Here is a 57671-nt window from a genome sequence, read left to right on the forward strand (position 1 = left end):
TGGTTTCTCCAGAACAGTGACTGCACCCAGGGAAATCGCGTCGATAATGAAGCGGCGGTCCGCATAGCCCGTCAGCATTATAACCGGCAGTTCCGGGTCAACCGAACGGCAATGGTTCAACAGCCACAAGCCGTCTTTGCCGGGCATGCGGAAATCGGAGACCACAACCCCTTCGAAATGCACATGAAGATGGTCGACTGCCTCGATGAAGTAGGTGCAGGAAATCACTTCGAACTGTTCTTGCCTCAGGCGGCTTGCCACCGTTTCACGGACATCCCGGTCGTCATCGACAAGAAGAACGCGAACCCCGGTCATGGCTCGGACTCCCTCAGCGGAAGATGCAAGGTGAATTCGGCACCGCCGCCGCTACAATTCGCTGCCGTGATACGGCCGCCGAACACCGCTGCGATCCGCGCCGAAATCGACAACCCCAATCCCATACCTTCACCGGTCGGCTTGGTCGTGTAAAACGGGTCGAAGATTTTTTCGATCCTTTCGATACCTGCGCCGAAATCCCGAACGGCGACGGTCGCCTCCTTCTCCTCCCGGGCCACTTCGACGACCACGCGCGGGCACCGTGCCGTTTTCGCCGCGTCGGCGGCGTTCGACATCAGATTGACAATGACTTGTTGCAGCCGCACGGTTTCGGCGGCAACCATTGGCCCTTCCTCCTCCCGGGATTTCAGATCCACTTCGACACCGTCACGCGAAAGCCGTATGCCCAAAAGCTCGATGGAGTCGCGTACCGACTGAAGCAGATTTACCTGCTCGACCTCAAACTCAGGATCGCGGGCAAAATCCCTCAGATTCCGCACGACATCACCGATCCGGTCGACGATTTGGGAAAGCCGGTCAATCTCGGGGCCAATGTGAGAGCGGTCATTGTCTGCAGCCAGATCAACCCGGATTGTGTCAACCAGCGCCTCCAAGGCAAACAGGGGCTGATTGATTTCGTGGCTAATGGTGACCGACATCTCGCCGAGCGCACGCAATTTCTCCCCCTCGGCCAGTTCTGCCTGCAGCCGCCTCATGCGGTCCTGCGCGTCCTTCCGCTGGGCCATTTCCGCCCGCAGAGACCGCGTGCGCTCCTGTACCGCTTGCTCGAGCAGCTCCTTTGCCGACTGTTCTTCGTTCAGCCGTCTCAAGATGAGATGTCTTCGGATCTGCAGGTAGTGAAACGTCGTGAAGAAAAGCGCTGCAATCGCCGCGATCGAGACCGCGCCAAAGACGAAATAGTTGAAAAGTGACGACACCGGACTGAGAACATAAAGCCGCGTGCCGGTGACAAAAGACTGTTTGCTGGTGCCGAGCCAGAAGCCGGGCAAATCGCCGATCCTGTAGGTCCTGGGCAATGACAAAATCGCCGATTCTTGGACCGGCGTTTTTTTCATCAGCAGCCCTGCCTCGTTCGAGGCAACGACAGTCCCATCGTCCGCTTGCAGAAAGATCAGTTCCGACTGCGATCGCCAGCCGATCTCGAAATCTTCAAGATCGACATAAACCGCGACCGTGCCGGTCTCCGCCTTTTCGACGTCGCGTATTCCAAAGGCGAATTCGTAAAGACGTTTTCCGCTGCGCCGGTCCAGCGTGAACCGACGCTTCAAGGCAAGGATTCCGGAGGACCCAATCGCTTTTTCTGCTCCTGCTTCTGAAGGTGCGGGACCGGAAATCCTTCGGGAAGCATGAGCCAGCGGTTTTCCGTCTTCGAGCAGCAGAACAATCCCGAAGGCGTTGGTTGCAATGACCGTTTGCTGTAACAGGTCATCGAGTTCCACGGATCCGGTTTCCTTGATCGTGGCAGTGACAACTGTCGGATGGCTCGCCAGGAAAAGCGGGATGTGACGGTATTTCGCAAGCAGGCCTTCGGTTTGCTGTGCGAACAATCCCAGCTTCAGTTCGGCATTTCGGGTAACGTCCGCGTATCCCTTAATCAGCCCCGCGGTGCCGCCTGCAAGAGCTGCGGTCAGGACAATGACAATCGCTCTCGTAAAGTTGAGGGCGATTGTCTTGTCGGAACGCACAGAACTTTCCGCGCCGGGACGCTGCTTCATGTCGCTGTTGTTGCTATTTCTCAATGAATTCAATGATCATTGATGACACCTTGTCCTTGTTTTCTCCAAAGAGCAAGAATTGCGCATGTGCCTTGCCTTCCACCGGATAAAGGCTCTTCGGCTCCAACGAGCCATCGAAAAGCCGCTGTACATTGGCCATCGCTTTTTCGTCGCTTGACGCGATGAAGAGTTTTTCAGCTTCGGAATCGTCCAGCGGGTTTCCTCGCACTGGTGAAAGCAGGACGACCTTCCTCACTCCGGCAACGGACGTGACCTGCTCCATGGCGTTCAAGACAGCCTCGCCACCACTCGAGGCACCGACGAGAATAACCTCCAGATGGCCACGGCGGGCTAGTTGCTGGATCGCGTGCCTTACGTGGTTCGCGGATTTGCCGCTGATTGCCAGAGAGGCAATACCCTTTTCCTGAAGAGTTTTTGCAAGCGGAAACCAGCTCTCCTTGTTGAAGATGAAGCCAGGAACCCACACGACCGCTTTTGCACCCTGCGCCGGAAAGTAGGTGGCATCGCTCATGTAGAGGTCACTGTCAGCGTTGGTGACAAGGTTTTCCGGGGGGGCGACGTCTGCTGCAAAACTGGCAAACGTCGTGAACAGATACGCTGCAATCAAAAGAAAAGGTAATTTCGACACGATGTCTTCCTCCAGCCATTTCCAAGTTTGAAGTTGTGAGACATCTATTGTGAAGGAGCGCATCGCATGTCACCTAGATGAAACCGTGCCAGACAGCCGCGTTGAGATTTTCGTGAATTATTTTAGGGGCTTAGGATTGAGTTTCGGTTGCCTTTGGGCAAAGTCTTTCCGAAAATCCGGAATTTTACATCCCGCGCCGCATCCTGCCTCTCAGCGAAAGTTACGACACGCCCACAAAGCAACGTTCTTCAGCCCATCGGCTGCAATTCCCACCGAGCCAGATGCGCTGGATGTCGCGACCTGAGGGGCGCCCAAGATAGAGAATGCGTCAAGAGACAGAAGTGACAACCGTCAAAATGAACCGAACGGCGGCAGGTCTCTTTTTATCAAACGCCATTCTGCCGACGCGGGCCAGCGAGTTTCAGGAAACGAGCGCGCCTGAGCTCCCTGAATAGATTTGCTCGGCATCTACTCGGGCTTGTGAGCAGCATTAGCAGTGCCCTGCAAACCGCCCGCGCGATAACGCAGTCCGTCAACCAGCAGCGCGACCAACCGGCGAGCGGCTGATGGATTTCCATCACTTGCAGGCATACACAGGCTCGCCACCGCGCGCAGGAGATCATATGGATTTGCATCCGGCCTGATTTCTCCGGAAGTGACTGCGGCATCGAGCAATCGCTGCAGTGCTGGTTCGAACCTGCTGTCGAAGTAGGCCGGCAAAGCCTCGAACGCCGGATCCCCCGAATGCAGGGCAGCAGCCAGTCCCCGCTTGGCAACGATGAAGTCGACATAGCGTTGCATCCATCGGTCAAGCGCTTCTCCAGGAGAAAAGGCATCCGCAAGACCGGCCGCAGCATCCGCGCAGGCGTCCACCTCACTCCGAAACACCGCTGCGATCAGATCGGAGCGCTGCGGAAAATTCCGGTAGATAGTCCCGACGCCGACACCTGCCTTTTCGGCAATCTCGCGCATCGGTGCCTCAACGCCTGAGGTCGCGAACACGTCCCGTGCTGTCCGCACCAGTTTCTCGACATTGCGCTTTGCATCTGCGCGTACGGTCCGTTCCGACGATCTGCCAGGCATGAATTCTTCCATTTCGCCAATCACTGCTTGTTAAGCGGAACAATGTTCCGTATATAGACGGAAGGCTGTTCCGTTTAATATGTCGTCAGGTCTGAAAAAGCCAGCGAACAAACTAGGGAAATTCATCATGTCGGATGAACGCGTTGCTCTCGTCACGGGCGCCACACAAGGAATTGGCCTCCAGATCGCCAAGGAACTGATTGCAAACGAATTGACGGTGCTTGTCGGTGCGCGCGATCTAGAAAAGGGCGAGAGGGTGGCCAAGGACATTGGCGGGCGATCCCACGCCATCCAGCTCGACGTCACGGATGTGGCATCGATCGCGGGGGCAGCCGCTCTCATCCGCTCTCGGTTTGGTCGCCTTGATATCCTGATGAACAATGCCGGGATCTCAAGAGCGAAGCCAAATCAGGATTTTGCGGAAGCTGTCAGGACAAACCTGCTCACGGACGCACCGCTTGCCGAAATAAGAACGGTGTTCGAGACCAATGTGTTCGGCGTGATTGCCGTGACACAGGCGATGCTTCCGCTTCTGCGGGCGTCGCCGGCGGGCCGCATTGTCATCACCGGGAGTTCCGGCGCATCGCTGACGTTCAACTCCGACCCCGTCAATCCGCACCGGCGGATGTTCGGCAACTACTCGGTGTCGAAGACAGCGGCACATGCCGTGATGCTGGCGTTTGCGCTGGCACTGGAAGGCACGAACATCAAGGTCAATGCAGCGTGTCCCGGGTTCACCGCCACCGCACTAAACAATTTTAAAGGCACGCGCAGCGTGGAGGAAGGCGCGCGCGCGCCTGTGCGGCTTGCCCTGATCGGCGATGATGGACCCACCGGAACCTTCTCTGATGAAAATGGAACCGTGCCTTGGTGAAAACGTTCGGAATGGCTGTTTGCTAACAGGGACACGCCTCTAAGGCAGCCAAGTCGAGGGATAAGGAATGCGAATTTTTCTGACCGGCAAACCGGGTTCATCGGTTCGGCGGTCCTGGAAAACCTGCTCGACGACAACCACAAGATTCTGGGACCAGCGCGTGTCGCACACGGCCCTCTCGGAGAACAAGCGCCTCGGCCGGAAGCCACCGGGCTGGCCGAGTTTGTTTGATGATCCCAATTACCTCGCGAGGCGCAGGAAAGAGACTCACCGACACGCTGCTCGGCGGCAAGGTCGCCCTCTGTCTCGTCCACGCGGTACGCCATTGGGCTAATACGCGAGGTTGCGCCCATGTGATGGTGCATGTCACCAATGGTGACAACGCAGAAGACGCGGACAGGTTCTTCCGGCGCTGCGGGATGATGACTTTTAGGTAAATAATCATGAAGCTGGATAGGAAGTAAAATGAATAGAATTCAAAAGAAGATATTTCTGCTTCAATTTCTTGTTTTTTTTGTTTTTGCTTGTGACGTTGCCGGTGCTTGTGAAGTCAATGGGCGCGACTGGAGTAAGTCTGTAAACGGGGTGGTGCAAGCCTTAAATGAAGGCGACTATCAGAAACTAAAGGAAGTGATTGGGAAAGATATATTTTCACAAGAAAGCGAAAGTTTTGACAAGCTTCTTTCAAATCTAAAAGAATATTCTCCTACTGGGTTTAGTTCTTGCAGAGAACTGATGAGCTTAGAAATTCCGCCTTTGGCGGCAAAAAGTATACTTGAATTCACTGGTCGGAATGGAAAGGGAATTTACGTTTACTTGTTTTTGATTGGGGGCGAGAAGCGCTATCGTAGCGGTATACAAATTTTTCGTGTTTCGACTGGGCTTGAAGATATTTTGCAAAACTGGTGAGTTTGATTATGGTTGATTTTAGAATTAACGGTACTGCCGCAAATACTTAGAGCCCGTTCCCAAGAAAAATATCCCCAAGAAAAATGCAATAGAAAATACTGTTATGATTACTAAAACACTATTGTCTTCGCAAAAATCTCTAAGTATTCTGCGCATTCTCGATTGGGGCCGGGCAACCGAACCGCGTTCAACATCCGATTGATTTCGTTGATGCTGGCGGTGTTAGCACCGCTCTTATCAATCACGATCTTGCGCGGCATACCGTTTGTTTCAACGGCGCGAGCGAAGAATTTTGTGGCTGCCGCCTTGTTCCGACGTCTGGGCAGCATGAAGTCCAGCGTCTTTCCGAACTTGTCGATAGCCCGATACATATAGCGTCATTGGCCCTTGACGCGCACATAGGTCTCATCGATGCAAACCGAGCCGCAGTGCGGTTTGCGGAACCGGCGTAGCCGCTTTTCGATCAGCGACGCATATGCCAAAACCCACCGGTTGACGGTGCTGTGATCGACTTCTAAGCCGGAACATTTCCTCCAGATCCCGATAGTTCAGCGGATACCGCAAGTACCAGGACACTGGCTGGATGATCAGCCAGGCCTCGAACTGTCTGCCGTTGAAGTCATCCGTCGATTGGCGTTTCAGTTTTTCAACGATGACACTCAGAAGCATGACGTGGAACTCCAATTTCTAGAGCGCCCTTTCAACAACCAAATCTCAAGGCGTGGTCAACACGACAATCTTTGCGACAGGCCCAGCAGTTATCCGCCAAAGAAAAACCAATATTAGTCAAACTATCCATTTAAACTTAAATACTCACGAATTTGAAAAATCAAACAAGATAAAATATAGAACGTAAGTGCCAAAAAATTTCCCGTTATATGATGATTCAATTTTAAGCAAATAAAAAATTAAAAATAGTGCCAAGGAGGCATTCAATACTATATAGCTCCACTTATTTAGCTTCGAATTGCTCATTGAAACAGCAACCCTGTTTCGACTTCTTAATTTCATCAGATGCTAAACATAAAGAGCTCTCCCCGGCATGGCTGATTTAAAAAATCTCAACTTAGCCTCTCTTATTGTAAATTACGACAAGTCGATAAATCAAATAAGCAATTGAAAACAATATGACCCCAAACAATTTCCATAAATATCTAGAGCCCGTTCCAAAGAAAAATATTCCCAAGAAAAATGCTATTGAAAAACTGTTATGATTACTACACAACTATTTTCTTCGTAAAAGTCTCTAAGTATTCTGCGCATTGTCGTTTCCTGCGAATTTACTCCAAGTCAAATCATGCGCTGATGATTTGTATGTCGGCACGGCATAGATCAGCCCGAACCGCTCTGGTTGACGAACAGCCTTCTCATTCTCTGTAAGCCCTTTGTCATCGCTGCTTCGAATATATGCATCAAGACCAATGCCTAGAAACCCTACAGCGTTGCCGACAATCTTTACTCCAAACGAGATTCCCTTGGCTTCCGCCTAGGCCCCACCTGCCTCACTGACAAAACTGCTTAAAGCTCCGCCGGTAGCCTCGTTTAAGTTTTCCAGAGTGAAAATTGACGGCCCAATGTCACGGCCATATGGAGAGCTAGTAAATTTGGTGCCGCCGTGAGAAAAAAACCGCCTAGAGGGTGCGGTTGAATTACTCCATTTGGATTTGCCATATTTCCACCAAAGAGATTGTTCGAGGATGTTCTAGAGCTTTAAAAAGGTGTTCTACTTATTGATGCTTTCTCAGAAATATTTAGATCCTATTCTTTTTCATCTTTAAAATGAAGATGATAAATAAATAAACAAAAGAAAAAAACACTGCAATCAGAACCTTTCCAGTATACCATGAGTCTGTTCCGGTAATTTTTCTATAAAAATAATATAATAAGCCAAGTGTAGCTGCAAATATAAGTATTTTATTTTCATCATAATATTCCGCCAAAACTTTTTTCATACTGTTTACTCACCGCAAAGCAAAATTAGCAGACACGCCATTCGCCAGCCGACTGCCTTTAAGCCTAATAATAGCAATCAAAGCTGATATAAGTTTTTGTCGCAAATATTTGTCTGCTGCAAATAGGGGCCCGTGTAATACCTAGATCAGACGGCGAAGTTCGCGAATTGCTTAAAAGGACAGACTTCGCCTACGAACTGCCCCTTGCGGATCATGCTGGCAACCTCGATGCCAGCCAGCGTCGAGGCGGCGGCCTCGAACGACTTGAAGCCGAGCATGGGTCGGGTCCGGCGTTTAATAAAACGGTGATCCTGCTCAACGATGTTATTTAGGTATTTGATCCGCACAATCTCGATCGGGACCGGGCAGCAGAACCGCGTCAACATCCGATTGATTTCGTTGATGCCGGCAGTGTTGGCACCGCTCTTATCAATCACGATCTTGCGCGGCATGCCGTTTGTTTCAACGGCGCGAGCGAAGAATTTTGTGGCTGCCGCCTTGTTCCGACGTCTGAAGTCCAGCGTCTTTCCGAACTTGTCGATAGCCCGATACAGATAGCGCCATTGGCCCTTGACGCACACATAGGTCTCATCGATGCGAACCGAGCCACTGTGCGGTTTGCGGAACCGGCGTAGCCGCTTTTCGATCAGCGACGCATATGCCAAAACCCAACGGTTGACGGTGCTGTGGTCGACTTCTAAGCCGCGTTCCAGGAACATTTCCTCCAGGTCCCGATAGCTCAGCGGATACCGCAAGTACCAGGACACTGGCTGGATGATCAGCCAGGCCTCGAACTGTTGATTGCCACTGAGAACTGACCCGGCTTGACCTGATATTTCCATTGAGAATTGACCCATGTTTGAAGCTTTCCCCGCGTGTTTTCAGCGGGGGCTATGGAGTGATCGACATGGCGTTATTGAGCGTGATCCGGCGCTGGCATTTTCGAGAGCATTTATCTATCCGGGAGATTTGCCGCAGGACTGGCCTGTCCCGGAATACCATCCGCAAATACCTGCGATCCGGTGGCGTGGAGCCGAAGTTCCAAGTACCAGAGCGGCCGAGCAAGCTTGACCCGTTTGCGGACCGGTTATCGGCCTGGCTGAAGACGGAAGCCAAAAAGAGCCGCAAGCAGAAGCGGACGATGAAGCAGCTGCATGCGGATCTGGTCAGCCTTGGCTATGAGGGGTCCTACAATCGCGTGGCAGCCTTCGCCCGGGAATGGCGTGAGGATCGGCAACGGGAATTGCAGACGAGTGGCCGCGGCACGTTTGTGCCCCTGGCGTTCGAACCGGGCGAAGCCTTCCAGTTCGATTGGTCGGAGGATTGGGCGATCATCGGCAACGAGCGCACCAAGCTGCAAGTTGCCCACACGAAGCTGAGCTACAGCCGCGCATTCGTCGTCCGGGCCTACCTCCTACAGACGCACGAGATGCTGTTCGACGCCCACAATCATGCCTTCCGCGTCTTCGGCGGCGTGCCGGGGCGCGGCATCTACGACAACATGAAGACGGCGATCAATAAGGTCGGACGTGGCAAGGAGCGTGACGTCAATGTCCGTTTCCAATCTATGGCTAGCCACTACCTGTTCGAGCCGGAGTTCTGCAATCCGGCTTCCGGCTGGGAGAAGGGGCAGGTCGAGAAGAACGTTCAGGACGCCCGGCATCGGCTTTGGCAGCCCACGCCCCGCTTTCCATCACTGGAAGCTTTGAACGAGTGGCTGGAGCAGCGCTGCAAGGAACTATGGGCACAGACCCCGCAGGGTCAGATGAGAGGCACTATCGCCGACATCCTGGCTGAGGAAGTCCTTGCCCTGATGCCCGTTTCCAGGCCGTTCGACGGCTTTGTCGAATACACAAAGCGAGTCTCGCCAACCTGCCTCGTGCATCTGGAGCGCAATCGCTACAGCGTCCCGGCATCCTTCGCCAATCGGCCAGTCAGCTTGCGCGTCTACCCGGATCGTATCGTTGTCGCAGCGGAAGGTCAGATCATCTGCGAACACCGCAGCGTCATCGATCGTTCCCATGATCGGCCTGGGCACACCATCTATGATTGGCGGCATTATCTGGCGGTCGTGCAACGCAAGCCCGGTGCTCTTCGCAACGGCGCATCGTTCACCGAGCTTCCCGACGCATTCCGGACCTTGCAGCAATAACTGCTCAAGAAGCCGGGTGGGGCTCGCGAGATGGCCGATATCCTGGCCCTTGTCCTCCAGCACGACGAGCAGGCTGTCCTGTCGGCTGTCGATATGGCGCTGAAGTCGGGTGTTCCAAACGAAACCCACATCCTGAACCTGCTGCATCGCCTGGTTGACGGCAAATCCCTCTCGCCTCCAACCGTGAATGCACCTCAGGCTCTGACGCTCGCCAATGAGCCCAGGGCCAATGTCGAGCGCTACGATGCCCTGAGAAAGCCGGAGGCTCGCCAGGCGTCATAATCCAGCAAGCGGTGCGATCGTCATCATGCTGAGGAGCCTCAAGATGCACGGCATGGCTCAGGCTATCGGTGAACTGACCGAACAGGGATCGCCGGCGTTCGAGGCAGCCATCCCGATCCTGTCACAGCTTCTTAAGGCGGAGACGGCGGAACGGGAGGTATGATCCACGGCCTATCAGCTCAAGATCGCGCGCTTTCCAGCCTACCGCGATCTGAATGGCTTAGACTTCGCCAGCAGCGAGATCAACGAGGCCCTCGTGCGCCAACTCCATCGCTGCGAATTCCTCGACGACGCCAACAATATCGTCCTGGTCGGTGCCCCTGGCACCGGCAAGACGCACATCGCCACCGCAATCGGCATCCAGGCTATCGAGCATCACCACAAGCGTGTCCGGTTCTTCTCGACCGTTGAACTGGTCAATGCACTGGAACAGGAGAAAGCCCACGGCAAGGCGGGGCAGATCGCCAACCGGCTCGTCCATTCCGATCTCGTGATTCTCGACGAACTGGGGTATCTGCCGTTCAGCGCGTCCGGGGGCGCTCTGCTCTTCCACTTGCTGAGCTAGCTCTATGAGCGAACCAGCGTCATCATTACGACCAACCTGAGCTTCAGCGAATGGGCCAGCGTCTTCGGCGATGCCAAGATGACAACCGCGCTGCTCGACCGGCTAACCCACCACTGCCACATCCTTGAAACCGGAAACGACAGCTTCCGCTTCAAGAACAGCTCCGCACATGAACCCAAAACGAAGAAGGAGAAAGCTAAGAACTTGACCGAACCCACAGACCCGAAACATACCTAAAAGGCGGGGCAATTCTCGGTGGAAACGCCGGGTCAGTTCTCAATGGAAATCAACAGCCTAACTCTCCTGTTAATTTAATGGTCTCCGTTGACGGGTCGTAGGAAAAATCGCCTTTGCCTCCCAGGAATTTTGCCTCAACAGCCGCAACCGAAAAACTCTTTGTTGGTACGCCGAGTGCCATTGTAATGGGCGCTGGCAGGCTGAAGCCGAAACCTCCCCCATCCCAGTCAATCAATTCCTTTGAAGCGCCAGAGATTTGTGAAGGAAAATTTGAAGATTTTACTGTTCGGGGAGCCATGTCTTTACCTCATTTTCTTCTAATATTTCTCAAATTTTTTAATGAGCCGCTGTAGATATGGCCTATTGTTTGGATCGCCTCTCTCTCGAAGGCCTAGTAGAATTAGAAAGAAGGAGAAATAGAACTCAAAAAAAAGAGCCGAAACTAAATAAAAAAGAGGGATAATTGGTAGGGACAGCGCTGCAATGGAAAAAAATATGTTTGCCTCTTCTTTCAATAAAGGATTGACGTAGTTTAGGGACGTATAACCCGCTCCAATAAACGTTACTCCTATTAGGGAATACGCTGCTACGAAAAAAAGAATTGGGTGGTCGCGGCAGAAATATAGAATTCTTTTCACGATGTGCATGTAAACTTCCAATGCATTTTTGGATTGTGTCTAGCCTGTTTTAGAAATCTCATTGAGAATGTCCGGGTAGGCGAAATTAGCTTGAAAAGCTACGGTTTTGGCGTCGCCTTATTGAGGATCGTCTAAGCTTGTCTTCAGAAAACCCAATATCCTGAAGCATCGTGCGAACAAGGTACACGCGCGCCTGTTGGATTGCTGCCCGGCAATCTGTCTCCGATCCAACTGCACTTCGGTGACTTGGCTTATCTGAAGCCGCGGCTTTTCCGTCTGCGGGGGCTTCCAACTCTACAGGGTCCTGCCCAGTAGACCTGTCCATCACCTCATCGGAGAAATCGCTGTTGCCCCTCACAATACCGCCCCCATTCTGCGCCGTACCGCTCATTTCGTGACGGTGTCTCAACCGATGCATTCGCCCCGGCAATCTGTATGGCGCGTCTCTAATTGTCATGTCGACAAAACTCAAAGCGGAGCGGCTTAACCAGGCTGGAGATGCGCGTCATAGCCTGCAGCCTGGACACGTACCGGCAAGGTTTGGTGAAACCGTAGCATCTGGCGCCAGCATCCTTGTGGCGGCAGGTACTCTTGGCGATCTCAAAGTTATTCGAAGACCCACGGATAAGTCGTTCGTCACACGCGCGGAGTTTATATGTACCGCCGAAACTTGTTCCGGACTCATCGTCAGATATGGCTATTTAACGAGGGGGACACCCGACCTAAGCCGATCTCAACAAATGTCACCAATCGCCCCACTATTTGTCCAAGCACCATTCAGACTTCCGGGAAGCTCCACCGCAACCGCGCCGGACGTCCTCTTTTCGGCATCCCTCAGAGGGAAAGATCAGCGCTCCAACTGGGGTACTATCCCTTCTCCGGCATAAGCCCAACGAAATGGTAGTTTCACCTGACTTATAGACACTAGACATTTGAGAGATCTCCGGCCGCTTATTTTACAAATATTATTGATTTCAGATGATGAATTTGCTACTTACTTCCGTTAATCAGATTCGAGACGAAAAAAGTAAGCGCCATCGATGTAAAAATTAGTATCATAGATAAATTTAGCCACCATGATATTGTGAATAGTTCATAAGAAACCTCGACGATATTGCCCCTGCCCTGAACGAAGTACTTTCCACTAGCGATGTAACCATTAATGGCAGTTCCTCCGACAAATAGTGCAAATACAAAATTCAAAACAAAAATAGGGAGCGCAAAAAACGCAAGCAACATACCGATAGCATTCAGAATATTTTTCAACTTTTTTCTCAAAAACCACCTTTTTCTTAGAGTATGTTTCGTTATTATTCTGGTTAGGGAGCGATCTTAAAGACTGCTCGAGGAATAATTCCCCCCAACCGTTACCATCCCACAGCGCCGGAAGAACCGATCCGCATCCTCTGCATTCTCGCCATTAGTGACATGCACCATTAGATGGGCACAGCCTCTCTCCTTCGCCCAGTGGCGCACCGCCTGGACAAGACGCAGAGCGACCTTGCCGCCGAACAGCGTGCCGGCAATTCTTGGGGAGATGTTCAGTGTCTGCACCGTCGCGATCAGCGTGCCTTACCCCAGAAAATGTTCACCCGCCTGCACTGAGGTAAAACCCAGAAGCTCGTCCTCGGCAAAAGGCTTTCGATCTCGCGAAAGCCGCCATGAGCCGCCAGGAACTGATGACCCGGCGTGGTGACGAGTTCTCTAGTCTTGCCTTCTTCTTCCCAGGTCAGGCGCAACCATTCTTCGATGATGTTCGTGAACGTACGCACTATCTTTTTTGGAATAAGAGCGCCTCGGCCGCTGTCAGCAGAAGGATCAAAAGAAAGCAAACCATCGCCGACGCTGAGTTCTGCAATTTCGATGGTGTCGGTAGCACTAACTAGAATCGGAGTTTCAGCCGGGGAGATTGTGTAGGTATTCCCAAACCTGTCCGTAACGAGCAACGCTCCATTGCCGATAACGCGAAGAGAATGACCGTCGCTGCTATTCAATACTTCCCCAGAGAAAGGTTCAAATCTTGGCGGTCCTGCGTAAGGGGAGGAGGCTGCCGAGATTTCGAAAAACTCTCTTAACGATAAGGCACCATCCAGAAAACTAGCGAGGTTGGCAGATTGCGTATCAAAGGTCTGGACGTCAGGCTCTCCTGCAAACAGGGCTCTTGCGCCTCTATCGTTTGCAAATACTTGGACTGCTCCACCGGATCCGTCATAAAACATTTTTGATAAAGCACTGAAGATTGAAAGCTCGCCCTGATGGGGGCCGGGCGGAAAAGCTGGCGTTGAATATACTTTTAGATTTCCGAGAAATTTCTGCTTGTCTATCCAGCTTGCAATCATGGTATCTTGCGCATGCAGAGTTGGACTACCGGCAACTTCTCTTTTTACAGTACTTGTAATGGCAAGAAGTCGTCTTGGTCCGGCAATTGCAGCCAATGCGCCAGGACGACCGTGAGTTTCTGCGTAGTGGAGAGGCTGAATGTAATCAGAGTCGAGCGCAACAACACGTCTATCCATGTTAATTACTCTTTAAATCATTGATGAATTCAATAGTAATGTTATTGTCCTTTGTGAAATTCAAAATATTTTTTTCATCAAAAAGCACATTCCAGCGCAGCATCTCAAAAGTATATGGTGCAAAAAAATCAAATGACGGCCATTTTTCCTTTGAGATGTGTTTCTGGATTATTTTATCTTCAATCTCATTAGGCTCGGGCTTTTCATGGCCGGAAAAAGCCGCCCGCAGATTTTTCATGAGCTGGTCAGACATTGCGTTTCTATCTTCTTCGTTTGCACGAATGGACGCGACGAGTTGATGAATGTCCTTTCCGGTGAGGGCGAACACCTCCCCGTCCACAGTTTCTGGGCCAAATACAACAGTATCGTCTTCCTGCGGTAGTATCGGTGCCTGAATTTGTTTACTTGCCATTAGCCCACCAAAACTGAGTGCCTAAACGTTTGTGATTGCCGAGAGATAATTCCCCCCCAACCGTTACCATCCCACAGCGCCGGAAGAACCGATCCGCATCCTCTGCATTCTCGCCATTAGTGACATGCACCATCAGATGGGCACAGCCTCTCTCCTTCGCCCAGTGGCGCACTGCCTGAACGAGGCGCAGCGCGACCTTGCCGCCTAGCAACGTGCCGGCAATTCTTGGGGAGATGTTCAAGGTCTGCACCGTCGCGATCAGCGTGCCTTGCCCCAGAAAATATTCACCCGCCTGCAATGAGGTAAAACCCAGAAGCTCGTCCTCGGCAAGAGGCTTTCGATCTCGCGAAAGCCGCCATGAGCCGCCAGGAACTGATGACCCGGCGTGGTGACGAGTTCCTTAGCCTCGCCATTCTCCGACCAGCTCAGGCGCAGCCACTCTCCGGTGATGTTGGTGAAGGTCCGGACAACCTTTTTGGGGGCGAGAGCAGCGCGACCAGGTTTTGAGAATGGGTCGAAGGATAAAATAGTAGATCCAGGAACAATTTTCGCGACTGTCTGTATCGCGTTCCCAGCAGCCAAAATGGGAGTATTTGCTTCAAAGCAGCGAGTTCCACAATCTACAACACCGAGCTCTATGCCGTGCAAAATCCGCGACCAAGACAACCCGTCAATCGGGACATCTTCGTAGGCATCTGGGAAAGCATTTTCGAATGGCTTTACTTCAAAAGTTTACTGCGCTTCGATCCCGATCCCCCAGTGCCAACCGAGGGGTAAATTGCTGATTCAGTGGGAACGAGTTTTAGGAAGTTTTCGGCAAATTCGGCAAAGCTATTTGATTTTGCAGCCGCTTCAGCAATTACCCCAAGGATGTCAGAGACGTGGCCCGAAGGCACAGACGGTCCAATTCCTCCAAATAGCCCAACTTCGATCGCTCGCGATTGACCCGAAAAACTGGCGAAATTTGAATTTGAAAAGAAGACTTCTGCACTTATTTCAACTGGAGACCCGATAGGTGGCGAGACATCAGCAAAAATTCCACCGGCGGCAAAACTGGTGTAGTTTTGGGACGGATCCAAAAATCCACCTCTTGTAAATTCGACGCCAGCTCCAAATGGCCCAGGAATTGGAGGCCCAACTTCAACTGCTATCGCAGCAGCAACAGATATTCCAGAAGGCACTGTCTGTTGTAACTTTTGCAATACAATGAGTAACGACCCCTGCTGGCTAGAGAATCCAAAGTTGCCACTTCTTACCTGATCAAACCCTGAGATTTTGCCATCCTATAGTGTCAAAAACAAAAATGCTTCCAAATTGGCTCAGAAATAAAATCTCCAAACAAAAGCAACGAAAACAAAGTCAGAAACAGAATATATTTTACAACTATCAAAATTTTAGAATTATTTTTGTTTATTTTATATTGAATAATATAGATAATAGCGATGGAGGTTGCGCCTAAAAGCATTACAAAGGCGCCGCTTGCGGCACGGTAATCTGAAAAAATAACACAAATATTCTTTATCAAATATCCCTATCCTTAAATTACTTTTTGTTTTCAATTTAAATAATTTCACATTATTTTTTCTCCGCGTAAGAATCGAATGATAAATACCGCCGCAAAGAAAAATGCCATAATAATTATGAATATCTTTGCTTTGTCTAAATATTTTGACTCTAAACCAAATATTTTAAATATAAAAAAAACTATACAACTCACTAGGAAAGTGTAAAATTCTTTTTTTCCAATTGTAATATGTTTCATTTTAGTTTTCTTTACTGTTTAGTATATAATTCCCGCCAGATACATATACTTCCTTCGGAAATTTTGTTTCTGAAATTAGATCGCCAATTACACTTACCATACTACCGAAACTGCCGCCGGTAGCTGCGTTCAGGTTATCCAAGCTAAAAAACTGATGGTCCATAACTTTTGTCAAAACCGTTGTCATACCAAGTAGTATTGAATTTTGTACCTCCGTGAGAAAAGTACCCATCAGACGGATGAGGTTGAATTCCACCAATTGTTTTCTGCAGCACTCGATCATTCATGTAAGCTTCCACCATTCCAATAATTCAGAAACCGACATCGTCACTTACGACTTGACTTGGAAAGATATGAAAAAAAGCAATATATAGTTGCAAGAATGATAAAAAAAACATTTTATACATGTAGGGGGATTTCCCTAACCAAGAATACAATAAAATGAAAAGAATCCACAAAGCAGAAACTATGGTTATTTGAAAAGTAAGAGAGTCTTTTGCTTTCATGGTATCCTCTCGATCATACGAATACTATTCGGTTGCAGAGTTCGTTGCGAAATAGTTCAAAATATTGCAGTATAATTCCGGATAGAATTATGCGCCGTCGAGATTTTTGCGAAATCCGTATCGGACGCGTTCAGGACGCCGTCACCATTCGTATCGAACACCGAGGCCAGGGCTTCCAGATCGCTGGTCGATGTCGGGTCCCATTCGGTGAAGACAAACTGGCGCTTTTCGGTGATCTCGTTACGCCCATCCGGGTCGAAATAAAGCACCCCGTCGCCTTCGCCGGCCCAGGCCGTGCGATGCAGAAAGCCGTCGCCGCCGGTGTCGAGGAAGACCGTGGAGCGGTCCAGGGCCGTGACCTCCAAGCCGTCGCCGTCGAGGTCGAGGATGACCGGCTTGATGTTGTGCACGCGGAAGCCTGCCGCGACATAGGTGTGCAGGCTTTCCACGGTGAAGTTATAGACCGTGTGAACGCCATCGACGTCCCGGATGCTTTCAATCGTGTGCAGCGATCCGTCGGCCCGGACGATCCGGTCGCCGACCGAGAGTTTGCCAATCGGCTGATAGCTGCCGTCGGGCAGAAGGAACGGGTGTTCAGGCGTCGTCAGAACGCCGTCGACATCAAGAACCTTGCGTTTGCCGTGGATGAAAAGGTCAGTGACTTCCCGCGGTTCCAGCGCGCCGAGCCCGTCAAAGCCCATGACTTGGTCTTCGAGTTGGACCTGCTCAATCGGCTTTTCACCGCCGTCGGCCATGAGGACCGTCGTACCGGCAACAAAACAGCCGCCCATATTGTCACTGAAGCTTTCCCCGGGACCGCTGCCGCTGTATCCGTGGCCACCGCCGCCGTTGTAGTTGCTGTCGTAGCTGCCCTGATAGTTGCCGCCACTGTTGCTCTGCGAACCGTTTGGGTTGTCACGACCACCACTTAGGTTGTCGTTGCCGCGGTTGCCGCCGTCGCTGCCACCAGAATTGCTATTTGAGTTTTGCGCAGTGCTGGTGTTTCTGTTGCCGCCAGATGAAGCCGTCGGATTTGAGGGCGACAGATCAATGACTTTTTCAGGTCCATCGATCTGAAGGCCTGATTGCGCCCCTGCTATTATTTGCTTTTTGGTGAAATTGTTGCTGAGTGCGTTTTCGATGAACTTTTGTCGGACACCGTGGCCTATTTGTTTGCCGATCTGGGTTCCCTGGTAGGTGGTTTGCACATGCGCATCAAGTCCACGCATGTGATCCAGCGTGTCGGCAATGTTATCTACATCGTTTTTGAAAAATTCCTTCTTAACCTTGCCGTCTTTGTCAATAGTGATCCTGGTGGTAACAAGAGTGTTTGCTGCAACTCCCTTGGCGTGCTTCTCGATAACCCTTGTGCCGTTCTCGTCAACGAACTCCAAATAAACGTCGCGCGTTGGAGATGTTCTTTCTGCCAGCGTATGTGGGTGCTCGAAAAATTTTCCGCCAAGACCCTTGAGCGCATTGTCACCAAATGGATTAGATTTTGTTACCGCAATCGGTGAGGCTTCAATATTGCTCGGAACATACGCTGTGCTTGGATTAATCCCCTGAAACCCAATTCTGTTATGAGGGAAGGAAGGTGGCGGAGCTTCTGGCAAGTTAGGAATCGGAAGCGCATCAATGGCATACGACACCCCAACGCCGACTACGGCTGCGGTAAATGCTGGCAAAGCTACAGCACTTGCCGCAGCCGCAGTCCCTGCTATAGCGACCCCTGCGGCCGCCCCAGCGGCCACACTTCCTACAATTGCAATCCCGTCCTTTAGTGTGAAGCCATCTTCATCGTCCCATCGAAAATATGCTTCAACAGGCAGTGCCAGCTTACCAGCAATTCTGCCGGCAATTTTCGTTCCGGATAAGTCATCTAAAAGTCCACCAGCTATCCCTATCGCGTTTCCATAGTCACTTTTCCAATATTCGTGAAATCCGCTAACGGCATCCACGACTACTTCTGGAGAAAAAAGAGAGGGTCTGTCATTTAGATACGGATTTCGGACATGAATTCCTCTATCAGTCCAAACGATTTGACCCCCGCCAAACGCATCATCCACCCGACGAAATGTCGTTCCTGAAGCCCAATAATTCTCAAGCATATCATCCCCTGCAGATGGTAAATCAAAGATATTTCGTAAGCAGATTTAAGTTTTTTCTCTAAAATTGTATCAAAACTCATTTTGGTCAAAATTGTTGTGCGTATTTTCACGCGATCATTCGTCTTCTTTTCTTGGTCCCAATAAAAAAACTACTGAATATACTATTGTCATGAATATAAGAGCCATTAAAGCCTTGCTCTCAAGCTTCGATTCTACACCGAATATCTTCGAAAAAATAAATAGTGCCCACATTGCAATAAAAATTATGTAATTCCATTTTTTGAGTCTTATTTTTCTCATGAGAAAAATCCAAATATTTCGAATGTTTTATTTTCTGCATTATTTAATGCGCAACGTTGAAGAAATACGCCTTTTCTCAAGCGGCAGTGATTTACAAAATAGGTATCCGCCTCACGCGCGAGATGGATGCCGTTACGGCAATCACTCTCGGTGTCTTCCGCTAGCCGGAGTTTCACGCTGGTTCGTTTCGGTCGCACCGAAAGGGAAGTCTTTCCGAATGCCACAGATTTCGCCTGAACAGGAACCTGGCTGGCCTGGGCCTGCACGATAGGCCTACCCTGCACTTCATCGGAGAGATCGCTTTTGCCCTTCACACTATCGCCCCCATTCTGCGCCGTCCCGCTCATTTCGTGACGGTGTCTCAACCGGTGCATTCGCCCCGGCAATCTGTGTGACGCGTCTCTAATTGTCATGTCGACAAAACTCAAAGCGGAGCGGCTTAACCAGGCTGGAGATGCGCGTCATAGCCGGCAGCCTGGACACGTACCGGCAAGGTATGGTGACACCGTAGTACCTGGCGCCAGCATCCTTGTGGCGGCAGGTACTCTTGGCGATCTGAAAGTTATTCGAAGACCCACGGATAAGTCGTTCGTCACACGCGCGGAGTTTATATGTCTCGCCGAAACGTGTTCCAGACTCATCGTCAGTTGTGGCTATTTAACGCGGGGCACGCCCGACCTAAGCCGATCTCAACAAATGTCACAAATCGCCCCACTATTTGTCCAAGCACCATTCCGCCTTTCGGGAAGCTCCACCGCAACCGCGCCGGACGTCCTCTTTTCGGCTTCCCTCAGAGGGAAAGATCAGCGCTCCAACTGGGGTATTATCCCTTCTCCGGCACAAGCCCGGGCACCAATCACCAATTGCATTAAGGGACTTTTAAGATTTGACGAAACGGAAAGTCAACCGCAGAATTCGCCCAGAAAATGCGCTGCCCTGCGGCGACTTTGCTTAGAAAATTTGCCCTCAGAGTCCCTGAGCGCGATATGGCCGATCGAAATCGAACGAGCGGCATCGAAATAAGGCAGAAAATTGTCATAAAGGAAAATCCGTAACAAAATTAAGGTATTATGTCGTATGTAGACGTTTCCAATAGAGACTCGCCCTCAAAAACCGAGAAAAGATTTCTGAGACAAATTTGTTCAGTGGATCCCGGGGTGATGCATTCTCTTTCAAGGGGGCGTTGGAGGCGATTTATCCTACACCTGTCCGAAGCAGGAGGTTTTCCACCCCATCAGTTCTACAACCCCCTCCTTCCGTTACACATCATCCGTTTGAATCTTTCCTCACGTTTTGATTCCAATCATTCATTGGACCGCAGATTGGAAGTCCTCGAGACTTGGGGGATGGAATCTGGTGACCCCCCTCTTCTGCTCAAACGCGTGGACCCCGCCCGGAACATGAACCGGTTCTACCACCTGTCCGTCGAGCCGACATTGTTCGGCGGATTTGCCGTGCGCCGGACATGGGGACGTGTGGGCACCTGGGGACGGACACGGCTGGATCTCTTTGCCGATGTCTCATCGGCTGCGGCCCATCAGCAGGGCCTGGCGAAGCAAAAACAAAGGCGCGGGTATCGACCGGACTAAGACCTTGGTTCGGTGTTTGGCCTCTGTCGCGTGATCGCCCACTCCATCCTCACAGAATACCCCAGGCCCTGTATCTGTCGCGGCCTGTGAGCTCGCGTGGCAATGCCGGGCCGAGCTGGCGGATCATACGGTCGACGGCGGCAGCGGTGACACCGAGGGTCTGGCGCGCCATCGGAATGGTTACCAACGGCCGGGACAGGAACATCTGCGCAAACTCCGGCAGCCGGGAGTGGCTTCGGCACGCCTGGCAATGGCGCGCCAGTTGCTCCTGGGCGATCGACAGCCGGTCCAGTTGATCCATGGTTTCCTGGGCGGCTTTTTCAAAGCCGGCGAGGAAGCCGGAGATGCGTGTCTGGAACGGATCCTTGCGGCGCCAGCGGAAGGGGGATTTCCGCAAGCCGGCGGACAGGTTCGGCAGATGCGACGTTGTCACCTGTGTTTTCAGGAAGGCGGCCGACAGCAGGCGGCCAAGTTCGGGCCAGCTGTCCAGCGGCTGCAGTACCTGCCATGCGTCCAATAAGATGGCGGCCGTCAGAACGGGTGGCAATTTCAGTACTTCCGTCTCAGTCAGGACAGTCAGCCAATCATCAAGACGATCGCGCCGATCAGATGCGGCCGGACTGTCTTCAGGACGCGGGCTTGCGGTTCGAGAGTTCGGGGCCCGGTGCGGCGGGACTGTCCCTTCAGCCAGATGTCTGGAGCGCTCCAGGACAGCGTCGATCTCTGCGAGCAGACTTTCTTCGGTTTCTGCATTTTCCTGCCGGCTCACGGTTGGGGGCGCAGCCCCCCTCCCCTCCCCCGCAGGTCTGTCCGCCGTCTTTCCAATCCCGGTTTCCTCCGTCTGCCGGCCGATGAGCGTCAGAATGCCGGTCCGGCTCAGGAGTGGTTCCGGGGCTTGCCGGTCAATCCGGCGTCGCAGCGCCAGAAGCCTGGCAGCCCGGGTCAGTTCATGGGTCGGTGCGCGCTTGTCGGTGCCTGCGTCATGCAGAACCAGATCCTCAAGATGCACAAGGTCTCCGTCGAGTGCCATGGAGGCGCATGTGTCGAACAGGTGCGAGCGGCTGCGCACGCCGTCGTTCAGATCGGGGGAGCGCCGCAGCCGTTCGTCCGCGCGCGTCAGCAAACGGCTGGCGCGATCGAGCGGGTCGGCCACCTTGGGCCAATCCAGTGATTTCAGGGACTTGCGGAGATCGTAAGCGGTTGACATCGGTTGATAATATTTCATTAACGATAAACAACAAGCAAAAAGATATCATTACAGGGATGTATGGCAAGATAATAAACACAGCAGCGATAAGTAATGCTTATCGATGGTTATTAGTCTCGACTTGCTCTTTGTAAATATCGGGTGTCTCTCCAGGCCCGAGGGGCCTGCGACCCGATGCCAGAAGCCCCCTCACCGCGCTATTTGGGGGCAGAGTGATCTATCAGCTCAAGCTTAACACCAGGAAAATTGGCACCTCGTTTCCCAGGCCCACGTCCAACCAGCCGTCGCCGGTCTTGAGCAGTTTGCTCGCTTCAAACCAACGAGGGCATCGACGCCCTGAACCAAGTTGCTAGCGAAGGCTTGGCTGAGAAGTTCCGCAGGGTGTTTACCTCCGACTTTCGTATCTGGGAGGTTGGTGCTTGGAAATTACTAACAGCGCCCTGCCCCGCCTTGATCGGTGCCTGCTCCCTTTATCGTCGCGTCTATTGCGCATCACCTGCGGGACTTCGTCCAAAAAAGGGCGCATCCGTCTCAAGACATTCTCGAGTTCATTGCATGCGTTTTGGAATAATTCAGGCGTCTTGGAGGGCCCAGAAATGGGAAGTCGTAGAAGCCGCTTTCGCCTTCAACCGTGCGGCGATGGCTCGGCCCCTAGGTTACCCTGCATCGCAGGCTCCGGGTCGTGGAAGCGTTTTCTGCACGGGAAATATGGTCGGCCATGCGTCTGACCGTTCGCGCTACCAGCCGGCCATAAGCTAAGAAGAGCCGCGAGATGTTTGCAGCGGATTGTCTGGATCCGTTGCTCGCACCTAATGCCGGATCGGACTATGCCGGAACAGGGATGATGGACTTTGGGTGCAGGAATTTGCCGTTCGGCGGCTTTAGCCTCTGATGTCTTTCGGTGTTTTGAACTGTCAGGCATGCTGGCTGTTCAAATCACTGGGGAATGTGTGTTGTCACTGGGCCCGGGTGATCAGGAAAACCGACCCGGGGCAGATGTTAGTTTGCAGCCAGGGTGCACCAAGGGCGAAGAGACGGCCGGCGTCAAATCGGGACTTCTAATCAGTCGCGGCACCGAGGCTCTCAAGGGCCAATGAGGAGCGTCCTGATGAGCAATAGCACCGTGCTCCGCACTATTGACCAAGGGGGAACTTCAAAAGTGCGCCCTCGCCTCCCAATCGATCATAGCAATCGTCAAGATGTGGCGTGGGCTACGAAGTCTTGAATCGAAAGAATTCGCCGCCCGGTGTCTGCGCTTTGGCCTTTTCATCAAGGCCGCCAACCCTGATGCCGCTTTTCGTGACGCAGTGTAGCGTCCCAGCCATTGCCCCCTCGCCCACACGCCAAGCAACTATTACGAAGCTGGCCGTCGCAAAAATTGCTTTGCCAGATTGCGTGGGCGAGGTCAGCTATCACGTCTTGGACCTTATGAGCAAATGGCGGTGCAATGACCCATGCCTGGCTCGCATCCTGTTTTGCTTTGCGCACCTCCTTACCGTCGAGGGGTATTTTATCACGGTGACGATACTGGCGAGGTTTGATCCTTGAGGCTGCATTGAGTTTATGTGTGTAGGTTCATGCAGCTGCCATGCGGGCGGTGATTACATCAGTCTCCTGCGTTTAGTGCTCGGTTTGGCGGTGCTCCTGTGGTCGTTCCGGCGGCGAGAAGATGGTGCGCGCAAAGCGAGTAATCGAACGTAGGCATGGTGCAATAGTTTCCAATCAGCGACGTCGTAAATCGCGGTTGGCGGCTCAAGGGCTCCCTGTAGATTGGAAGTCCAATCAGTGCGGTTGTCTGTATTCTTTTTCCACCCCTGTTCTTCGTTCGCGAGGGTTGACGGTCTGGTTTCATGAATGGTCGCCGACTAACTGGAAGCTATTCTGAAGGGAGCGTCGACTTTCTCTCAGATGCCCCCCGGGGTTCGTTACGCCCCACCCTCCTTCGTTAGAGCGGCGATGTCATCGCCTTTATTTTTATAGGCGTCTTTTTGCCTTCTTGGGGACTTCCTACTCATCAGAGCTGGTGCCGTGTGGCCCAACAGGTCTGCTCAGATTACTGCAAAACTTCGCCCAGCCAGTGCCGAATTCCCCTTCCTGTCGTCGCGTGAGAAACGGTCTTGGGTCGTTGGTTTAGGCTAAAAATGCCAGAGCTGAGTGAAATTATTCTGCCTAGGCCAACAAGGCCGCCTAACGAGTTTCGTAAGGCAGAACCTCTCTGTTTCGTTCTTGTTTAGCGGTTTTGGTATTTGCTAGAATTGGTCTTCTTCTAACGATCAAACGGCGGTGTGGAGCAAATATAGCAATTGCTATATCGCGCAGACGAGCAAGCCAAACATGTTGCCTATTCCGACCTCTATTGAGCTTCGTTCGCCGTTTATAGCAATTGCTATATTCAATTCTCCAAGGGCCAGATCTGAGAAAGACGGGTATTGCCGGTCGCGAGCTGTCTAGTAGACATGGGGCTGGGCAAGGCATTTGACGTGAGCCAACGTTCCCAAGAGGTTCCTAGGAGGGGGCAGCCGAGTAGCCCAATTCGTCTCGTTTTTCGAAATGCGGGGCTGCAGTTCTGAGTGTGAATGCCTGGGTATGTTAGTCTAGATCATCACTGAGTGACGCGTGCGGTTCAGGCGAAGGCGTCAGGGGTGTCGCCGGTCGCTTTGAGGCTTTTCTGACTTAAGAAGCATCGGGCAAGGCGCAGAGAGAAGCGTGTAGGGAATTCAGTTCTTTGGAGGGGCGGCGGTCTGAAGAGGCTTTGGTGCACCCCACCTTCTGTTTGCCTCCAAGGGCGTTCGTGTTGTCCCTAATGCGCTGCAGTGTTCGCGTGGAAGAGAGGTGGACGGTGAAGCAGAGGTGGAAAGGGTTTAGTCAGCGATCCCGATAGAACGGAACAATGGTTTGGCCCGAAGCCACAAGCAAATATCCGGTTTGATGCTATTGGCATTACTTCCTTTCCGGCGCCGGGCTTGCCTGTCACCAGGGCCCAGCGGAAGCTCCGCCTTTCGCCTTTTGCTAGGCAAAGAATGGTGTGGTGATAGTCCGGAATATTCTCAGCGCGGAAGGCGAGGGGCCCCGGCGTGGCGTGAGAAAGTGGGCCTGAAATCTGCGCACCCCTCCTGCATATGCCTCGAGGTGCAACCCAGTTACAGGCCACTTGAACCCTTTGAGGCTAACTGCCGGCGGGCGGGGCTAGGCTCTCTGTGATGGTCATTGTAGCGGGCCACGCGATCCTGGTTTTGTGGCTGCTGTCGCGTAACACCTTCAGAACTTCTCCTGCAATTGTTTGGCCCAGCTCCTTCAGGTCGGTGTCGTAGGCCGTTAGGGGCGGGTGCAGGAAGGGGAGAGGCTTGCTCCGTCGAAGAGCTGCAACCGAAAGGTCTTTGCCAGGCGATAGTCCTGCTTCCTGCAAAGCGGAGTAAACGCCAAAAGCCATAAGGTCGTAGTTGAGCAGCAGTGCGGTCGCGCGGTTTGGCATGTCAAGGAGTTGTCGTGTCACCTGATGGCCACCGGACTCGCTGACTTCGCATTCGAAAATGAGATCAGGGTCGAATTCCAATCCCATTTCGGCAATGGCTTTTTCATAAGTTTGACGCAGCAGGCTGGCGATGTGGGATAGGGCAGGGGGCACCGTTATCGCGATACGTTGGTGTCCGAGTGCCACCAGCTTGCGGATTGCCTGGCCAACGTAGCCTTCGAGATCAAGATCGATCCATGGATGTTGATCCGCCAAACCAGTCCGGCCGAGTGTCAGGAACGGAAGTCGCGACTTGAGTAGAAACTCGATCCGCGGATCGTTTTTCATGGTGGTCGTGACGACAATGGCGTCCGTAGTGCCACGTGCGATCAGATGTTGCAGAAACGCGGTCGGGTCGGTTGCGGAGTGGCAGGGCAAGATGATGAGATCGTAGCCTTCCCTTTCGAGCTCTGCCAGCATGGCATCGATCACCGGCATGAAGAAATTGTCGCTGGTCCACAGTTCCGTCTGACCAGTTTCGAGCATGAAACCGATGGTCTGCGTCGTTCCACGACGGAGGGAGCGCCCTGAGGCGTTTGCGCTGTATCCCAGTTCAAAAGCGGCGTTGAGCACCCGCTCTCGGGTCTTGGCATTCACGTCCGGCTTGTCGTTCAGCGCTCGCGAAACGGTTCCAATCGAAATCCCAAGATGTTGCGCGAGGTCTTTTATGTTCAATGAAAAGGACTCCTGGAGCAAATGCCGAGACCGTTTGCGAAAAGATCTTGGTGAAAAGTTACTCCGCGACATTGCACCGTAAACGTTTACGGAATGCAAGCGACAAAAGCAAGGAAGTGCCGGTCGTCAAGGACCTAAAGCCACCTAGAGATCTGAAAATGGGGAGGGGAGGGGGCGCCAACTGGCTTCAATCAAGCAGCAGGTCAGCCCTGCTGAACCTCAAAAAAACAGACTGAGGTGGGAAAGTCTTTCCGTTTGAGGAAGCCTGCTTTTAAGCCTTCAGTTTCGATCCACTCGCACAGAAAAGCAGTCTGCTGGTCACTACTTTCCGAGGTAATGCTCAGTGTGCCACATTCCCTTTATCGGGGTAACGTCCTGCTGGTTCTCTTGAAATTCGTGCCACCAGCGTGCGGCTTGCCAGATTGCTTCTGGACAACTGGCACGGCTCTCCAGGCCAGGTGTCAGATCGTAACCGTTGGCGGAGCACAGAGCCTCGATGAATGCGGCCGACGGAATTCCATAGCCGTCGAACAAAGGATTGGTTGCCCGGCCGACACCCCAGGCGTAGCCAAGCCAAAGCAGAAGCAATTCAACGCAGTCCAGGTCAACACGCTGCTTCTTGAACTGTAGAATGGTTTTCTTCATCTCGCTCAGTTTCACCGGAAGCTGCATGAGTGCTATGTTGGGGTACATGTTCTTGCTGGCGTAGTTGGAAAGGTGGGCCTCTTCGACAGCGTTGTCGGAGGGTGGGTAACCAAATCCCTCTGCCGGCTCCAGAGAGATTTCCCAAATCGCACCTTTCTTTGTCGGGCCGGATCCTTGAAGCAGCACGACATGTGACCAGTGGCTTGGACTCATGTCGTTTCTGAGGTGGCCCTGGGCGACGCGTGTATGAAAATAGGCCTTCTGTTTGCCGCCGATGAGGACCAGATAGGACAGGCCGCTTGCGCCCTCTCTGCTTGCCAAATCTTCAAGATTTCTATTGACCCACTTAACGTTGTCTTCGTTTCTATGTCTGACCGTCTGCACGAATTCCGGATTAAGGTCCTTGGCCGAAGAGGCAATGATGTTCAGCATCTGAAATCTCCCTGAGGCCGGTTATCTGAGAAGTCCAAGCGGGACCACTCTCGGATTGGCCGGGCGTTTGTGGATTTCGTAGTAGGTAACTTTGGCTTCGAGCGTATTTGCGGCTTTACGCAGGGCAAGCATGGCGAATTGATCGCCCTGGTGTTTGTAGAGGACTTCAGTTCGGAAGCGTTTGCCGAAGACCTGCTGCGCAAAATACGGCTCCGCATCGGGCGCTTTTGAATGACGTGGCCAACGCGCTTCTTCACCTTTGAAGAACTTGCGAAAGCCGGCGCCTATGTTCTTGAGTTGGTCGCTGCCGACGGTAGACACCAACGAGGAAGGCGAGCAGACGATTTCAATGAACCGGGTCCTTCCGGCTTCCTTGATCCTGGTAACGCGTCCCCAGTGTACATCCCCTGTCAGAAGCAATACGGGGCGGCCGGCGTCGGAAAGGCGCTGGAGTGCTGTAACGATGCCTTCATAGTCGCGGTAATTGGACAGCAGCCAGTCTGCAACGGCACCTTGAAATTGGCCCACCGGTTTGTCCAGGAGCGATTGACCCGTCACCACGGCGCCGATTTTCTTTTTGTCGATTAACCGGTCCACCCAATCGTTCAGGTGCTCAAGTCCGCTGGGAGCAAGTGTCGCGCTACGGTCTTCTGCCCGGTGAGTGCGCTGATCAAGCACCATGATCGAGAGTGGATTGGCATCAATTTCAATGTTGTCTCCGCGATTAGCAGGCGTTGCGCATTGGAAGGCGTCAAAGAGCTGGTCTGCGGCGCTCTTCCAGCGTTGCCTGGAATTCTTCTTCCAGGAGTTCTGAATGATTGGAGAGCGGTGCGGGAAATTGTTCCAATATTCGTGGTCATCTGCACAAAAGACTGCCGGAGCGGACTTCAACAGGGCATCAAGACCGAAATATGTGGTCCAGTTGGTTTTGTAATATCTTTCAAACCTGGCAGCCAATTTGGCTTCGTTGTCGGGGTAATTGTTGAGTGTTGGCAGGTCGAGATAGACCTGGTCGCCCATAAACAGGGAAAGATCCTGTCGCTCTGCTGTCGGAATGTTCAAATAGGTTTGCGTAACAAGTGCTTGATGGTTTTCGGCTTGGTGGAAGCAAGACACCAGAAGAATTCGAAACCAGGCATCGTGAGAAAGAGTTTCCGGGAAATGTCTGATCTTTAATTCAGTTGACTGGGTCGGTGTCGTAACTGAAACCCGATTGACGGGGCCGAAGGAGCCTTCGACCGGGAACTCATAGACGCCGGTGAACGAGGCAGCGCCAAATCTGTGAGCAGGCGTAAGCGGGCGCAATGGGGTCGGCTCAACGGCTTGGTCGTTGAGTGTCCACTTCAGTTGCAAGGGAGGTGCTTCTTCTCCCGTATGATCAACGCACAACCATACGCGTATCTTGTTTTTCGGTGCGGTTCGCGTGAGCAGCGTCAGATTGGTCACGGCCAAAGACCTAACAATTGAAGGTCAGAGTTTAGTCAATTCAAGTTGCCACAATCAAGGGTTTAGTGAATTCAGCCGTACGTCATGTTCTGCGGAAGATGAGATCCGCGTCGTATTGGAGGGGTATATGGTGAGGTGGCGCACTTTGCCGGCCGGTTATCCCGACGGTTATTCGGAAGTCTTTCACCTGGCCTAGGAACCGTGTTTTGAGAGCAGGGGCATGAAGCAGGAAAAAAGCTCAGCCTGTGATGAAATATTGCATTTGCGGTAGAGCTGCTTGCGAATGACCTTAACCGTCTGGAAGCTGATCCCCAGCCTCAAGCCGATTGAAACCGAGGAATGACCGCGCAGGATCAAAAGGGCCACCTCTGCCTGACGCGGGCTGAGCTTGACGTCCAGTTCCTGTTCACCTGCGGTGATCAATGTGCTGGTGAGATCGGCTTCGGAATACTCTCCACCCCCCTCAAGACCGGACCAGTGCTGCTCTATCAGGCTGCATACGATCGGCGCCAGCTGGCTCGCGAGAAGCAAGTCGCGGCTGGAATATTTGCGTGCCGATGAGGCATCTCTTCCAAGACAGACATGAACCGACACTCCGTCGGACGGGTAGGCGACGTAAGCTATTTCGTCGATAAGCGTCGTGCGCTGGTAATAAGCCGCGAAATACTCGTTTCGATGAAACTGGTCCGGTGCGATGTCCTTCAGTCGGTAAAGGCCGCGCGGCTCTTTCTCCACGTGCAGGGCATGAAAGGGATCAAGCAAATAAATTCCGGATACATAGTCGGTGTCGAGCTTTTCATGAACACGTCTTTCAACCGATTGCGCAAAAAGCACTTTCGGCTGCCTGTCCTGGAAATAGGCGAGCATGGTGGTATTGTCGATTTGGTAGCATCGGCTAAGCCATTGAAAGAGCGTGTTTTCAAACGTGTTTCTGCCGATTGAAGCGATGGCGTCGCCAAGAAGTTTCTCTGCTGAATTGGGAAGACGCACCGCATACCTCTTTGGGGGTATATACCCCCGAATTTTATATTTTTACGATCAAATTCATAAATTGAGGGGTATCACCAAGAGGTGCGTATGACTAGTCCCGGGATTGCAGTCTCAGTCGAACAAGTCGTCAAACGCTACGGAAGCGTGACAGCCCTTCACGGTGTTTCACTGGATATCCGGGAAAACGAATTCTTCACTCTTCTGGGGCCGTCAGGCTGCGGCAAGACAACCTTGCTGCGCGCGATAGCCGGATTTGAAGACGTTACGGAAGGCCATATCCGGCTGAAGGGCAAGGATCTGGTTGATCAGCCTCCGTTCAAGCGACCGGTCAACACCGTATTCCAGCAATATGCGTTGTTCCCGCACATGAGTGTGACCGACAACGTCATGTTCGGGCTGTTGCGCAAGGGCTGGAACCGGCAAGAGGCAGAACGCCGCGTGCGGGACGTTCTGGAGCTGGTTCAGCTGTCGGACTTTGCCGCTCGAAAACCGGGCCAGCTTTCCGGCGGTCAGCAGCAGCGTGTTGCGCTTGCCCGGGCGCTTGCCCCAAGACCGGAAGTTCTGCTTCTCGACGAGCCACTCTCCGCCCTGGATCTGAAACTGCGTCAGGCCGTGCGCATGGAGCTCAAGGCCATTCAGCGGGAAACCGGTATTGCCTTCATCTTCGTGACCCACGACCAGGAAGAAGCGCTGACCATGTCGGACAGGATCGCCGTGATGTCCTCAGGTCGCGTGCAGCAAGTGGGCCCACCACGGGAAATCTACGAAGCGCCGGTCAACCGTTTTGTCGCGGACTTCATCGGGGAGACGAACCTGCTGGATGTCGAGGTCGAGTCCGTCAATGACGGCATGGCCAAGGTCCTGTTACCTGGAAATCGACGCTTCGAATGCCCGGCAGCGGCTGTCGAAGCACGGGGGGCAGGGCACTTGTCCGTGCGGCCGGAGCGTATTTCCATTTGTGCGGAGGCCGCCGGAGACCTGATCGCAACGGTCACGGGGCACACCTATCTCGGCACTGACAATCAGCTGCACGTGAAACTGGTCGACGGCGAAGTGATGAGTATCCGTCTGCAGAACACGGAAAGCACACTTCTCCCGAAAACCGGTGATGTGATCGGCCTCGAACTGGAAGCAGGCGCAGCGCGTCTGCTGGCAGACTGATGGCGGCCGGAGCGCCCGTCGGCGCAGGCGGAACGTCCAATATCTACAAGGGTAGCGGCTGGAAACTGTTGTTCCCCTCCTGGGTCATCATTGGCATCTTTCTGCTCGCACCTGTCCTGATGATGGCTGTCTATTCCTTCCTGACGAAGGAGTTTCGGGGTGGCGTGATCTGGGAGTTCTCGCTCAACGCCTACGATCAGTTCTTTTTCGATCGCGGCCTCTTCGGCGATGAGCCTCCCACGCTGGAATGGACCTATATCGGCATCTTCTGGCGATCCATCTGGCAGGCGGGACTTGCCACCATCACCTGCCTGTTGATCGGGTTCCCGACAGCCTGGTTCATTGCCACGAGAAAACCTGAATCCCGTTCGATCTGGCTGTTTCTCGTCACCATTCCCTACTGGGTGAACCTGCTGATCCGGACAGTTTCGATGAAGTTTCTGATCCGCGACACCGGCCCGCTGAACGAGTTCCTGCTGTCGCTCCACGTGATCAATGAGCCGCTCGGCCTTATCAATACGAACTTCGCGGTGCAGCTCGGCCTGTTCTATTCCTACCTTCCCTTCATGGTGCTTCCGATCTATGCGGCGGTGGAGCGCTACGACTTTTCCCTGTCAGAGGCAGCGGCAGACCTCTACGCGAGCACCTGGACCATCCTTTGGCTGGTGATCCTGCCGGTCGTCAGGCCAGGCATCATCGCGGGCTGCATCCTGGTTTTTGTTCCCTCCCTCGGGGCCTTTCTGGCGCCGGATCTGCTGGGCGGTGCAAAAACCTTCATGATCGGGTCGCTGATCGAGGAACAGTTCAAGGGCAATGCCGGAAACTGGCCCTTCGGGGCCGCCGCCTCGATGATCCTGCTGACCATCGTGATGTGCGTTCTGCTGGTCTATGCCCGCAACCAGAACAAGGCGGAGGCGCGCTGATGGCTGCTTCGACAAATCTGCGCCGCTTCCCCGGCTTTCTCACGGTCACGATTATCTGCCTTTTCGTGCTTTATGCCCCTCTGATCGTCGTCGCTGTCTATTCCTTCAACGCGTCGACCTCGATCACCAATTGGGGCGGCATTTCCCTGGCCTGGTATGTGGATGTTTTCACCGGGCCGGAAGCACCGAAGTTCCAGCAGGCTGCGCTCAATTCCATAATCATCGCGGTTTGTGCCTCCATCGTTGCAACCATTGTTGCCACACTCGCGGCCGTCGCCATGACCCGTGCCGGCCGTTTCCGGGGTAAGACCCTGTCCTTCGCGCTGATCAATCTGCCGCTGATGGTGCCGGAAGTGGTTACCGCCGTGGCAAGCCTGGTGTTTTTCTCCGCAATCGGATTCACCACCGGTCTGACGACCATCCTTATCGCGCACACCGTCTTCTGCATTCCATTTGCCTACCTGCCCATTTCGGCACGGATGCAATCGATTCCGGACATGTACGAGCAAGCCGCCATGGACCTTTACGCCACGCCGCGCGAAGCGTTCAAACTGGTGCTGCTTCCGCTGATGACGCCTGGCGTTCTCTCCGGCTTCCTGCTCGCCTTCATTATTTCGCTCGACGACTTCCTGATTACGAACTTCGTCAAGGGCGCAGGTATCGAGACCCTGCCGACAGCCATCTTCGGTTCCGTCAAGCAGGGCATCAAACCAAACATAATGGCCATTTCCACCCTGATGCTCGTCGTATCGGTGGTCTTCGTTTCCCTGTCCTGGCTGATTGGCCGGATGGGGCAAGAAAAAACATAAGCAGCTGAAACAGCAACCAACCAGACAGAGTGGAGATATTCATGAGGAAACTACTCGCATCAACCGCCGTGGCCCTGTTGGCCCTTACCGCCGGGGCTCACGCCGAAGGCAAGCTCTCGATCTATCACTGGTTCGAGTACATCCCACAGGAACTGCTCGACAAGTTTGCCGAGGAATATGACGTCGAAGTCACCATGGACACGTTCGACAGCAACGAAGCCTTGCTCGCCTCGCTGAAGGCAGGAAAGCTGGGTAGCTACGACGTGGCCGTGCCCGGCGACTACATGGTCAAGATCATGCGCGACGAAGGCATGCTGGACACGTTTGAAGCGTCCGAACTGCCCAACTTCGGCAACATCGAAGACAAATGGGTGGACGTCGAATTCGATCCGGGCCGCAAGAGTTCAATTCCCTATCAGTGGGGGTCAACCTCGTTCTCGGTGAACAAGGATGTCTACAAGGGCAAACTCGACAGCCTTTCCCTGATTTTTGATGCCCCCGCAGAGTTGAAGGGCAAGATCAATGTGCTGGATACCGCAGGTGAAACGCTGACCCTGGCGTCGCTTTACCTCGGCATTCCGCAGTGCACGTCCGACCGGTCCCAGCTCAAGGAACTCAACGCTCTGGTTCAGAAAGCCAAGGGCGACTGGGCTTCTTTCGGCTCTGACGTTGCCAAGGATGTTCTGGTTTCCGGCGATGCCGCAGCCGGCATGATCTGGTCGGGCTTTTCCGCCAAGGCGCGCGCGGAAGGCGCCAACATCGAATATGTCTTCCCCAAGGAAGGCATGATCGTGTGGATGGACAACGTCGTTCTTCTGAAGGACGCCCCCAACCGTGAAAACGCGCTGAAGTTCATGAACTTCCTGCTGGATCCGGAAAACGCCGCCGCTGTCACCAACTACGCGCAGTACACCGCGGGCGTGAAGGGTGTTGGCGAATTCCTCAAGCCGGAAGTTGCCAACTCACCTGAATCCAATCCGCCGGCAGACCAGAAGGGCGTCTTCGTACAGGCCTGTCCGGAAGACGTTCAGGTTCTCTATGACGCCATCTGGACCAACCTGAAAAAGTAGAAACAAGGTATCGGAAGATCATGAAACTGGCGCTTTATCAGGGACCTGCCACCTGCGGGGACATCGAGGCGGGGTTCAACCGGCTCGAAACCCAGCTGACGGCAGCCGCCATGGCAGGCGCCAGTATGGTCGTCTTTCCCGAGCTTTTTCTACCCGGGTATAACCGCCCCGATCTGCACAAATCCCTCGCCCAGCCTCTGGGCGGGGAATGGTGCGGGCGGTTGTCGAAACTGGCTGAGAAAGCCGGTTGCGGTTTGACAGTCGGTTGGAGCGAACGCTGCGACGAGGCTGTCTATAACGCCGCAACCGCCTTCGGCCCCAGCGGCGAAAGGCTTGGTCATTATCGAAAGATCCAGCTTTTCGGCGAGATGGAAAAAGCCAGTTTCAACTTCGGTACACATTACACGGTCTTCGAGTTCTGTGGCCGCAAGACAGCAATTCTCATCTGCTACGACGTGGAGTTTCCGCAGCATTGCCGGCAACTGGCAGATCAGGGCGTTACCCTGGTGCTGGTGCCGACCGCCAACCCGCAGCGTTTCGAGCATGTCTCCCACACACTCGTGCCAGCGCGTGCGGCTGAAACCGGGCTGACCATCGCCTACGCCAATTTCTTCGGGGCCGATGGGGATCTCACCTTTGGCGGCAACTCCTTGATTGCCGGTCCCGATGCGCAGCTTCTGGTAAGCGCTGGGGTCGGAGAAACACTTCTGGTCGCGGATCTCGCACCAGTATCAGACATCCCGCGGGACCTTCTGTCCCGGCAAGACCTGGATTATCGGGAGGGAAATTTCCAATGAACATCAAAACGGATATCAACACAGATGCGGTTTTGACCGCAGACACCCACCTGATTCAGTCCTTTGCCGACTTGAACCTGCTCAAACAGGATGGTGCCCGTACAGTGATCGTCGGTGCCGAAGGTGCCATGGTGCGTGACAGCGAAGGCAACGAGCTTATCGATGGTATCGGTGGGCTGTGGTGTTCCAACGTCGGTCACGGACGACGGGAAATCATCGACGCCATTACGAAGCAGTTGGGTGAACTGGACTTTTATTCGACGTTTTACAACTTCACCCACCCGACTGCCGCGGCGCTTGCGGAAAAACTCGCCCAACTGGCACCTGGCCAGCTCAACAAGGTCTATTTCGGCAATTCGGGGTCCGTCGCAAATGACAGCGCCGTACGCATCCTGCACCACTACAACAATCGTCTGGGGCGTCCGAAAAAGAAAAAGATCCTGAGCCGCATCGGGGCCTATCACGGCTCGACGCATCTTGCGATCGCAATGACGACACCAGCCTATTCCGAGGGATGGGATCACGTAGAGGGCCTCGTTCACCACCTCAAAAGCCCGCATTACTGGCGTGAAGGCAACGGTATGACCGAAGCCGAATTCTGCGATGCGCTTATCGAGGACCTGAAGGACACCATTGAGCGTCTGGGTGCGGAAAACATTGCTGCCTTTGTTGCCGAGCCTATCCAGGGCGCTGGCGGCGTCGTCGTGCCGCCTGCGGGTTATCATGCGCGCATGGCGAAGGTCTGCGCGGACTATGACATCAAGTACATCGCGGACGAAGTGGTGACCGCCTTTGGCCGCCTTGGCCATTTCTTCGCATCGCAGGATGTTTTCGGCCACGAGCCGGACATCATCAACACGGCAAAGGGACTGACCTCCGGCTATCAGCCACTGTCGGCCACCATTGTCTCCGACGAAATCCATGAGGTCATTTCACGTCCGGGGGGCATGTTCCTCCATGGCATGACGTATTCCGGTCATCCGGCCGCAGCCGCTGCGGGCCTTGCCAATATCGCGCTGATGGAAAAGGAACAGATCCCGGAGAAGGCACGCACGACCGGCAAGCTGTTCGAGAACACCCTGCGCGGCCTCGCGGATCTCGATATCGTTGGCGAAGTCCGGGGCAGCCACTTCATGATGGGTCTGGAGTTCGTCAGGGACAAGGAGACCAAGGAGGGGTTCTCTCCGGAGGATGCCATCGGGCTGAAACTCGCCCGTGCCGCCCAGAAACGCGGCCTGATAGCCCGCCCGCTCGGCAATATTCTGATCCTCTCGCCGACACTCATTCTGACCGAAGGACAAATCGGCCAGATTGGCGACATCTTGCGTGAAAGTATTGAAGACGTAAGTCGAAACTTGTGACACCTTCGCGCCGGGGCACCCTGAACATGGGTGCCCCGCATCGTTCAAAGTAGGATTGTCTGCAAGTTTCGCCTCATGTCCAACGCCTACGCATTGCTTGAAAAACTCATCGCCTTTCCAACCGTGAGCCGGGATGGAAATATCGACCTGATCAGATGGGTGCACGAGTTGCTCAGCCAGGCTGGGATCAGGTCCAGGCTTTTGCCTTCGGAAAGCGGTGACCGAGCCAACCTGTTTGCGACCGTTGGCCCGGAGGGCCCGGGCGGGGTCGTGCTTTCAGGGCACACCGATGTCGTGCCCGTGGAGGGCCAAAGCTGGACCAGTGATGCCTTTTGCCTGCACGAACGGGACGGCCTTCTTTATGGCCGCGGCACTGCCGACATGAAGGGCTTTGTTGCCTGTGCCATCGAGGCCGTTCTCGGGGCAGTTCACAAACCGCTCCACACCCCGGTGCACCTTGCTTTGTCCTATGATGAGGAAATCGGCTGCGTCGGCGTGCGGCCCATGCTGGAGGATCTGGCAAAAGCCGGGCTGAAACCTGACTGGGTAATGATCGGCGAGCCGACCTCGATGCGAGTTGCGACCGGCCATAAAGGCAAACTGGCTGCGCGTGCGACCTGCTGCGGACACACTGTTCATTCGGCCCTGGCACCCACTGGGCTGAACGCGCTTCACATGGCTGCGGATTTCCTGTCGGAGATCCGGACCCTTCAGGAAGAGACCCAGGAAAAAGGGGCGCGGGATCAGGCCTTCGACATACCTTACACCACCTTGCATGCGGGCATCCTGAAGGGGGGCACGGCTTTGAACATCGTGCCGGATACCTGTGTGCTCGATTTTGAAATTCGCAATGTTGCCGAAGAAGATGCGGAGACCTTTCTGGATCGATTGCTTGAAAAGGCCGCTCATCAGGAACGTGGCCTGAAACAGCGGTTCCCTGAAGCCCGGATCCGGATAGACGTTCTGAACACCTATCCGGGGCTGGAAACCAAAAGCGACAGTCCGCAGGTTTCCGGCGCGCGTGCACTTTCCGGAAGCAACGCCCCCTTGAAGGTTGCTTTCGGCACGGAAGGCGGGCTGTTCCAGCAGCATTTCGGCGTGCCTGTGGTCGTTTGCGGACCAGGATCAATGGACCAGGGGCACAAGGCCGACGAATTTATTGCCCGAGACCAGATGGCGCGCTGCCGGCAGATGCTGGCGCGGCTGGTGGAGACACAAGCCGGGTGACCGGCCATAACCGCATGAAAAGATAATCCTGAGAGGACCTGACCAAAGATGACGATCGAGAAGGTGGATGCACTGGTGGTAGGCGGTGGACAGGCGGGCATCGCGATGAGTGAGCATCTCGGCCTTGCCGGACTGTCCCATCTTGTGCTGGAGAAAAAGCGGATAGCCGAACGCTGGCGTTCCGAACGCTGGGATTCTCTGGTCGCCAACGGCCCTGCCTGGCACGACCGCTTTCCAGGCCTCACCTTCGACGGCGACCCGGACGCCTTTGTCCCCAAAGAAGCCGTGGCAGACTATTTCGAGGCTTACGTAAGGAAGATCAACGCGCCGGTCAGAACCGGTGTCGAGGTGACAAGTGTAACCCCTCTCGAACGCCGCCACGGTTTCCGCGCTGAAACCTCGGAAGGCGTCATAGAGGCTGACACGGTGATCGCGGCAACCGGTGCCTTCCAGGTCCCGGTCTTCCCCAAACTGATCCCCGACATGCCAGGGCTTACGCAGATCCACTCTACGGCCTACCGCAATCCAGAACAGTTGGCAGACGGGGCGGTGCTCGTTGTCGGAGCAGGCTCCTCCGGCGTTCAGATTGCGGAAGAACTGATGAACTCCGGTCGCAAAACCTATCTTTCCGTCGGGTCCCACAATAGGCCCCCACGTTCCTATCGCGGCCGGGATTTCTGCTGGTGGCTTGGTGTTCTGAACAAATGGGACGCCGAGTTCGTTCCAGGTTCCGAACATGTCACCATAGCCGTTTCCGGCGCCAATGGCGGACATACGATCGACTTCCGCAAGCTCGCGGATCGCGGCATGACGCTGCTTGGTATGACCGGTGCTTGCGAGAACGGTGTATTGACCTTTTCCGACGACCTTGCTGAAAACATCAACGCAGGTGATGAGAACTACCTGTCGCTGCTGGAGGAAGCCGATGCTTATGTCGACGCCTACGGTCTCGATTTACCGCCCGAGCCGGAAGCCAAAATCATCGGTCCTGATCCGGAGTGCGTGGCGAACCCTCTTCTTGAACTGAATCTGAAAGAGGCTGGCATCACCACCGTTATCTGGGCGACCGGGTTTGTCCGGGACTACGGTTGGCTGAAAGTGGATGCCTTCGATGAAACCGGTGCACCGGTCCATCAGCGTGGCGTCTCCACCGTTCCTGGCGTCTATTTTCTGGGCCTGCCGTGGCAGACACGGCGCGGCTCATCCTTTATCTGGGGTGTCTGGTATGACGCCAAATACTTGACCGATCATATTGTCAAACAGCGAAACTACCGGTTTTTCGAACCTGCAGCCCAATAGCTTTTTCCATCTCTTCGAACATGGAGCCCGCAATGGCCCACACCCGCATCCGCAAATTCAATACCAAGGACACATACCCGGAACAGAACCTGGACAACGACCTGTGTCAGGTCGTTGTGGCCAGGGGCACCATGGTGTTCGTCCGTGGACAGATCGGTCAGGACCTCGACACCTCCAGGAATGTTGGCGTCGGTGACGTGAAAGCCCAGACAGAACAGGCGATGGCCAACATCAAGATGCTTCTCGAGGAAGCCGGGTCCGAGTTGGATCACATCACCAAGATCACCATCTACCTCATCGATCCGCGGTATCGCGAGGACGTCTATCGCATCGTCGGCAAGTGGTTGAAAGGTGTCTTTCCGGTCTCCACCGGCATTGTGGTGTCAGCCCTTGCCCGTCCCGAATGGCTGGTCGAAATCGACGCCACCGCCGTTATTCCAGACGCCTGACCCAGCCGACTTGATCGAGGACACAAGATGACCTTTTCCATTGCCGCCCGCTGCCCCGAGACGGGGACGATGGGCATCGCCATTTCCTCGTCGTCACCGGCAGTAGCCGCGCGCTGCGCCCATGCACGTGCCAAAGTCGGCGTCGTGGCCAGCCAGAACATCACCGATCCGTCTCTTGGAAGCCGGGGGCTGGACCTGCTTGAGCAGGGTCTCGGCGCTGAAGCGGCACTTGCCGCGCTGCTCAAGGACTACCCGACTGCCGACTGGCGCCAGATCACCATTCTCGACAGCACGGGCAAAGCCGCGGTTCACTCCGGGCGGGAGACCCTTGGTGTGAATGCCACCGCGACCGGGCGAGACTGTGTTGCTGCCGGGAACCTTCTTGCAAACACCGGCGTTCCGGCAGCGATGGTTGCAGGCTTCGAGGGGGGCACGGGCGATCTGGGGGACCGGCTGATTGCTGCCATGGAGGCAGGAACAAGGGCTGGAGGCGAGGCGGGACCGGTTCATTCCGCCGGTCTCTACATGGTTCGCGATGTGAGCTGGCCAATTGCCGATTTGCGCGTTGACTGGATCGAAGAAGATCCCATTCAGGCCCTCGGAAACCTCTGGCGTCTCTACAAGCCGCAACTTGAGGACTATGTGACACGCGCGCTCGATCCGACCGCGGCCCCCAGTTACGGTGTTCCGGGTGACGAGTAACATCGGACCTTCAGAGGGGAGGGGAGGCTTTCCCGGTGCCGGTTCCGTTGGCGAGCTTGGACGTCTTGAAGCTGCAACGGCCGCTCTTGTAAGCGTCGCGGCTGGCTTGATCGTCCAACCGCGCTAAGATACTCAGCGCAGGAAGCCCGTTCTGTCTGTGAGGACACCATCAACCGTTTTCCGTCGATCCAGGCCCTCAGGGCAATAGAGAGCGTGGCGCGCAATGGTGCGCTATGGCGTGCCGCCGCGGAGCTGAATGTCACCCGCAGCGCGATCAGCCATCAGCTCCGGCTTCTGGAGCGTGATCTTGGCTTCAAGATCATCGTGCGCAACGGCAACCAGACCGAGATCACACCGCGCGCCATGGCCTATGCCGAGGAGGTGCGCCGCGCTCTCAGCATGATTGCCACATCGACGGCTCGTGCCTCGGAAAACGGGCTGACGGGGCGATTGACCATCAGCGCGCCACCCGGCTTCGTCGCGGCCTGGCTATGTCTGCACATAGGGGACTTTCTGGCACAGAACCCGGAAGTGATCGCGAATGTCATCAGCTCGCAGAACCACGCCAGCACTGCCAATCCGGAGGTCGATACCTTCATCACCTTCGGAAAAGAGGCGCGCGCCAATGTCCTGATCGAGCCGATGATGTCGGTCGATTTTACACCGCTATGCAGCCCGGCCTACCTCAGCCGGTTCAACACCTTCAACGACCTCGGCATTTTGAAGAACGCGACCTTGCTGCATATGCTCGATTTCTCAGACTGGGAAGACTGGATGCAATTGTCCGGCCTGCCGGCAAAAGATGCGCATCGCGGCATTTGCTACTCGGACATGAATATCGTCCTCACAGCCATTCTTGCGGGTGAGGGTATCGCAATCGGTGACACGGTCTTGTGGCACAAGGAGTTGCAGGAAGGCAGACTCATGCGCCCGTTTGCCCAGTCGCTGCACACTGACACGGGTTACTTCATTTGTACGCCGGAAGAGAATTTCGAAAACCCGATTGTTGTCGAATTTCATAAGTGGTTGAAGACGCGTCTGGATATTAGCCGGTTTCGCCCCAAGAGCGAGGCGTGACAAATTTTGTTTGTCGGCACTCCCAATAAGTTTCATTTGCGGCGGACCACATCTCCTTTCTAACTTCGTGTCGAGAGTTACACGATCGGAAAGGCGCAGCGAATTTGGCAAGCACCGCGCGGACCAAAGCAGGTTTGGTCGCCAAGACGTCCAGTGCGTTCAGTGCGCCAGACAAAAATGTCTCTGAACATGGCCGAAGCTGAGTTTGCGCTGCTGCTGCGTCTGTCACCGCAATGCGCTGTTTCCCCACTTCACGGTCCCGCCAGAACGCCGCGTTTCCGCTCAAGGTGTTGATGCGCCGGGTGCGCTGGGCCGGTTGACCTGCTTTTGAACCGGCTGCGCGACCCCTGTGCTGTCACGCTCGCCAAAAAAATTCAAGACTGAACCAAAAAGGGTGCCCGATGCATTTTGGTCTGACCGAAGAACAGGAGATGATCGTCTCCACCGTTCGCAGTTTCGTGGAAAAAGAGATTTATCCGCACGAAGCCGAAGTAGAGCGCACCGGTGAAGTGCCGGCTGAGATCGCTCAGGAAATCAAGCAGAAGGTCATCGACCTGGGCTTCTATGCGTCGAACTTTCCTGAAAGTGTCGGCGGCCCTGGCCTGAGCCATCTTGAGTTTGCGCTGGTCGAGCGAGAACTGGGCCGTGGCTCCATGGCACTCACCCACTTCTTTGGCCGCCCGCAGAACATCCTGATGGCCTGCAAGGGCGATCAGGTCGAGCGCTATCTGATGCCGGCGGTTCGCGGGGAAAAGATGGATGCGCTTGCCATGACCGAACCGGATGCGGGATCGGACGTGCGCGGCATGAAATGCATGGCCGTGCGTGATGGCGGCGACTGGGTCGTCAACGGCTCGAAGCACTTCATTTCCGGGGCGGAACATGCGGATTTCGTCATCGTCTTCGTGGCGACCGGTGTCGATGAAACACCGCGCGGTCCGAAAAAGCGGATCACCTGCTTCCTCGTTGATCGAGGGACACCGGGCTTCGAAATCGCGAGGGGCTACAATTCGGTCTCGCACCGCGGCTACAAGAATTCCATCCTCTACTTCAACAACTGCCGCCTGTCGGATGCACAGGTGCTTGGCGAAGTTGATGGCGGCTTCGACGTGATGAATGAATGGCTTTATGCCACGCGCATCACCGTCGCGACAAATTCCGTGGGCCGTGCACGCCGGGTATTCGAGCATGCCTTGAACTACGCGGCAGAGCGTCAGCAGTTCGGACAGCCCATCGGCAAGTTCCAGGGGGTCAGCTTCCAGATTGCCGACATGATTACCGAAATCGATGCCGCCGACCTTCTCACGCTCTCGGCCGCATGGCGTCTCGACCAGGGGCTGCCTGCCAACCGTGAGATCGCGTCTGCCAAGGTCTATGCGTCGGAAATGCTGGCGCGCGTAACCGATGCTGCCCTGCAGATTCATGGGGGCATGGGGCTCATGGATGAGCTGCCGATCGAACGGTTCTGGCGCGATGCCCGTGTTGAACGCATTTGGGACGGCACATCGGAAATCCAGCGCCACATCATCAGCCGGGAGCTCTTCCGGCCGCTGGGGGCCTGATTTATGGCGAGTTTCCGCCGCTTCTTTTCTCCCAAAGCCATCGTCGTGATCGGTGGCGGAACGTGGTGTGAGAGCGTCGTGCGGCAGTGCCGTGCGACCGGTTTCGTCGGAGAGATCTGGCCAGTACACCCGAAAAAGCCCGCTGTCGGGGGCCTGCCGGCCTATCCGGATCTGGCTTCGCTTCCCGGTGTTCCGGATGCCGCCTTTATCGGGGTCAACCGGGAACTGACAGTCCACGTGGCCGCAGAACTCTCCGCCCTTGGCTGTGGCGGCGCGGTCTGTTTTGCGGCAGGCTTCAGCGAAGCTGTATCCGAGTTGTCCGACGGCGGCGAGTTGCAGGCCCGTCTTGTCGAAGCCGCGGGCGACATGCTTGTGCTCGGCCCGAATTGCTACGGCATGGTCAATGCCCTTGACGGTGTGTCCCTGTGGCCCGACCGTCATGGGCTCGACCCGGTGGAGACCGGCGTGGCCGTGATCGGCCAATCCTCGAACGTCCTGATCAATCTGACCATGCAGCGCCGCGGCCTGCCTCTTGCCGCAGTGCTTGCGGCAGGCAATCAGGCGCAATTGTCGATCGGTCACCTTGGAAGCGCGTTGCTGGAAGATCCGCGTATCACCGCGCTGGGGCTTCATATCGAGGGTATCAGCGACCTTGCGGCTTTCGAGGCACTTGCTGCCCGGGCGGCGGAGCTGCGAAAGCCAATCGTTGCCCTGCGGGTGGGGTCCTCCGAACAGGCGCAGGCGGCAGCGGTCTCACACACGGCTTCTCTGACCGGCAGCAATGCCGGCGCGGTGGCGCTTCTCAAGCGGCTGGGTATTGCCCAGGTGGATACGCCAACGGAACTGATCGAGACGCTGAAGCTCTTGCACGTCACCGGAGGGCTGAGGTCCAGCCGGATTGCGTCTGCCTCCTGTTCCGGCGGCGAAGCGTCCCTGATGGCGGATATGGGAGAAATCGCCGGCGTTTCCTTTCCCGCCCTGACCGAAGACCAGAGGTCCGGTCTCAGAGCGGCGCTCGGCCCCAAGGTCGCGCTGGCGAACCCTTTGGATTACAACACCTATATCTGGGGCGACGAGGACGCATTGGCGGCGACTTTCATCGCCCTTTGCAGCGCTGACATGGGCCTTGGGTGCGTGGTTCTGGATTATCCGCGCGATGATCGCTTCGAGGCGCCGGACTACGATCAGGTGCTGCGGGCGGTTGCCCGCACCCGTGAAGTCACCGGCACACCCATGGCCTTGATCTCGCTGCTGTCCGAAGGCTTGCCTGAACCCATCGCCCGCCGGGCCATCGGGCTTGGCATCACACCGCTCTGCGGCATGGGAGACGCACTCAGAGCCATTCGTGCGGCTGCTCAGGCCGGCCTTGCCGGAAACGCGAACACCCGCCCCCCGCAGGTGATACAGCCCCGAAGCGGGCAGGGCGACGCGCGCGTTTACTCCGAGGCGGAAGCCAAGGAGCTTCTGTCCGGGTTCGGGGTTCGCGTGCCCCGGTCCACCCGTGCAAATGGGCCTGAACAGGCTGGCGAGAGTGCTGCGCGGATCGGCTTTCCGGTTGTACTGAAAGGCGAGGGCATCGCTCACAAGACCGAAGCCGGTGCCGTTGTCCTGAATCTGTCCGGCGCCGGAGCCGTGACCGAGGCCGCGGCTGCAATGCCTGCGGCGCGTTTTCTGGTCGAGGAGATGATCACCGGTTCTCTGGCCGAGCTCATTGTCGGGGTGACCCGCGATCCGGCTCATGGTTTCGTGCTGACCCTGGGGCTTGGCGGCATATTGACAGAACTGATCCGGGACACGGTCTCGGTTCTCGTGCCGTCCTCCCGGGAAGAGGTGCATGAAGCACTCCTCAGCCTCAGAACAAGTGCCTTGTTGAGCGGTTATCGTGGCCGGCCGGCGGCCGATCTGGATGCCGTCCTGGATACAGTCATGGCCCTGCAGGATCTGGTCCGCACGCACGCGGACGCCCTGCACGAAGTCGAAATCAACCCGCTGATCTGCCGCGCCACCGGCGCCATCGCAGCAGACGCGCTCATCAGAATGGATGAACGAGCATGACTTTTGCAAACGTATTGACCGAGCGCCGTGGAGCGGTGCTGGAAGTCACTCTGAACCGCCCCAAGGCCAATGCCATCGACATGGCCACAAGCCAGGAGCTGGGCGAAATCTTTACCCGGTTTCGGGACGACCCCGAGCTGCGGGTGGCCATCATCACCGGGCAGGGTGAAAAGTTCTTCTGCCCCGGCTGGGACCTGAAGGCCGCGGCTGACGGCGAAGCGGCCGATGCCGACTACGGAAAAGGCGGCTTCGGCGGCTTGCAGGAACTGCGCGGTCTGAACAAGCCGGTGATTGCCGCCGTCAATGGCATCGCCTGCGGAGGCGGGCTGGAGCTGGCGATATCCGCCGACATCATCTTGGCGGCGGAACATGCCACCTTCGCCCTGCCGGAAATCCGCTCCGGCACCGTGGCGGATGCTGCAACGATCAAGCTGCCCAAGCGCATTCCGTATCACATCGCGATGGAGCTGTTGTTCACCGGTCGCTGGTTCGATGTGGAGGAAGCCAATCGCTGGGGCCTCGTCAACCGGATCGTTCCTTCCGCCGACCTGATGAACGAGGCGCGCAAGATGGCAGACGAATTGGCCAAGGGACCCCCGCTGGTTTTTGCCGCCATCAAGGAAGTCGTCCGGGAGGCCGAGGATATGAAGTTCCAGGATGCGCTCAACCGGATCACCCGCAGCCAGTTTGAAACCGTCGAACGGCTTTATCGGTCCGAGGATCAGCAGGAGGGCGCCCGCGCCTTTGCCGAAAAACGCGACCCGGTCTGGAAGGGCCGGTAACACGACAAGACGACAAGAGGGAACCATGCCACTTCAGATGAACCGAAACGTCTTCATCACCGCAGCCGTAACCGGGGCAGGGGCCACGCAGGACAAGAGCCGCCTTGTGCCGCGCTCGCCGCAGGAAATTGCCGACGCTGCCATTGATGCGGCCAAGGCAGGGGCCGCGATCGTTCACTGTCATGTCCGTGACCCGGAGACCGGGGCGCCGTGCCGCGATCTCGGCTATTACCGGGAGGTGACAGACCGCATTCGTTCTTCCGAGGTCGATGTTGTGCTGAACCTGACCGCAGGCATCGGTGGCGACCTGACCTTCGGCGATCCGGAAGCGCCCATGGCACTGGATGACGCCAATACCGATATGGCCGGCGCCACAGAGCGTATGGCTCATGTGCGCGAATGCCTGCCCGAGATTTGCACGCTCGATTGCGGCTCGATGAATTTCGGCGATGGCGACTACGTCATGACAAACACCACAAACATGCTGCGCGCCATGGGCACCATGATGACGCAACTTGGTGTGAAGCCCGAAATCGAGGCCTTTGATACCGGTCATCTCTGGTTTGCCAGCCAGTTGGTGAAGGAAGGCGTGCTGGAAGATCCCGCGCTGGTGCAGCTTTGCATGGGCATCCCCTGGGGCGCGCCGAACGATCTGAACACCTTCATGGCCATGGTCAACAATGTGCCGGCCGGCTGGACCTGGTCGGCCTTCAGTCTTGGCCGGGACCAGATGCCCTATGTGGCGGCGGCCGCTCTTGCCGGGGGCAATGCGCGCGTCGGCCTGGAGGACAATATCTACCTTGAGCGGGGTGTCATGGCGACCAACGCCCAACTCGTCGAAAAGGCGGCCAACCTCCTGTCCACCATGGGCGCAACCTTGATGAGTCCGCAGGACGTGCGCGACCAGTTGGGCCTCGTCAAGCGTGCACCGGCCTTCGCATGAGCACCGGACCAAAGCGCGTTGCCGTCATCGGCGGGGGTGTTATCGGCGGCGGATGGGCCGGCCGGTTCCTTCTGAACGGCTGGGATGTCGCGGTCTTCGATCCTGCTCCGGAAGCAGAGCGCAGGATCGGCGCGGTGCTGGATCGTGCCAGAGCCTCGCTGCCGGCGCTCTATGATCGGCCCCTTCCGGCTGAAGGCGCATTGACCTTCTGTTCCAGCATCGCCGAGGCGGTTGAGGGGGCGGACTGGGTGCAGGAAAGTGTTTCGGAGCGGCTTGAGCTGAAACACAAGGTTTATGAGGAGATCGCACAGCATCTGCCCGAAGGCGGCTTCATCGCCTCTTCGACCTCCGGCTTCAAGGCGTCCGACCTGGCCGCCAAGGGCGCGCCCGTCGTCGTGGTGCATCCGTTCAATCCGGTCTATCTTCTGCCGCTGGTGGAGATCTCCGGTGAACCGGCCTTGCGCCGGAAAGCTCTGCCGGTCGTCACCTCCATCGGTATGCATCCGCTTGAGATGAAGACGGAGATCGACGCTTTCATCGGCAATCGCTTTCAGGAATCTGTTTGGCGCGAAGCGCTCTGGATGCTGAAAGACGGTATCGCCACTACGGCGGAAATCGATGACGCGATCCGGATGGGCTTTGGCCTTCGGTGGGCTCAGATGGGGCTGTTCGAGACCTACAGGATTGCCGGCGGTGAAGCAGGCATGGAAAGCTACATCGAGCAATTCGGCCCGACACTGCAGTGGCCGTGGTCGAAGCTGACCGATGTACCGGAGCTTGATGCGGCGCTGATCAAGGCCATAGGCGATCAATCCGACGCCCAGTCCGGCCATATGACCATCGCCGAGCTGGAAACCCTGCGCGACGACAATCTGGTCGCCATCCTGCGAGGCCTGCGCCGCACCGGCAGTGGTGCTGGCGGTGTCATAACCCGGCATGAAGCGCATCTGGAGACGGGCGGCGAGATCGACGGTCTTCCAATCACGCTGCGCCGGGTCGTGCCTGTGACATGGACGGACTACAACGGCCATATGAACGAAGCTGCTTATCTGGAACTGGGCACCTGGGCAACCGATGGTCTGATGCAGCTTGTCGGCGCTGATGAAGCCTATATTGCCTCCGGAAAGAGCTATTTCACGGTCGATACCCGCATTCGCTATCTCGATGAGGTGCATCGCGGTGAGGAGCTGGTCGTGACGACGCAGGTGCTCGACGGGAGTGGCAAAAAGATGAAGCTGTTCCACAGAGTGCTGAAGCCGGATGGCCGCCTGTGCGCCACTCTGGAAACCTTGCTGCTGCACACAGATCTCGCTACACGCCGGGCCTGTCCACCCGAGCCCCATGTTGCCGGGCTCCTCGAAAAGCTCGCTGCGGATCATGCCGGACGACCCGCCGCAGGGGCCGGTGGGGCCGTTGGAGACCGTGCCTGAAAACTGGAGAAGTCGATGTCGCCTGAAGAAAGACAAACTCGCGAAGAGCTCGCTGCCTGTTACCGCCTCGCGGCGCTCCACAGGTTTACGGATCTGATCTACACCCACATCACCGCGCGCGTGCCCGGAGAAGACGGGCATTTTCTGATCAATCCGTATGGCTGGCGCTGGGAAGAAATCACCGCCTCGTCTCTTGTGAAGATCGACGTGGACGGCAACAAGGTGGACGGCGTTCCGCAAAGGGTCAATCCGGCGGGGTTCACCATCCACTCAGCCGTTCATATGAACCGCCACGATGCCGCCTGGATCATGCACACTCACACACGCGCCGGGGTGGCCGTGTCCTGCATGGAAGAGGGGCTGTTGCCATTGAACCAGATCTCCCTGCAGTTCCACAACCGGATCGCCTACCACGATTTCGAGGGCATCGCGCTGGACCTTGAGGAGCGCGAACGCATCGTGAAGGATTTCGGCAATCACCCGGTTTTGGTTCTGCGCAACCACGGTCTGATCGCAACGGGCCGCAGCGCTGCCGAGATGTTCAACAATATGTTCTATCTGGAGCGGTCCTGCGAAATCCAGGTGGCTGCCACGTCCAGTGGCCGGAGCCTGCGTTTGGTGGACGATGAAATCGCTTCCCATGTTCACAAACAATATGTCCAGATGAACGAGGAAGACGGTGATCTGGCGTTGGAATGGGCCGCCCACTTGCGCTCTATTGAAGGACTGGGCACCGATTACCGCGCCTGAACCGTCATGCCCGTGGTTGGTATCTGCGGAGGAGACACTGCCGCTCGTTCGGATGCGGTGTCTCACTCGCGCTGAAAGGTCAGGACCACGCCGCGTTTGACCAAGGCGAGCAATTCGTCCTCCGGCTTCTTTGCCTCAAAATGAGGGATGAAGACGTCTGGCAACGACAAGAGGTTCTTCATTCCAAGCTGACTTTCCTTCCTTGGTGGCCCTTCAGACTTGAAGGCCCAATAAGGGATTGCCAATGAGCTCGAATCCTTCATAACAAGATGAGGAGATGCAATTGGGCAGAGTCAGCGCAAAGAACAGCAGAATACGTGAGGTCGGTCTGCCGTTAGCAGCACTGGCCATCTGGTTGCTGTGTCTTCTGGCGCCCTTGCATATGGCTGCCGGCGCTCTCAGAGGGCTCTCCGACGCCGGTGTTCAGATAACCACTTCGTGGTCCATCTGTACCACCCTCGCCACCGGCAAGAACAACCCCGAACACTCGGTGCCGAATTGTGCCGTGCAGTCCCTTGCCAAGATGGGTCTGGCACTACCAACGGTTCCGGCCCCGATTGCGGTCGTCTTGCGGCAGATCGGGCGCATTGATGTTGCCGTCCACGACAGGGGAGGCCATCCCCTTCAAGACTTTAGGCCGAACCAGCCTCGCGCGCCACCGTCAACGCTGGCTTAGCCGACACACCTTTTTGCCCATCCACGAAGGCCAGATCTGCTCGATTGAGCGGATGCATTCTGCGTGTGCGGTTTATGGCCTGGGCCCTAAACCCTTGCCCCATCAGCCCCTCAGGTCAGCTTCGAAAGCGTGTGAGGCCTGTCAGGGCTGAGGAAGGGTATTCCAGGCATTTCTCAAGATCTTCAAGGCGGAGAGGACGCGGCACCGCGTGACACCCGCCTTTCCTTTCTCGCGTCCAGCGACGTCCCACCACGACGCGCGCGGCGCAAACTGTGGACACATCAATGTCAGAAAACGTCAAACGCGGAGGAAATTCCGCGCTCTATCGCGCCGTATGGCGATGGCACTTCGTGGCAGGTCTTCTGATCCTCCCCTTTGTCATCATACTTGCGGTCACGGGCGGAGTTTATCTGTTCAAGGACGAGATCAACGACGTCGCCTACAAACAGCTCCGTTTCGTTACGCCGAGCAAGCAAGAGATGCTTGCTCCTTCTCAAATCACTGGGGCAGCGCTTGCGGTTCACCCGGGAACGCTGAAATCCTACGGCCCCCCCGCGGCCGCAAACCGGAGTGCGGAGGTCAAGATCGTCGGTGAAGACGGGTTGAAAGATACCGTTTACGTCAACCCCTATGACGCCACGGTTCTCGGAAGCCTGTGGGACGGAGGCGCCGCCGGAAGCCCGGCCATGTATGTGGTGCGCAAACTTCATTCCCTGGAATATGTCGGCTGGCTCGGAAACCGTATCATCGAGGCGACGGCTGGCTGGATGGTCCTCCTGGTTGGTACCGGGCTCTACTTGTGGCTGCCACGTGGACGCAAGGTCGGTACGGTGTCGATCAAGGCAACGCGCGGTCGCCCCTGGTGGCGAGACCTCCACGCGGTCACAGGGCTTTATACCGGCCTGTTCATCGTCTTTCTGGCCATGACAGGGCTGCCCTGGTCATCCGTCTGGGGTGGCAAGTTCTACGACTACGCCTATCAGCTTGGTCTTGGCATGCCGGACGGCTACTGGTCGAACACACCGGTCTCGACCGTCCCGGTTGCCGATGCGGTGGACCGGGCGCCCTGGATCATGGAAAAGCAGCCCATGCCGCTTTCCGCGGCCAGTGAAGGTGTGCCCCAGGAGCTTGACGCCGTGGTTGCGACTGTCGAGAACCTGGGCATCGTTCCAGGCTACGCCATCTCCATGCCGAACGGCCCTGAAGGCGTTTTCACCGCTTCGGTTTATCCCGACGATATTACCGGAGAACGCGTGATCCATCTGGATCAATACACCGGGCAGGTGCTCTATGATGCCGGATTGAACGACCTGGGTGCGCTCGGCTGGGCCGCGGAATGGGGCATCAGCATCCACATGGGGCAGGCCTGGGGTCTGGCCAATCAGATCGTTCTGCTCCTGGCCTGCGCCGCAATGGTCGGGCTCTGCGTCTCCGCTGCCGTGATGTGGTGGAAGCGTCGTCCGGTCGGCGGCATTGGCGCCCCGCAACTCCCCGTCGACTGGCGGATCCCCAGAACCCTGCTTCTGATGGCAATCGCAGCGGGCATCTTCTTTCCCTTGGTGGGGTTGTCGATGCTGGTTATCGCCGTGGTCGAGGTCGTCATCTACCTTTCCAGGAGACAGCGCTTCCAGGCAACCTGACCGAACCGAAACGCCGGGCCTGTCCCGGCGTTTCCTGTTCTGTGGCGGGAGAAGATCGCCAGGCATATTCGGAATGAGAGGACGTCTGTATGGGCGCCGTCGGAGCTTCATCCTCACAGGCTTCGTCGTCACCAATCCGCTCGAAGCATCTTCCGTAAGGGCAATTCATGTGGCCAGTCTGACTGCCGGGCGCGACGCAGCGCAAAGCTTTGCCTTTCACATGTTGTCGAGAGACCCTACAATTAGGAATATTTTTTTCGTACCGCCCATGTCTTTTGAAAAACCGGGGACGAGTCCACGTGCCATTGTTGAGCTGGTTGGAGGAAAGAGGGCTTGGCGATTACGGGTCGATGCTGGAAAAGCACGGCGTCGATATGGAAGTGCTGCCTCACCTGGAATACGCGCATCTGGCCGAAATGGGTTTTTCCATCGGCGCACGCCTGAAGCTGCTCAAGGAAATTGACAAGGGACTGCGGGAAACGCAGCACCAGGAGGCACAAAAGCAGTCCGGTCCCAGCGCGGAGCGGCGCCAATTGACCGCAATGTTCTGCGATATTGTCGGTTACACGCGACTTTCAGCGGATCTGGATCCTGAAGAAACCCGCAGGCTTCTGCGCGAGTATTGGAAAGCCGTCAAGTCCATCACGGCGCGCTTTGGCGGGCATATTGCTCAATACCTGGGAGACGGAGCCCTCATATATTTCGGCTATCCCGCAGCCCTTGAAGACGATGCCGAACGGGCCGTCAACGCCGCCCTGGCTCTGCTTGCGCACAATCAGGAAGCCGAGGGTCATGGCGGTGCCAACCTGCACATGCGCGTTGGCATTGCGACGGGCCCTGTTGTCGTTGGTCTGCCGTCACAGCTCAAGAGCAGGCCGGAGGATGCTCTCGCAGTTGGGTCGAATGTCAATCTGGCGGCCCGATTGCAGGCGATGGCGGCCCCCGACAGTCTCTTGATTGACGATGTCACCCGAAAGCTTGTCGGGGATCTGTTTGTTGTCGAGCCGCTGGGCGAAAAGGCAATTGCCGGTCTCGAAAAGCCCAAGGTCGTCTTTCAGGTCATTGCGCCACGGCTTGCCCGAAGCCGTTTTGAAGCAAAAAGCCGTTCCCGTAGTGGCATCTTTCTGGGGCGTGGAGTTGAAAACGCCCTGGCAATGGAAGCCTGGCGCAAGGTGCAGGCAGGAGGGTGTCATGTCGTCTCGGTGAGGGGAGAGCCGGGCATCGGCAAATCTCATTTCGTTTGGCAGCTGACTGATACGATTGCTTCCGAGGATGTTGAAGTGATCCAGCTTCAGTGTGCTCCCGGGCAGGCGAACACCCCCTTTTTCCCTCTGGCTGAGGCGATTATGGAGCAAGCCGATGTGTCTCCGGTCGCTACGGACGAGGAGAAGGCCAGAAAGCTTGGAAAGCTTGTCGGTTCGCAGCTTGGTCTATCGGACGAGCAGCTGGATGTTTTGGCCGGACTTGTCGGCTCTGGAAGCAGCAAGGCCGCAAAGCCCAAGGCAAACCCCGTTGTCTGGCGCAAACAGGCTTTCCAGATCCTGCGCCGGTTCTTTGCCGAAAAAGCGACGGTTCGGCCGCTGGTACTGGTTGTTGAGGATATGCAGTGGTGCGATCCGACGTCGCTCGAGGTTCTGCAGAACATCGTGTCCGATAGCGCGCCGGCTTCCATTTTGATGATTACCACATCCCGCCCGGACGGCTGGCAGGCCCTTATTGCGCCTTACGGCAAAGCCACGAATATTTTCCTTGAGCGGCTGACAGCGGAAGACACAACGGGCTTCGTCAGGGAACTCCTCGGGCATGACGTCCCCAAAGCGCTCGTTGATCTGATCTTTGAGCGCACGGATGGTGTTCCGCTGTTTGTGGAAGAGCTGACGAATGTCATTCTTGAAAAAGATCTGCTGTTTCGCACCGAGCACGGCGTTGAACTGAGCCGGCAACTCGACATGGGCGACATACCGAGCAACCTCCAGAGCATCTTGCTCGCGCGCCTGGACCGGCTCGGAGAGCACAAGCGCCTGGCGCAGGTTGCCGCGTGTATCGGACGCAGCTTTTCCATTGATGTATTGGCCGGTGTTGCAGATGCCGGCCAATCAGCCTTCAAGAAAGGTCTTGAAGTTCTTCAGTCTGCCGAGCTGATCCACCCTTCCGGCGGACTGCCCAGCCGGCAATTCACGTTTCGCCATGCCCTGATCCGCGATGCTGCTTACGGCACACTTCTGGCTGCCGACCGGCGGGACATTCACTCCCGCATTGCTGAGGTGATGCCCGAGCTTCCGAATTTCGACAGTTTGCTTCGGCCGGAGGACATGGCGTTTCATCTTGTGCGTGCCGAACGTTACGAGGAAGCGATCGTGCGATGGCACGAAGCTGCGGTTGTCGCGAATTACAGGTCTGCCAGCGAGGAAGCCATTGCCCATCTGAAGAAGGGCCTGGAACTTCTCGAACACGTGAAAGGCAAGTCGCGCCGTGAAGCGCTGGAGTTCCTGCTGCTGATTGAACTGGTTGCGCCCTACCGAGCCGTGCGTGGATTTGCTGCGCCCGAGGTGGGGGAAACAACCCGGCGTGCCATTCAACTTGCCGATCAGGCACAGGACGTGGATGCAATTCTGCCGCTGCTCTACAATCAGTGGGTTTATGTTTTCGTGACCGGACACCGGGATGACGGCGATGCCCTCATCGATGAACTGTTCGCGCGTCGCTCTTACGACCAGGGGAATTTGCTGCGTATGACGGCGCATCGCGCCAAGGCAGCCAATGAGTTCCTTCGAGGTCGCTTCCTTTCTGCAAGACAGAATTTCGAGACCTCAATCGCCTATTATGACCCGAAATATCAGGCATCCGTCACCTATTCGATAGGGTTGGACGCCCTTGTTGCCGCGTCTGGCTACAACGCGCTGGCTTGCTGGTGTCTTGGTGACGGTGAGGCGGCGGAAGAGAACATGAACAGGGCGCTTGCCCATTCCGCGAAACTGGATCTTGCCGGCAGCCGAGCCTTTGCAACCTATCATGAGGCGCTTTTACGCGGCGTGTTGATGGAGCAGCAGGACATTCTGGTCGACAATGGTCGCCTGCTGCAAAAGGTGGGGCTTGAGCATCACTACAACATGTGGCTAGCCTGCGGGCGACTGCTCGAAGCGATGGGCGTCTGTTGCCAGGAGCCTTCTGAACATTCCGTCCGGCTTGTGGAGCAGCGGCTTGAAGAGTTTCGCGACATGGGCGTGGTTTACCTGCCGACATATGAGACCTTCCTTGCAAGGCGCTGGCTGGACCTGGGTAGGGGGCGGGAAGGCCTGGTGCACATCAAGAATGCCCGCATGCTCATGAAGCAGTTTGGGGAAGTCTGGAACGAGCCGGAAGTTGGCCGTGTCGAAGCGCAACTGCGGCTCTTTGAGGGAGACGAGCCTGAAGTCGTCGAAGCAATTCTGCGGCAGGCGGCCGATGTCGCGGAGCACCAACAGTCCCGAACCTTCGGCAATCGCATCGAGAGCGCTCGACAGTTTCTGCAGGAGAAAATCGCCGCTGCGCGCAATGGTTTGTTTGCTTGAAACAGGCCGCGCGCGTTGAGATGCTCGCGGAAAGCTTCCTTCCTGTTCAAGCTGTGTGGTCTTTGCAGAAAACATGCTCGCCGTCCTCCGATCGTCAGCAGCGCGGGGCGCATATTCAGGTGTGCATTTGAGTGGTCAGTAAAATGCTCCTGATGTGAACAGGTTCACATAACGTAACGGAAATTTTTGGTACGACACTCCCAAAACTGGGAGGAAAAATGTCTACCGAAATATGGTTCGCTCTTGCAGCGACAAATTTTGCTGCGTCGATAGCGCCCGGGCAGAACGTTGCCTTCGTCAGCGCCGCGACAACCCGCTCAGGTTTTCTGGGCGGCGTTGCTTCACTTGCCGGCATCCTTGTTGCGGAACTCGTCTGGGTGCTTTTGGCAATTCTGTTTGCAGCCGGACTGCTGGAGGTCAGTCCTTTTTTCATTCACGCCATGCAGTTGGCCAGCGGACTTATCCTTGCCTATTTTGGTTTCAGCATATTGCGGGAAATGAAATTCAGTAAGATGGAGCAGGCACCTGCTTTCCGCTTCACCCATTATGCGGCAAAGGGAGCGTGGATCGGTTTGGCGAACCCTCTTGCTCTCATGTTTTTCGTTGCCCTCTTTCCCGGGTTCCTGCTCCAAATGACGGACAAGTCCTACGCGACCACCCTGATTTTATGCGTCCCCGTGATCCTGCTTTCCTCGGCCTGCGGTCTCATTCCCTGGATGGCAGCCACAAGAGTGTTGTCGGTTCACAAGGGCATTGCCAACGTTGTGAATTGCGTTTCCGGGACGACACTGTTGATCATGGGCGCGCTCGTTTTCCTGAAGCTCATCTAGCACAGGAAGAATTTACGCCGGTCGACCGTCGGGCTATTTGGGACGGATCGCATTTTTTTCTGGCTGTCGAATAATGGCGGTGGCCAAGATAATTGTTCGAAAGCAAAAATTTGTACGGAATACGAGCTTCTCGCAATCCAGTCTGGGGGGACTCGCAAAGCTCTGTCACCAACGCGGAAAGACTGACGGACATCATTGCCCGCGATTGAGCCTTTCGGCGGCACTTGCGCGTGTTGCCAACGCTTTCATGTCGGGTATCGAGATTAGGCCGTTTGTCAGCGTTATCATCCCATCGTGTGCAAGGGCGTTGAGCCTCTTGTTGAGCGCTTCTCTTGTAACGCCCAGCATGTGTGCCAGCTCGTTCTGTGAAAATTTTCGTTTGAAATAGGCACCATCGTCTTTCTGTTCCGCGTACGACATTGCGAGATCCAGGAGTTTTTGAGCAAGCCGCCCGTCAAGGCCAAGAAAGGCGAAAGACCCCATCGCTTCCGTGTTGCGGCGCAGGATTTCACACAAGAGCTGGATGAGGTGATGGGCAAATTGCGGGCTGTTATCCAGCGCGATTTCCATCGCATCCGTGGGCAGGAACAGACATTCGGATTTTTCGAGAGCAGTTGCGTTCGCGGTACGCGGCAGTTTGTCCAGAACCGAGATTTCGCCAAATGGATCGCCTTGTTCCAAAAGCGCGAGGGTCAGTTCACGGCCTTCCGCATCCGAGATCCATATGCGGATGGAGCCTGAAATGATGACGCGAAGTCCATCCGGTTCGTCCCCGGCTGCGAAGATTGCGCGCTCCGCCTCGTAACGAGCGATGGTGCTCAAGCGGGCAAGCAGATCCAGACTGCCTTCATCAATATTTGAAAAAAGATAACACTCTCGGATGACGTCTCTCAGCATGGGATGCCTCAATCGGATTGCCGGCATGTGCCGAAGTTATTAATCGAAAGGAATGTCTTGATTGAACTTCCAGGTCGCTGGAAGCCCAAAGAATAGACAAGGAAAGATGTGTGGCGTCACATGGATAGAAATCGAATGTAATTCACCTAGTGTATTACGTAGGTGATTTTTGGAAATAGTGCGATCTGACTGGTTTCTCCTTCTTTCAGAAAATTCGTTCCAGACACATGAGGTGCGGCCGAAATAGGAGCACCTCCAGCTTCCGCTCAGTATGATGGGTAATATTCGATCTCTGTTGCAAGTGCCTTTTGAGGTTAGAGCGGAGGAAATTTCAGAAAAATTTCTGCATGTGTGAATTGGTTCACATACCGTCGGTTCAATTATCAGGAATATTCCTTTGCGTCATATGTTGGAAAGATTGATTTAGAAGGGACTATTTCTATGAGTTATCTAATCTATCGCAGTGTTGTCCACGATGGGGCGAGGCTCGCAGAATCGCTTGCTCCTTGCGATCTCGTTTATCGTGGATGCCGTCACGACGGTGTGACCGAACTGCAGGTCGCGCAGAAGACTGCAACTTCCATGTGCTACAGAAGTGTAAGCTACAATCTGTATACGGGAGCGTCAGCAGTTGAAACACCGAGCGCCATATCATCGGCCTCAACCAGACTGGCAGGCAGTGAAACTGTCGCTCTGATGCGCGCCGTTTAAGCGGCCTCAGCGTGGAGCCGGATTTTCCGCCATTTTCCACGCGGCGACGGAGCAAGAAACGACTGAAGCACCGATGACGCCGCGTCTCGGTGCTTCGGTTCTGATGTTCGGACGGTGTCCACCATGCCGCTGGGTGAAGAAGATCTTCCGGTTGGTATTTTGCCGCGATGGCAGGAGCGAAATGCTGCTATCGCGCGTGGAGCAGGAGATCCACTGAGCCGTTTTCCGAAATGATTGCCAGAAATGCATGCCATGAGTGATTGATTGTCGAGCATAGTTGCTTCAATATGTTATCGATAACTTTTCCGAAAGGCATTTCATGGAACTGGTTGAAACCACAAGGCGGCTTACTCACCGCGGCGCTCTTGCGATGCTTGTTGCAGCGGTTGAAAAGGCCGAAGAAATCGGCCAGCCGCAATGCGTCGTCATCGTCGATGCGAGCGGTGTGATGCTGGCTGAGATCCGGATGTCCGGCGCAAAGTTCCTGAGCCTCAAAAGCGCGACAGCAAAGGCGCGAACAGCAGCCTCCATCGGGGCAAGAACGTCTTCCATTCCGGAAGCCGTTCGTCCTTTGATTGGCCTGGCAACTGAAGGAAACGTCACCGGTCTGGAAGGAGGATTGCCTATCATTGTGGAAGGGCAGATCCTTGGAGGGATCGGAGTGGGGTCCGGCAGCGGCGATCAGGACACTGAAGTTGCGAGAGCCGGTCTTGCGGCCATTGGGGCGGACCTTTGAAAATGGCCTCTCAGGGAATGTGCCAGTTTATTGCCCTGTGATCCGGCGACCTGGTTGAAAGCGATGAAGGCGGAGGACAAAAGCACTCCGCCTCTTTCATGTGGTCGAGCCTCAAGCAAAGGCAATCTGGGCCTTGACGGCCCTGGACCGGTCCCCTGCAGTTTCGAACGCCTTAATGGCATCGTTCAGTGGAAAGGTCTGCGTTATGAAGGGTTTGACGTCAATCAACCCCTTTTGCATCAGGCTGACACCGGTGAAGAATTCCTCATGAAAACGGAAGGATCCCTTCAGGCAGAGCTCCTTGGACGTCAGCGCCATCATGGGGACTGACATATCGCCGCCCAAGCCCAATTGAATAATGGTGCCGCCCGGACGCATCGCTGCAATGCCCGCTGAAAGGGCAGGGGCCGCGCCGGAACATTCGTAAAGGACGTCGAAGGTGCCCTTGTCAGCGGAAAAGCGCTCCAGGTCCGAAGGGGTGGCTGCCATGTTCACCGTTTTATCCGCACCTGCGGTCCTGGCCATCTCGAGTGTGAAGTCACTCAGATCCGTTGCTACGATGAAGTCTGCTCCGGCTCTGCGGGCAGCAACGATGCACAAGATGCCGATCGGGCCACAGCCCGTCACGAGAACGGACTTGCCCAAGAGACTTCCGGCCTGCCGCGTCGCGTGCAGGCAGACCGCCAGCGGTTCGGCCATTGCGGCTTCGCCTGGTGTCAGGCCATCGGCGGGCGCGCACTGG

The 57671-nt window shown here is 55.5% G+C and carries 46 protein-coding genes and 3 pseudogenes (2 of these 49 cut by a window edge); 27 read left to right on the forward strand and 22 right to left on the reverse strand.

The window, feature by feature from the left end; genetic code table 11:
• The 4 genes from AC2A6O_RS16320 to AC2A6O_RS16335 form a co-directional block, all read right to left on the reverse strand.
• A protein-coding gene (locus AC2A6O_RS16320; RefSeq protein WP_498928598.1) for a response regulator crosses the window boundary here: on the reverse strand, nt 1-315 show its 5' portion. It extends 294 nt beyond the left edge of the window; only the first 315 of its 609 coding nucleotides appear in the window; its start codon is at nt 313-315; the stop codon falls past the left edge of the window.
• On the reverse strand, nt 312-2021 hold the full coding sequence (locus AC2A6O_RS16325; protein WP_498928600.1) for a sensor histidine kinase: 1710 nt from the start codon (nt 2019-2021) through the stop codon (nt 312-314). Before AC2A6O_RS16325 ends, AC2A6O_RS16320 begins: the two co-directional genes overlap by 4 nt.
• Nucleotides 2022-2064: 43 nt before the next feature.
• Nucleotides 2065-2763, reverse strand: a complete 699-nt coding sequence (locus AC2A6O_RS16330; protein WP_148587540.1) for an alpha/beta hydrolase — start codon at nt 2761-2763, stop codon at nt 2065-2067.
• 405 nt (nt 2764-3168) lie between these two features.
• A complete protein-coding gene (locus tag AC2A6O_RS16335; protein WP_498928602.1) occupies nt 3169-3783 on the reverse strand; it encodes a TetR/AcrR family transcriptional regulator in 615 nt (204 codons plus the stop codon).
• 127 nt (nt 3784-3910) lie between these two features.
• Here AC2A6O_RS16335 and AC2A6O_RS16340 point away from each other — a divergent pair, with 127 nt between their 5' ends.
• Both AC2A6O_RS16340 and AC2A6O_RS16345 read left to right on the forward strand, forming a co-directional pair.
• Nucleotides 3911-4657, forward strand: a complete 747-nt coding sequence (locus AC2A6O_RS16340; protein ID WP_498928604.1) for an SDR family NAD(P)-dependent oxidoreductase — start codon at nt 3911-3913, stop codon at nt 4655-4657.
• A gap of 465 nt (nt 4658-5122) precedes the next feature.
• Nucleotides 5123-5566, forward strand: coding sequence for a hypothetical protein (locus AC2A6O_RS16345; protein ID WP_498928606.1), 444 nt, complete (start codon nt 5123-5125; stop codon nt 5564-5566).
• A 218-nt stretch (nt 5567-5784) separates the two neighbouring features.
• On the opposite strand, the pseudogene AC2A6O_RS16350 reads toward AC2A6O_RS16345, so the two are convergent.
• Nucleotides 5785-6235, reverse strand: a pseudogene (locus tag AC2A6O_RS16350) (IS6 family transposase); the annotation flags it as partial.
• Between the two features lie 1429 nt (nt 6236-7664).
• On the reverse strand, nt 7665-8360 hold the full coding sequence (locus tag AC2A6O_RS16355) for an IS6 family transposase (RefSeq protein ID WP_498928760.1): 696 nt from the start codon (nt 8358-8360) through the stop codon (nt 7665-7667).
• A 65-nt stretch (nt 8361-8425) separates the two neighbouring features.
• On the opposite strand from AC2A6O_RS16355, the pseudogene istA reads away from it, so the two are divergent.
• Nucleotides 8426-9952 (forward strand): annotated as a pseudogene (istA, locus tag AC2A6O_RS16360) (IS21 family transposase).
• A 25-nt stretch (nt 9953-9977) separates the two neighbouring features.
• Nucleotides 9978-10754: pseudogene (gene istB, locus AC2A6O_RS16365) on the forward strand (IS21-like element helper ATPase IstB).
• A 49-nt stretch (nt 10755-10803) separates the two neighbouring features.
• On the opposite strand, the gene AC2A6O_RS16370 reads toward istB, so the two are convergent.
• The 9 genes from AC2A6O_RS16370 to AC2A6O_RS16410 form a co-directional block, all read right to left on the reverse strand.
• Nucleotides 10804-11052 carry a hypothetical protein gene (locus tag AC2A6O_RS16370; protein WP_498928608.1) on the reverse strand — a complete coding sequence of 83 codons (249 nt, stop codon included), beginning with the start codon at nt 11050-11052 and terminating at the stop codon, nt 10804-10806.
• Between the two features lie 1672 nt (nt 11053-12724).
• Nucleotides 12725-12946, reverse strand: coding sequence for a GNAT family N-acetyltransferase (locus AC2A6O_RS16375; RefSeq protein ID WP_498928610.1), 222 nt, complete (start codon nt 12944-12946; stop codon nt 12725-12727).
• An 8-nt stretch (nt 12947-12954) separates the two neighbouring features.
• Nucleotides 12955-13908, reverse strand: a complete 954-nt coding sequence (locus tag AC2A6O_RS16380; protein WP_498928612.1) for a Hint domain-containing protein — start codon at nt 13906-13908, stop codon at nt 12955-12957.
• 1 nt (nt 13909) lies between these two features.
• Nucleotides 13910-14320 carry a hypothetical protein gene (locus tag AC2A6O_RS16385; protein ID WP_498928614.1) on the reverse strand — a complete coding sequence of 137 codons (411 nt, stop codon included), beginning with the start codon at nt 14318-14320 and terminating at the stop codon, nt 13910-13912.
• A complete protein-coding gene (locus tag AC2A6O_RS16390; protein ID WP_498928762.1) occupies nt 14310-14570 on the reverse strand; it encodes a GNAT family N-acetyltransferase in 261 nt (86 codons plus the stop codon). Before AC2A6O_RS16390 ends, AC2A6O_RS16385 begins: the two co-directional genes overlap by 11 nt.
• Nucleotides 14571-14578: 8 nt before the next feature.
• Complete coding sequence (locus tag AC2A6O_RS16395) at nt 14579-14968, reverse strand: Hint domain-containing protein (protein ID WP_498928766.1); 390 nt, start codon at nt 14966-14968, stop codon at nt 14579-14581.
• 71 nt (nt 14969-15039) lie between these two features.
• Nucleotides 15040-15522 carry a hypothetical protein gene (locus tag AC2A6O_RS16400; protein ID WP_498928616.1) on the reverse strand — a complete coding sequence of 161 codons (483 nt, stop codon included), beginning with the start codon at nt 15520-15522 and terminating at the stop codon, nt 15040-15042.
• A gap of 1122 nt (nt 15523-16644) precedes the next feature.
• Nucleotides 16645-18696 (reverse strand): Hint domain-containing protein, encoded by a 2052-nt coding sequence (locus AC2A6O_RS16405; RefSeq protein ID WP_498928618.1) that lies wholly within the window; start codon nt 18694-18696, stop codon nt 16645-16647.
• 296 nt (nt 18697-18992) lie between these two features.
• Entirely contained in the window at nt 18993-19343 is a 351-nt protein-coding gene (locus AC2A6O_RS16410) for a hypothetical protein (RefSeq protein WP_498928620.1), read from the reverse strand.
• A 999-nt stretch (nt 19344-20342) separates the two neighbouring features.
• Here AC2A6O_RS16410 and AC2A6O_RS16415 point away from each other — a divergent pair.
• Nucleotides 20343-20585 (forward strand): WGR domain-containing protein, encoded by a 243-nt coding sequence (locus AC2A6O_RS16415; RefSeq protein WP_498928622.1) that lies wholly within the window; start codon nt 20343-20345, stop codon nt 20583-20585.
• Between the two features lie 49 nt (nt 20586-20634).
• Here AC2A6O_RS16415 and AC2A6O_RS16420 read toward each other — a convergent pair whose 3' ends face one another.
• The 5 genes from AC2A6O_RS16420 to AC2A6O_RS16440 all read right to left on the reverse strand — a co-directional run bounded on the left by AC2A6O_RS16420 (nt 20635) and on the right by AC2A6O_RS16440 (nt 29491).
• Nucleotides 20635-21792: an RHE_PE00001 family protein gene (locus AC2A6O_RS16420; RefSeq protein WP_498928623.1), complete on the reverse strand. Its 1158-nt coding sequence runs from the start codon at nt 21790-21792 to the stop codon at nt 20635-20637.
• 3166 nt (nt 21793-24958) lie between these two features.
• Nucleotides 24959-25978 carry a LacI family DNA-binding transcriptional regulator gene (locus tag AC2A6O_RS16425; RefSeq protein WP_498928625.1) on the reverse strand — a complete coding sequence of 340 codons (1020 nt, stop codon included), beginning with the start codon at nt 25976-25978 and terminating at the stop codon, nt 24959-24961.
• A gap of 321 nt (nt 25979-26299) precedes the next feature.
• Nucleotides 26300-27055 carry a hypothetical protein gene (locus AC2A6O_RS16430; protein ID WP_498928627.1) on the reverse strand — a complete coding sequence of 252 codons (756 nt, stop codon included), beginning with the start codon at nt 27053-27055 and terminating at the stop codon, nt 26300-26302.
• 21 nt (nt 27056-27076) lie between these two features.
• On the reverse strand, nt 27077-28501 hold the full coding sequence (locus tag AC2A6O_RS16435; protein WP_498928629.1) for an alkaline phosphatase D family protein: 1425 nt from the start codon (nt 28499-28501) through the stop codon (nt 27077-27079).
• A gap of 192 nt (nt 28502-28693) precedes the next feature.
• Nucleotides 28694-29491: a helix-turn-helix transcriptional regulator gene (locus AC2A6O_RS16440; RefSeq protein WP_148583772.1), complete on the reverse strand. Its 798-nt coding sequence runs from the start codon at nt 29489-29491 to the stop codon at nt 28694-28696.
• 87 nt (nt 29492-29578) lie between these two features.
• On the opposite strand from AC2A6O_RS16440, the gene AC2A6O_RS16445 reads away from it, so the two are divergent.
• The 21 genes from AC2A6O_RS16445 (at nt 29579) to AC2A6O_RS16545 (ending at nt 54585) form a co-directional block, all read left to right on the forward strand.
• Complete coding sequence (locus tag AC2A6O_RS16445) at nt 29579-30652, forward strand: ABC transporter ATP-binding protein (RefSeq protein WP_498928631.1); 1074 nt, start codon at nt 29579-29581, stop codon at nt 30650-30652.
• A complete protein-coding gene (locus AC2A6O_RS16450; protein WP_148583774.1) occupies nt 30652-31575 on the forward strand; it encodes an ABC transporter permease in 924 nt (307 codons plus the stop codon). The genes AC2A6O_RS16445 and AC2A6O_RS16450 overlap by 1 nt, the downstream gene beginning before the upstream one ends.
• The gene (locus tag AC2A6O_RS16455) at nt 31575-32384 is read left to right on the forward strand and encodes an ABC transporter permease (protein WP_148583775.1); all 810 of its coding nucleotides are present in this window, start codon (nt 31575-31577) and stop codon (nt 32382-32384) included. Before AC2A6O_RS16450 ends, AC2A6O_RS16455 begins: the two co-directional genes overlap by 1 nt.
• A gap of 41 nt (nt 32385-32425) precedes the next feature.
• On the forward strand, nt 32426-33454 hold the full coding sequence (locus AC2A6O_RS16460) for an extracellular solute-binding protein (RefSeq protein WP_148583776.1): 1029 nt from the start codon (nt 32426-32428) through the stop codon (nt 33452-33454).
• A 20-nt stretch (nt 33455-33474) separates the two neighbouring features.
• Nucleotides 33475-34251, forward strand: a complete 777-nt coding sequence (locus AC2A6O_RS16465) for a carbon-nitrogen hydrolase family protein (protein WP_498928634.1) — start codon at nt 33475-33477, stop codon at nt 34249-34251.
• Nucleotides 34248-35612, forward strand: coding sequence for an aminotransferase class III-fold pyridoxal phosphate-dependent enzyme (locus AC2A6O_RS16470; protein ID WP_498928636.1), 1365 nt, complete (start codon nt 34248-34250; stop codon nt 35610-35612). The genes AC2A6O_RS16465 and AC2A6O_RS16470 overlap by 4 nt, the downstream gene beginning before the upstream one ends.
• Nucleotides 35613-35687: 75 nt before the next feature.
• Nucleotides 35688-36839, forward strand: coding sequence for an acetylornithine deacetylase (gene argE / locus AC2A6O_RS16475; RefSeq protein WP_498928638.1), 1152 nt, complete (start codon nt 35688-35690; stop codon nt 36837-36839).
• A 48-nt stretch (nt 36840-36887) separates the two neighbouring features.
• The gene (locus tag AC2A6O_RS16480) at nt 36888-38138 is read left to right on the forward strand and encodes a flavin-containing monooxygenase (RefSeq protein WP_498928640.1); all 1251 of its coding nucleotides are present in this window, start codon (nt 36888-36890) and stop codon (nt 38136-38138) included.
• Nucleotides 38139-38170: 32 nt separating this feature from the next.
• Nucleotides 38171-38587, forward strand: a complete 417-nt coding sequence (locus tag AC2A6O_RS16485) for a RidA family protein (RefSeq protein ID WP_498928642.1) — start codon at nt 38171-38173, stop codon at nt 38585-38587.
• A gap of 27 nt (nt 38588-38614) precedes the next feature.
• Nucleotides 38615-39289 (forward strand): DUF1028 domain-containing protein, encoded by a 675-nt coding sequence (locus AC2A6O_RS16490; protein WP_498928644.1) that lies wholly within the window; start codon nt 38615-38617, stop codon nt 39287-39289.
• A gap of 186 nt (nt 39290-39475) precedes the next feature.
• On the forward strand, nt 39476-40366 hold the full coding sequence (locus AC2A6O_RS16495; RefSeq protein ID WP_498928764.1) for a LysR substrate-binding domain-containing protein: 891 nt from the start codon (nt 39476-39478) through the stop codon (nt 40364-40366).
• Between the two features lie 401 nt (nt 40367-40767).
• Nucleotides 40768-41928 carry an acyl-CoA dehydrogenase family protein gene (locus tag AC2A6O_RS16500; RefSeq protein ID WP_498928646.1) on the forward strand — a complete coding sequence of 387 codons (1161 nt, stop codon included), beginning with the start codon at nt 40768-40770 and terminating at the stop codon, nt 41926-41928.
• Between the two features lie 3 nt (nt 41929-41931).
• Nucleotides 41932-43983: an acetate--CoA ligase family protein gene (locus AC2A6O_RS16505; protein WP_498928648.1), complete on the forward strand. Its 2052-nt coding sequence runs from the start codon at nt 41932-41934 to the stop codon at nt 43981-43983.
• Nucleotides 43980-44765: a carnitinyl-CoA dehydratase gene (locus AC2A6O_RS16510; RefSeq protein WP_498928650.1), complete on the forward strand. Its 786-nt coding sequence runs from the start codon at nt 43980-43982 to the stop codon at nt 44763-44765. Before AC2A6O_RS16505 ends, AC2A6O_RS16510 begins: the two co-directional genes overlap by 4 nt.
• A 25-nt stretch (nt 44766-44790) precedes the next feature.
• The gene (gene bcoG / locus AC2A6O_RS16515; RefSeq protein ID WP_498928652.1) at nt 44791-45708 is read left to right on the forward strand and encodes a 3-dehydrocarnitine:acetyl-CoA trimethylamine transferase BcoG; all 918 of its coding nucleotides are present in this window, start codon (nt 44791-44793) and stop codon (nt 45706-45708) included.
• Entirely contained in the window at nt 45705-47138 is a 1434-nt protein-coding gene (locus tag AC2A6O_RS16520) for a carnitine 3-dehydrogenase (protein WP_498928654.1), read from the forward strand. Before bcoG ends, AC2A6O_RS16520 begins: the two co-directional genes overlap by 4 nt.
• A 15-nt stretch (nt 47139-47153) precedes the next feature.
• Nucleotides 47154-47888, forward strand: coding sequence for a class II aldolase/adducin family protein (locus AC2A6O_RS16525; protein WP_498928656.1), 735 nt, complete (start codon nt 47154-47156; stop codon nt 47886-47888).
• Nucleotides 47889-48171: 283 nt separating this feature from the next.
• Nucleotides 48172-48564, forward strand: coding sequence for a hypothetical protein (locus tag AC2A6O_RS16530; protein ID WP_498928658.1), 393 nt, complete (start codon nt 48172-48174; stop codon nt 48562-48564).
• A gap of 284 nt (nt 48565-48848) precedes the next feature.
• Nucleotides 48849-50204: a PepSY-associated TM helix domain-containing protein gene (locus AC2A6O_RS16535; RefSeq protein WP_498928660.1), complete on the forward strand. Its 1356-nt coding sequence runs from the start codon at nt 48849-48851 to the stop codon at nt 50202-50204.
• Between the two features lie 299 nt (nt 50205-50503).
• A complete protein-coding gene (locus AC2A6O_RS16540; protein ID WP_498928662.1) occupies nt 50504-53755 on the forward strand; it encodes an adenylate/guanylate cyclase domain-containing protein in 3252 nt (1083 codons plus the stop codon).
• Between the two features lie 218 nt (nt 53756-53973).
• Nucleotides 53974-54585 carry a LysE family translocator gene (locus AC2A6O_RS16545; protein ID WP_498928664.1) on the forward strand — a complete coding sequence of 204 codons (612 nt, stop codon included), beginning with the start codon at nt 53974-53976 and terminating at the stop codon, nt 54583-54585.
• A gap of 192 nt (nt 54586-54777) precedes the next feature.
• Here AC2A6O_RS16545 and AC2A6O_RS16550 read toward each other — a convergent pair whose 3' ends face one another.
• Entirely contained in the window at nt 54778-55482 is a 705-nt protein-coding gene (locus AC2A6O_RS16550; protein WP_498928666.1) for a Crp/Fnr family transcriptional regulator, read from the reverse strand.
• A gap of 1030 nt (nt 55483-56512) precedes the next feature.
• On the opposite strand from AC2A6O_RS16550, the gene AC2A6O_RS16555 reads away from it, so the two are divergent.
• Nucleotides 56513-56929: a GlcG/HbpS family heme-binding protein gene (locus AC2A6O_RS16555; RefSeq protein WP_498928668.1), complete on the forward strand. Its 417-nt coding sequence runs from the start codon at nt 56513-56515 to the stop codon at nt 56927-56929.
• A 111-nt stretch (nt 56930-57040) separates the two neighbouring features.
• Here AC2A6O_RS16555 and AC2A6O_RS16560 read toward each other — a convergent pair whose 3' ends face one another.
• On the reverse strand, nt 57041-57671 hold the 3' portion of the coding sequence (locus AC2A6O_RS16560) for an L-idonate 5-dehydrogenase (RefSeq protein ID WP_498928670.1). It continues 401 nt past the right edge of the window; 631 of the gene's 1032 nt are visible here — the last part of the coding sequence; the start codon falls outside the window, past its right edge; the stop codon is at nt 57041-57043.

The sequence above is a fragment of the Labrenzia sp. ATLA3 genome (genome assembly GCF_057180185.1).

Coding starts and splice junctions, on each gene's coding strand:
- AC2A6O_RS16335 (WP_498928602.1), bottom strand. CDS start 3,783: ATGCCTGGCAGATCGTCGGAACGGACCGTACGCGCAGATGCAAAGCGC.
- AC2A6O_RS16415 (WP_498928622.1), top strand. CDS start 20,343: ATGGAATCTGGTGACCCCCCTCTTCTGCTCAAACGCGTGGACCCCGCC.
- AC2A6O_RS16555 (WP_498928668.1), top strand. CDS start 56,513: ATGGAACTGGTTGAAACCACAAGGCGGCTTACTCACCGCGGCGCTCTT.
- bcoG (WP_498928652.1), top strand. CDS start 44,791: ATGCCACTTCAGATGAACCGAAACGTCTTCATCACCGCAGCCGTAACC.
- AC2A6O_RS16535 (WP_498928660.1), top strand. CDS start 48,849: ATGTCAGAAAACGTCAAACGCGGAGGAAATTCCGCGCTCTATCGCGCC.
- AC2A6O_RS16490 (WP_498928644.1), top strand. CDS start 38,615: ATGACCTTTTCCATTGCCGCCCGCTGCCCCGAGACGGGGACGATGGGC.
- AC2A6O_RS16510 (WP_498928650.1), top strand. CDS start 43,980: ATGACTTTTGCAAACGTATTGACCGAGCGCCGTGGAGCGGTGCTGGAA.
- AC2A6O_RS16525 (WP_498928656.1), top strand. CDS start 47,154: ATGTCGCCTGAAGAAAGACAAACTCGCGAAGAGCTCGCTGCCTGTTAC.
- AC2A6O_RS16370 (WP_498928608.1), bottom strand. CDS start 11,052: ATGGCTCCCCGAACAGTAAAATCTTCAAATTTTCCTTCACAAATCTCT.
- AC2A6O_RS16385 (WP_498928614.1), bottom strand. CDS start 14,320: ATGGCAAGTAAACAAATTCAGGCACCGATACTACCGCAGGAAGACGAT.
- argE (WP_498928638.1), top strand. CDS start 35,688: ATGTCCAACGCCTACGCATTGCTTGAAAAACTCATCGCCTTTCCAACC.
- AC2A6O_RS16450 (WP_148583774.1), top strand. CDS start 30,652: ATGGCGGCCGGAGCGCCCGTCGGCGCAGGCGGAACGTCCAATATCTAC.
- AC2A6O_RS16465 (WP_498928634.1), top strand. CDS start 33,475: ATGAAACTGGCGCTTTATCAGGGACCTGCCACCTGCGGGGACATCGAG.
- AC2A6O_RS16550 (WP_498928666.1), bottom strand. CDS start 55,482: ATGCTGAGAGACGTCATCCGAGAGTGTTATCTTTTTTCAAATATTGAT.
- AC2A6O_RS16485 (WP_498928642.1), top strand. CDS start 38,171: ATGGCCCACACCCGCATCCGCAAATTCAATACCAAGGACACATACCCG.
- AC2A6O_RS16460 (WP_148583776.1), top strand. CDS start 32,426: ATGAGGAAACTACTCGCATCAACCGCCGTGGCCCTGTTGGCCCTTACC.
- AC2A6O_RS16420 (WP_498928623.1), bottom strand. CDS start 21,792: ATGTCAACCGCTTACGATCTCCGCAAGTCCCTGAAATCACTGGATTGG.
- AC2A6O_RS16345 (WP_498928606.1), top strand. CDS start 5,123: ATGAATAGAATTCAAAAGAAGATATTTCTGCTTCAATTTCTTGTTTTT.
- AC2A6O_RS16545 (WP_498928664.1), top strand. CDS start 53,974: ATGTCTACCGAAATATGGTTCGCTCTTGCAGCGACAAATTTTGCTGCG.
- AC2A6O_RS16380 (WP_498928612.1), bottom strand. CDS start 13,908: ATGGATAGACGTGTTGTTGCGCTCGACTCTGATTACATTCAGCCTCTC.
- AC2A6O_RS16470 (WP_498928636.1), top strand. CDS start 34,248: ATGAACATCAAAACGGATATCAACACAGATGCGGTTTTGACCGCAGAC.
- AC2A6O_RS16445 (WP_498928631.1), top strand. CDS start 29,579: ATGACTAGTCCCGGGATTGCAGTCTCAGTCGAACAAGTCGTCAAACGC.
- AC2A6O_RS16505 (WP_498928648.1), top strand. CDS start 41,932: ATGGCGAGTTTCCGCCGCTTCTTTTCTCCCAAAGCCATCGTCGTGATC.
- AC2A6O_RS16430 (WP_498928627.1), bottom strand. CDS start 27,055: ATGCTGAACATCATTGCCTCTTCGGCCAAGGACCTTAATCCGGAATTC.
- AC2A6O_RS16520 (WP_498928654.1), top strand. CDS start 45,705: ATGAGCACCGGACCAAAGCGCGTTGCCGTCATCGGCGGGGGTGTTATC.
- AC2A6O_RS16330 (WP_148587540.1), bottom strand. CDS start 2,763: ATGCGCTCCTTCACAATAGATGTCTCACAACTTCAAACTTGGAAATGG.
- AC2A6O_RS16340 (WP_498928604.1), top strand. CDS start 3,911: ATGTCGGATGAACGCGTTGCTCTCGTCACGGGCGCCACACAAGGAATT.
- AC2A6O_RS16480 (WP_498928640.1), top strand. CDS start 36,888: ATGACGATCGAGAAGGTGGATGCACTGGTGGTAGGCGGTGGACAGGCG.
- AC2A6O_RS16500 (WP_498928646.1), top strand. CDS start 40,768: ATGCATTTTGGTCTGACCGAAGAACAGGAGATGATCGTCTCCACCGTT.
- AC2A6O_RS16410 (WP_498928620.1), bottom strand. CDS start 19,343: ATGAGCGGGACGGCGCAGAATGGGGGCGATAGTGTGAAGGGCAAAAGC.
- AC2A6O_RS16455 (WP_148583775.1), top strand. CDS start 31,575: ATGGCTGCTTCGACAAATCTGCGCCGCTTCCCCGGCTTTCTCACGGTC.
- AC2A6O_RS16405 (WP_498928618.1), bottom strand. CDS start 18,696: ATGCTTGAGAATTATTGGGCTTCAGGAACGACATTTCGTCGGGTGGAT.
- AC2A6O_RS16355 (WP_498928760.1), bottom strand. CDS start 8,360: ATGGAAATATCAGGTCAAGCCGGGTCAGTTCTCAGTGGCAATCAACAG.